At 66.9% G+C, this 56,866-nt stretch carries 50 protein-coding genes and 2 tRNA genes (2 of these 52 cut by a window edge); 29 read left to right on the top strand and 23 right to left on the bottom strand.

What is annotated here, in order from left to right; all coding sequences use genetic code 11:
- The 4 genes from HGB51_RS04075 to HGB51_RS04090 form a co-directional block, all read right to left on the bottom strand.
- Positions 1 to 2,406, bottom strand: the 5' portion of a protein-coding gene (locus HGB51_RS04075) for a TonB-dependent receptor (protein WP_070209479.1). The gene continues 654 nt to the left of window position 1, outside the view; the window shows 2,406 of its 3,060 coding nt (coding positions 1-2,406); its start codon is at positions 2,404 to 2,406; its stop codon lies beyond the left edge, outside the window.
- Between the two features lie 54 nt (positions 2,407 to 2,460).
- Entirely contained in the window at positions 2,461 to 3,498 is a 1,038-nt protein-coding gene (locus tag HGB51_RS04080; protein WP_070209478.1) for a LacI family DNA-binding transcriptional regulator, read from the bottom strand.
- A 148-nt stretch (positions 3,499 to 3,646) separates the two neighbouring features.
- Positions 3,647 to 3,916 carry a BolA family protein gene (locus HGB51_RS04085; RefSeq protein ID WP_070209477.1) on the bottom strand — a complete coding sequence of 90 codons (270 nt, stop codon included), beginning with the start codon at positions 3,914 to 3,916 and terminating at the stop codon, positions 3,647 to 3,649.
- Positions 3,913 to 4,212 carry a YciI family protein gene (locus tag HGB51_RS04090; protein ID WP_070209476.1) on the bottom strand — a complete coding sequence of 100 codons (300 nt, stop codon included), beginning with the start codon at positions 4,210 to 4,212 and terminating at the stop codon, positions 3,913 to 3,915. The genes HGB51_RS04085 and HGB51_RS04090 overlap by 4 nt, the downstream gene beginning before the upstream one ends.
- A 280-nt stretch (positions 4,213 to 4,492) precedes the next feature.
- Here HGB51_RS04090 and HGB51_RS04095 point away from each other — a divergent pair, with 280 nt between their 5' ends.
- Genes HGB51_RS04095 through HGB51_RS04105 form a run of 3 tightly spaced genes read left to right on the top strand, consistent with a single transcriptional unit; the run spans position 4,493 to position 8,119 of the window.
- A complete protein-coding gene (locus HGB51_RS04095; RefSeq protein ID WP_070209475.1) occupies positions 4,493 to 5,398 on the top strand; it encodes a segregation and condensation protein A in 906 nt (301 codons plus the stop codon).
- Between the two features lie 15 nt (positions 5,399 to 5,413).
- Positions 5,414 to 6,373, top strand: coding sequence for an SMC-Scp complex subunit ScpB (gene scpB, locus HGB51_RS04100; protein ID WP_171966733.1), 960 nt, complete (start codon positions 5,414 to 5,416; stop codon positions 6,371 to 6,373).
- Entirely contained in the window at positions 6,374 to 8,119 is a 1,746-nt protein-coding gene (locus tag HGB51_RS04105; RefSeq protein ID WP_070208429.1) for a pseudouridine synthase, read from the top strand.
- Positions 8,120 to 8,185: 66 nt separating this feature from the next.
- Here HGB51_RS04105 and HGB51_RS04110 read toward each other — a convergent pair whose 3' ends face one another.
- From HGB51_RS04110 to HGB51_RS04130, 5 genes are all read right to left on the bottom strand, one after another.
- Complete coding sequence (locus tag HGB51_RS04110) at positions 8,186 to 8,620, bottom strand: hypothetical protein (RefSeq protein ID WP_070208428.1); 435 nt, start codon at positions 8,618 to 8,620, stop codon at positions 8,186 to 8,188.
- Between the two features lie 42 nt (positions 8,621 to 8,662).
- Positions 8,663 to 12,799, bottom strand: coding sequence for a DUF1592 domain-containing protein (locus HGB51_RS04115; protein ID WP_171966734.1), 4,137 nt, complete (start codon positions 12,797 to 12,799; stop codon positions 8,663 to 8,665).
- Positions 12,800 to 12,874: 75 nt separating this feature from the next.
- Positions 12,875 to 14,353 (bottom strand): DUF1552 domain-containing protein, encoded by a 1,479-nt coding sequence (locus HGB51_RS04120; protein WP_070208426.1) that lies wholly within the window; start codon positions 14,351 to 14,353, stop codon positions 12,875 to 12,877.
- A gap of 205 nt (positions 14,354 to 14,558) precedes the next feature.
- A complete protein-coding gene (locus HGB51_RS04125) occupies positions 14,559 to 15,389 on the bottom strand; it encodes an amidohydrolase (RefSeq protein WP_070208425.1) in 831 nt (276 codons plus the stop codon).
- On the bottom strand, positions 15,389 to 16,537 hold the full coding sequence (locus HGB51_RS04130; protein WP_070208424.1) for a pyridoxal phosphate-dependent aminotransferase: 1,149 nt from the start codon (positions 16,535 to 16,537) through the stop codon (positions 15,389 to 15,391). Before HGB51_RS04130 ends, HGB51_RS04125 begins: the two co-directional genes overlap by 1 nt.
- A gap of 30 nt (positions 16,538 to 16,567) precedes the next feature.
- Between HGB51_RS04130 and ccmA the strand changes: the two genes are divergently transcribed.
- The 9 genes from ccmA to HGB51_RS04175 all read left to right on the top strand — a co-directional run bounded on the left by ccmA (position 16,568) and on the right by HGB51_RS04175 (position 23,388).
- Positions 16,568 to 17,236 (top strand): heme ABC exporter ATP-binding protein CcmA, encoded by a 669-nt coding sequence (gene ccmA / locus HGB51_RS04135; RefSeq protein ID WP_070208423.1) that lies wholly within the window; start codon positions 16,568 to 16,570, stop codon positions 17,234 to 17,236.
- A complete protein-coding gene (ccmB, locus tag HGB51_RS04140) occupies positions 17,233 to 17,928 on the top strand; it encodes a heme exporter protein CcmB (RefSeq protein ID WP_070208422.1) in 696 nt (231 codons plus the stop codon). The genes ccmA and ccmB overlap by 4 nt, the downstream gene beginning before the upstream one ends.
- Positions 17,929 to 17,974: 46 nt before the next feature.
- A complete protein-coding gene (gene ccmC, locus HGB51_RS04145) occupies positions 17,975 to 18,751 on the top strand; it encodes a heme ABC transporter permease CcmC (RefSeq protein ID WP_070208421.1) in 777 nt (258 codons plus the stop codon).
- Positions 18,748 to 18,933, top strand: coding sequence for a heme exporter protein CcmD (gene ccmD / locus HGB51_RS04150; RefSeq protein ID WP_070208420.1), 186 nt, complete (start codon positions 18,748 to 18,750; stop codon positions 18,931 to 18,933). Before ccmC ends, ccmD begins: the two co-directional genes overlap by 4 nt.
- Complete coding sequence (gene ccmE, locus HGB51_RS04155; protein ID WP_070208419.1) at positions 18,930 to 19,391, top strand: cytochrome c maturation protein CcmE; 462 nt, start codon at positions 18,930 to 18,932, stop codon at positions 19,389 to 19,391. Before ccmD ends, ccmE begins: the two co-directional genes overlap by 4 nt.
- Complete coding sequence (locus HGB51_RS04160; protein ID WP_070208418.1) at positions 19,392 to 21,311, top strand: heme lyase CcmF/NrfE family subunit; 1,920 nt, start codon at positions 19,392 to 19,394, stop codon at positions 21,309 to 21,311.
- Positions 21,312 to 21,345: 34 nt separating this feature from the next.
- Positions 21,346 to 21,927, top strand: a complete 582-nt coding sequence (locus tag HGB51_RS04165) for a DsbE family thiol:disulfide interchange protein (protein ID WP_216666769.1) — start codon at positions 21,346 to 21,348, stop codon at positions 21,925 to 21,927.
- A gap of 67 nt (positions 21,928 to 21,994) precedes the next feature.
- Positions 21,995 to 22,399 carry a cytochrome c-type biogenesis protein gene (locus HGB51_RS04170; RefSeq protein WP_070208416.1) on the top strand — a complete coding sequence of 135 codons (405 nt, stop codon included), beginning with the start codon at positions 21,995 to 21,997 and terminating at the stop codon, positions 22,397 to 22,399.
- A complete protein-coding gene (locus tag HGB51_RS04175; RefSeq protein ID WP_070208430.1) occupies positions 22,393 to 23,388 on the top strand; it encodes a tetratricopeptide repeat protein in 996 nt (331 codons plus the stop codon). The genes HGB51_RS04170 and HGB51_RS04175 overlap by 7 nt, the downstream gene beginning before the upstream one ends.
- A gap of 76 nt (positions 23,389 to 23,464) precedes the next feature.
- Here the strand turns inward: HGB51_RS04175 and HGB51_RS04180 are convergent, their stop codons facing one another.
- Positions 23,465 to 24,199, bottom strand: a complete 735-nt coding sequence (locus HGB51_RS04180) for a hypothetical protein (RefSeq protein ID WP_141739168.1) — start codon at positions 24,197 to 24,199, stop codon at positions 23,465 to 23,467.
- A 214-nt stretch (positions 24,200 to 24,413) separates the two neighbouring features.
- On the opposite strand from HGB51_RS04180, the gene metX reads away from it, so the two are divergent.
- From metX to HGB51_RS04200, 4 genes are all read left to right on the top strand, one after another.
- Positions 24,414 to 25,526: a homoserine O-acetyltransferase MetX gene (gene metX / locus HGB51_RS04185; RefSeq protein WP_070208414.1), complete on the top strand. Its 1,113-nt coding sequence runs from the start codon at positions 24,414 to 24,416 to the stop codon at positions 25,524 to 25,526.
- A 3-nt stretch (positions 25,527 to 25,529) separates the two neighbouring features.
- Positions 25,530 to 26,135, top strand: coding sequence for a DUF1294 domain-containing protein (locus HGB51_RS20245; protein WP_070208413.1), 606 nt, complete (start codon positions 25,530 to 25,532; stop codon positions 26,133 to 26,135).
- A 310-nt stretch (positions 26,136 to 26,445) separates the two neighbouring features.
- Positions 26,446 to 27,588 (top strand): two-component system sensor histidine kinase NtrB, encoded by a 1,143-nt coding sequence (locus HGB51_RS04195; RefSeq protein ID WP_070208412.1) that lies wholly within the window; start codon positions 26,446 to 26,448, stop codon positions 27,586 to 27,588.
- A gap of 1 nt (position 27,589) precedes the next feature.
- Positions 27,590 to 27,946, top strand: a complete 357-nt coding sequence (locus tag HGB51_RS04200; RefSeq protein WP_070208411.1) for a response regulator — start codon at positions 27,590 to 27,592, stop codon at positions 27,944 to 27,946.
- Between the two features lie 71 nt (positions 27,947 to 28,017).
- On the opposite strand, the gene HGB51_RS04205 is transcribed toward HGB51_RS04200, so the two are convergent.
- The 3 genes from HGB51_RS04205 to cydD form a co-directional block, all read right to left on the bottom strand.
- On the bottom strand, positions 28,018 to 28,347 hold the full coding sequence (locus HGB51_RS04205; RefSeq protein WP_171966735.1) for a SymE family type I addiction module toxin: 330 nt from the start codon (positions 28,345 to 28,347) through the stop codon (positions 28,018 to 28,020).
- Between the two features lie 432 nt (positions 28,348 to 28,779).
- On the bottom strand, positions 28,780 to 30,456 hold the full coding sequence (gene cydC / locus HGB51_RS04210; protein WP_070208409.1) for a thiol reductant ABC exporter subunit CydC: 1,677 nt from the start codon (positions 30,454 to 30,456) through the stop codon (positions 28,780 to 28,782).
- Positions 30,453 to 32,219, bottom strand: coding sequence for a thiol reductant ABC exporter subunit CydD (gene cydD, locus HGB51_RS04215; protein ID WP_084739029.1), 1,767 nt, complete (start codon positions 32,217 to 32,219; stop codon positions 30,453 to 30,455). The genes cydC and cydD overlap by 4 nt, the downstream gene beginning before the upstream one ends.
- A 191-nt stretch (positions 32,220 to 32,410) precedes the next feature.
- On the opposite strand from cydD, the gene HGB51_RS04220 reads away from it, so the two are divergent.
- The 11 genes from HGB51_RS04220 to HGB51_RS04270 all read left to right on the top strand — a co-directional run bounded on the left by HGB51_RS04220 (position 32,411) and on the right by HGB51_RS04270 (position 44,422).
- Positions 32,411 to 33,997 carry a cytochrome ubiquinol oxidase subunit I gene (locus HGB51_RS04220; protein ID WP_070208407.1) on the top strand — a complete coding sequence of 529 codons (1,587 nt, stop codon included), beginning with the start codon at positions 32,411 to 32,413 and terminating at the stop codon, positions 33,995 to 33,997.
- Positions 33,998 to 34,012: 15 nt separating this feature from the next.
- Entirely contained in the window at positions 34,013 to 35,167 is a 1,155-nt protein-coding gene (cydB, locus tag HGB51_RS04225; RefSeq protein ID WP_070208406.1) for a cytochrome d ubiquinol oxidase subunit II, read from the top strand.
- A gap of 12 nt (positions 35,168 to 35,179) precedes the next feature.
- Positions 35,180 to 35,296 (top strand): cytochrome bd-I oxidase subunit CydX, encoded by a 117-nt coding sequence (gene cydX / locus HGB51_RS04230; protein ID WP_070208405.1) that lies wholly within the window; start codon positions 35,180 to 35,182, stop codon positions 35,294 to 35,296.
- 48 nt (positions 35,297 to 35,344) lie between these two features.
- Positions 35,345 to 35,421: transfer RNA gene (locus HGB51_RS04235), tRNA-Pro, on the top strand.
- A 117-nt stretch (positions 35,422 to 35,538) separates the two neighbouring features.
- Positions 35,539 to 35,615, top strand: a tRNA-Pro gene (locus tag HGB51_RS04240).
- Between the two features lie 74 nt (positions 35,616 to 35,689).
- Positions 35,690 to 36,901: a CynX/NimT family MFS transporter gene (locus HGB51_RS04245; protein WP_171966736.1), complete on the top strand. Its 1,212-nt coding sequence runs from the start codon at positions 35,690 to 35,692 to the stop codon at positions 36,899 to 36,901.
- Between the two features lie 474 nt (positions 36,902 to 37,375).
- The gene (gene pgaA, locus HGB51_RS04250) at positions 37,376 to 39,412 is read left to right on the top strand and encodes a poly-beta-1,6 N-acetyl-D-glucosamine export porin PgaA (protein WP_070209489.1); all 2,037 of its coding nucleotides are present in this window, start codon (positions 37,376 to 37,378) and stop codon (positions 39,410 to 39,412) included.
- A gap of 10 nt (positions 39,413 to 39,422) precedes the next feature.
- A complete protein-coding gene (gene pgaB / locus HGB51_RS04255; RefSeq protein ID WP_084739114.1) occupies positions 39,423 to 41,315 on the top strand; it encodes a poly-beta-1,6-N-acetyl-D-glucosamine N-deacetylase PgaB in 1,893 nt (630 codons plus the stop codon).
- Positions 41,316 to 41,322: 7 nt separating this feature from the next.
- Positions 41,323 to 42,570 carry a poly-beta-1,6-N-acetyl-D-glucosamine synthase gene (pgaC, locus tag HGB51_RS04260; protein ID WP_070209490.1) on the top strand — a complete coding sequence of 416 codons (1,248 nt, stop codon included), beginning with the start codon at positions 41,323 to 41,325 and terminating at the stop codon, positions 42,568 to 42,570.
- Positions 42,567 to 43,040 (top strand): poly-beta-1,6-N-acetyl-D-glucosamine biosynthesis protein PgaD, encoded by a 474-nt coding sequence (pgaD, locus tag HGB51_RS04265; protein WP_070209491.1) that lies wholly within the window; start codon positions 42,567 to 42,569, stop codon positions 43,038 to 43,040. Before pgaC ends, pgaD begins: the two co-directional genes overlap by 4 nt.
- An 89-nt stretch (positions 43,041 to 43,129) precedes the next feature.
- Entirely contained in the window at positions 43,130 to 44,422 is a 1,293-nt protein-coding gene (locus tag HGB51_RS04270) for an OmpA family protein (RefSeq protein WP_070209492.1), read from the top strand.
- Positions 44,423 to 44,444: 22 nt separating this feature from the next.
- Here HGB51_RS04270 and HGB51_RS04275 read toward each other — a convergent pair whose 3' ends face one another.
- The 10 genes from HGB51_RS04275 to HGB51_RS04320 form a co-directional block, all read right to left on the bottom strand.
- Positions 44,445 to 45,689: a glutamate-5-semialdehyde dehydrogenase gene (locus HGB51_RS04275; protein WP_216666772.1), complete on the bottom strand. Its 1,245-nt coding sequence runs from the start codon at positions 45,687 to 45,689 to the stop codon at positions 44,445 to 44,447.
- A gap of 14 nt (positions 45,690 to 45,703) precedes the next feature.
- The gene (gene proB, locus HGB51_RS04280) at positions 45,704 to 46,855 is read right to left on the bottom strand and encodes a glutamate 5-kinase (RefSeq protein ID WP_070209242.1); all 1,152 of its coding nucleotides are present in this window, start codon (positions 46,853 to 46,855) and stop codon (positions 45,704 to 45,706) included.
- A gap of 13 nt (positions 46,856 to 46,868) precedes the next feature.
- Positions 46,869 to 47,129 carry a YciI family protein gene (locus HGB51_RS04285; RefSeq protein WP_070209243.1) on the bottom strand — a complete coding sequence of 87 codons (261 nt, stop codon included), beginning with the start codon at positions 47,127 to 47,129 and terminating at the stop codon, positions 46,869 to 46,871.
- Positions 47,130 to 47,193: 64 nt separating this feature from the next.
- On the bottom strand, positions 47,194 to 48,489 hold the full coding sequence (locus HGB51_RS04290; RefSeq protein WP_070209244.1) for an argininosuccinate lyase: 1,296 nt from the start codon (positions 48,487 to 48,489) through the stop codon (positions 47,194 to 47,196).
- A 12-nt stretch (positions 48,490 to 48,501) separates the two neighbouring features.
- Positions 48,502 to 49,455: an N-acetyl-gamma-glutamyl-phosphate reductase gene (argC, locus tag HGB51_RS04295; RefSeq protein WP_070209245.1), complete on the bottom strand. Its 954-nt coding sequence runs from the start codon at positions 49,453 to 49,455 to the stop codon at positions 48,502 to 48,504.
- Between the two features lie 4 nt (positions 49,456 to 49,459).
- Entirely contained in the window at positions 49,460 to 50,788 is a 1,329-nt protein-coding gene (locus HGB51_RS04300) for an acetylglutamate kinase (protein WP_070209246.1), read from the bottom strand.
- A gap of 73 nt (positions 50,789 to 50,861) precedes the next feature.
- Positions 50,862 to 51,950, bottom strand: coding sequence for an acetylornithine deacetylase (locus tag HGB51_RS04305; RefSeq protein WP_070209247.1), 1,089 nt, complete (start codon positions 51,948 to 51,950; stop codon positions 50,862 to 50,864).
- A 1-nt stretch (position 51,951) separates the two neighbouring features.
- Positions 51,952 to 53,148 (bottom strand): argininosuccinate synthase, encoded by a 1,197-nt coding sequence (locus HGB51_RS04310; RefSeq protein WP_070209248.1) that lies wholly within the window; start codon positions 53,146 to 53,148, stop codon positions 51,952 to 51,954.
- Between the two features lie 98 nt (positions 53,149 to 53,246).
- Positions 53,247 to 54,257 carry an N-acetylornithine carbamoyltransferase gene (locus HGB51_RS04315; RefSeq protein WP_070209249.1) on the bottom strand — a complete coding sequence of 337 codons (1,011 nt, stop codon included), beginning with the start codon at positions 54,255 to 54,257 and terminating at the stop codon, positions 53,247 to 53,249.
- 281 nt (positions 54,258 to 54,538) lie between these two features.
- A complete protein-coding gene (locus HGB51_RS04320; protein ID WP_070209250.1) occupies positions 54,539 to 55,102 on the bottom strand; it encodes a hypothetical protein in 564 nt (187 codons plus the stop codon).
- 196 nt (positions 55,103 to 55,298) lie between these two features.
- Here HGB51_RS04320 and cysS point away from each other — a divergent pair, with 196 nt between their 5' ends.
- Together cysS and HGB51_RS04330 are read left to right on the top strand one after the other, a co-directional pair.
- A complete protein-coding gene (gene cysS, locus HGB51_RS04325; RefSeq protein WP_070209251.1) occupies positions 55,299 to 56,669 on the top strand; it encodes a cysteine--tRNA ligase in 1,371 nt (456 codons plus the stop codon).
- Between the two features lie 49 nt (positions 56,670 to 56,718).
- Positions 56,719 to 56,866, top strand: partial view of a SufE family protein gene (locus tag HGB51_RS04330; RefSeq protein ID WP_070209252.1) — the 5' portion only. It continues 296 nt past the right edge of the window; only the first 148 of its 444 coding nucleotides appear in the window; it begins with the start codon at positions 56,719 to 56,721; its stop codon lies off the right edge, out of view.

The following is a 56,866-nucleotide window of genomic DNA, read 5'->3' on the forward strand; positions in this document are numbered from 1 at the left end:
GGCCTGGCTCAGGCCCGGCGAGGTGCCGCCGCACAGGCGCGGGTCGTCGAAGAACTGGCCGGTCGGGTAACGGTTGCCCAGGGTGAAGGCGAAGCCGTCATAGGTCAGCGTACGGGCGACGGTGGCGTCGGTCAGCCACTCGCCGACCTGGTTGGACATGCCCAGGCTGAACTGGTCTGCGTACGGCGCCTTCAGGTTGTTGTTGAGCATGTCCACTTCCAGCCCGGCATTGCTGGTCGAACCGACCAGGGCCTGCAGGTTCTGGATGCCGTTGAGCAGGTTCGGATCCCAGTCGTAGCAGGCGGCCTGGCCGTTGAGGCAGGCGCCGGTGCCCGGATTGCGGAAGTAGATGGTCGGCTGCGGCAGGGCCAGCTTGGTGGTTTCCAGCTGCAGGTAGTCGAACAGGTCGCGGTCGTAGGAACGACCGGCGCCACCGTGCACGACGTGCATCTCATCGGCGTTGATGTCGTACGAGAAGCCCAGGCGCGGCTGCCAGGCGTTCTTGAACGCCTTGCGGTTGTGGCCGGTGCTGATGTAGTCGTTGATGTTCAGCCCGCCCAGCGCCATCGACTGCGCGTAGGTCTGGCCGGCCGCAGCGCGCGGATCCTGGCTGAACAGTGCGGCCACCACTTCCGGCGGGGTCACGAAGTCCAGGTAGGTCGGGTTCTTTTCGTAGTCCCAACGCAGGCCCAGGTTCAGCTGCAGGTGGTCGTTGACCTGCCAGTCGTCCTGGATGAACAGGCCGATCTGCTTCACCTTCGAGCGCACTTCACCGGTCACGCCCGACACGCCGGTGACCGGCTTGACGAACTGCGCCTTGTACGGGATGTCCGACGGGAAGTCCGGGTCGCCCAGGGTGTAGGTGAACTGCGGGTTGATTTCCTGCGCGTCGGACGCGTACAGGTCGATTTCCTTGTACTTGGCGCCCATCTTGATGGTGTGGTCGCCCTGCCACTCGATGCCGTCCAGGGTCAGGTTGTCTTCGATCGACCAGCCCTTCTGGCCCTTCACCTGCGAGTCCAGCGCCGAGGCGCCGCCGATCTGCACAAGGGTGCGGTCGTCGGTGCCGTCCGGGGCGGTGTACACGTAGCCGTTGCCGATGGTCAGCGGCACCGGGTTGTTGAACGAATCTTCGTGGGTGAGCATCAGCTCGTTGTAGAAGCGCTCACCGCTGTGGTTCCAGCGCAGCGCGTAACGACGATCGGTATTCTCGGTTCCCTTGCCGTGCGACGGCGCGGTCTGACCGCTGAACTGCTGCTGGGTTTCGTCGCGGTCCTGGAAGGTCAGTTCCAGGCGGTCGTTGTCGGTCGGCTCGACGTCGATCTTGGCGAAGATCAGGTCCTGCTGGAACGGCTGGCTGGCCGGGCCGAGCTGGGCGGCGGCATCGGCCGGCAGCAGGCCGACGCGGTTGGTCACCGAACCTTCCGGGGCGATGGTCACCGGCAGGTCGAAGCGCTTGGCTTCGTAGGTCACGAAGAAGTGCGCCTTGTCCTGCACGATCGGGCCGCCGAGGGCGAAGCCGTATTCCTTCTCGGCCGAGACTTCCTTGGTCTTGCCTTCCTGGCGCTCGGCCGGGGTCTTGGCGCGCATGTCTTCGTCGGTGTAGCGGTAGAACGCCTCACCCTTGAATTCGTTGGTACCGGACTTGGTCGCTGCGGTCACCGCCGCGCTGGAAACCTGGCCGTACTCGGCCTTGTAGTTGCCGCTGATGACCTTGTACTCGCCAATGGCCAGCTGCGGGAACGGATTGCCGGCGCTGCCGGACTGGCCGGCGACGCCGCCGCCCTTGACGTAGCTCTTCTGGCCCACGCCGTCGATGTACACGTTGGTGCCGTCGGCATTGGTGGCACCGCCGCGCAGCGAGGTGTTGCCCTTCGCATCACGGGTGAAGATCATGCCCGGCACCGCGTCGGCGAATTCCAGGAAGTTGCGCGAGACCTGCGGGGTGGTCTGGATCTGCTGCAGGCTGACCGTCTTGCCCACTTCGGAGGTACGCACTTCCTGCAGCAGGGTCGGCGCAACCACGTTGACGGTGTCGAGGTTGGTAGCGTTGGCGGTGGAACCGTTGGCGGCGGCGCCGCTGAAGTTCAGCGTCGCGGTCGAGGCCACGGTCACGGTGACCTTCTGGGTCTGGCCGTTGGCGACCACGTCATAGGTGCCCGGGTCCAGGCCCATCAGCGAGTAGCTGCCGTCGGCGCGGGTGGTGGCACGGCGCACGCTGCCGCTGGCCACGTTGGTGGCGGTGACTTCGGTACCGGCTTCGGCCTGGGCCACCTGGCCGCGCAGCGACGAGGTAGCGGACTGGGCCATCACGGCCGGCGCAGCACCCAGCAACAGGCAGCTGACCAGGGCACTGCTGAGCAGGCGGCGGGCCGGCATGCGGGTGCGGTTATTGAAATACGTCATGTAAATCTCCGGGTGGTGGAAGCCGTCGTTGCGGCCACCTGTCTTTTTTTGAAGTTACGGCGTTACGCTTTTCTTGCTTGAATCACGCACGATCAAGGTAGGTACAAGCGTCTGCTTGTCGCCTTCCGTCTCCGTGTTGTTGCCATCCATCAACTGCAGCAGGCGCGTCGCCGCCTTGTCGCCCAACTCGGCGATACTCACCTGCATCGTTGTCAACGACGGGTGAACGAAACGCGCCAGCGGAATGTCATCGAAGCCGGCCAGGGCCACATCGGCGGGCACGCGCACGCCGGCCTGCGCGAATGCGTACAGGCAGCCGAGCGCCATCATGTCGTTGGCTGCGAACACCGCATCGGGCAATGCACCGGCGGCCAGCAGCTCCTGTCCGGCGCGGTGGCCGGAGGCTTCGTCGAAGTCGCCGGGCAGCTCGATACCGTGCGCGTCGCCGCCGAACGCGGCCAGCGCGTCGCGGAACCCGCGCAGGCGTTCGCGCGCATCGAAGTTCAAATCGGGGCCGGCGATGAAGGCGATGCGGCGATGCCCGGCGTCGAGCAGGTGGCGGGTCATCGCCATCGCGCCGGCATGGTCGTCGATGCTCAGTACCGGGTGGTCCTGCTCAGGCAGGTAGGTATTGATGAGTACCGTCGGCAGCGACTGCGGCAGGTTGTCGGTCAGGAAGCCCGGGCTTTCCGCATACGGTGAGAGCACCAGCAGCCCGTCGACCCGGCCGCGCATGGCGCGCAGGGCCGCGCCCTGCTGCTCCTGGTCGCCGTGGTAACTGGACACCAGCAGGTGCTGGCGGCGCGCGCGCGCCACCCCGTCGATGCCGCGCATCAGTTCGGAGAAGAATTCGCCGTACAGGTCGGGCAGCACCACACCGATGGTGTTGGTGCGCCGGCTGCTCAGGCTGCGGGCGGCCGCGTGCGGGGTGTAGCGCAGGCGCGCTGCCACCTCGAGCACCAGCTTGCGCACGGGCTCGGCGACGTTTTCATGGCCGTTGAGCGCACGCGAGACCGTTGCCACGCTGACGCGGGCTTCGCGGGCTACATCTTTGATGGTGATGGCTGCCTTGTTCACTTCGCCGCCCTCCACGGCTTAGAGATCTGGGCTTGGCGCGGAATGTAAGCGTTTTCATTCCCGGATGTAAACAGTCCGTTAGGCGAATGTCTCACGGCGGTAACCTCGAAATGTCTTGGAGAGGTCGCCCCGGGACTTGCCGGGACAAGGCAGGACAAGGGTTTCAGCCCTGTTCTGGCGGGGTCTGGGCGTCGATGGACAGCGCGTGGATATCGGTCTCCATCATCGTGCCCACGGCCGCGTAGACCATGCGGTGGCGCGCAAGCGGCAGCTTGCCCTTGAACGCGGCGCTGACCACGCGCACGTTGAAGTGCCCGCGCCCGTCGCGCGCGCCTTCATGGCCGGCGTGGCGGTGACTGTCGTCTTCCACCTCCAGCAGCAGCGGGTCCAGCGCGGCCTGCAGGGCCTCGCGGATACGCTCGACCCGGTTCACGGCAGCACCTTGCGGAACGGGCGCACCTGCACCCGGGTGTACACACCGGCTTCCACGTAGGGGTCTTCGGCGCCCCAGGCCTGGGCGTGTTCCAGCGAATCGAACGCGGCAATCACCACGCTGCCGCTGAAGCCGGCCGGGCCCGGGTCTTCGCTGTCGATGGCCGGGCACGGGCCGGCCAGCAGCAGCCGGCCCTCGTCGCGCAGGGCTTCCAAGCGGGCCAGATGGGCCGGGCGGGCCGCCAGCCGGGCGGGCAGCACATCGGTGCCGTCATAGCCTTCAATCACATACCACACGGGCAACTCCAGGGGCTCAGCTAAACAAACCCCGCGATTCTAGCCCGCCTCGCTGGACACTGCCGTTGTGAAGCCGTACTCTTGTCCACATTGCACGTGGCTGGACGCAGCAACCCGGTCGGTACCGGGGCCCCCTGCCCCACACCAGCACACGTAGACGACCTCCCGCGGTTCTGTCGCTGCACGTTCGCAGCGCGTCCTGCTGCTGTTTGAAATGTCATGGCTTGCGGCCGGGTCCGGCGCAGCAAACTGGTCCGTTGCAATACCGACGTCAATCTTGATGACTTCCGAACTCGCGCTCGACGCGAACCCGCAAACCCGGCCGACCGCCCCGCAGCAGCAGGAAATGCCGCTGGCCGTGGTGCATGGTCAACCGGTCCTGCAGATTCCGCAGGACCTGTACATCCCGCCGGATGCGCTGGAAGTCATCCTGGACGCGTTTGAAGGTCCGCTGGACCTGCTGCTGTACCTGATCCGCCGGCAGAACCTGGACATCCTGGACATCCCCGTCGCCGAAATCACCCGGCAGTACGTGGACTACATCAATGTCATGCAGGAACTGCGCTTCGAACTGGCCGCCGAATACCTGGTGATGGCCGCGATCCTGGCCGAGGTGAAGTCGCGGATGCTGCTGCCGCGCCCGCCGAGCATCGAAGGCGAGGAAGGCGACCCGCGCGCGGAACTGGTGCGCCGGCTGCAGGAGTACGAACGTTTCAAGCAGGCTGCCGAAGACATCGACGCCCTGCCCCGCCAGGACCGCGACACCAGCCTGGCGCATGCCTTCGTGCCCGACCGCGCGGCGATCAAGCTGCCGCCGCCGGTGGATCTGAAGGAAATGCTGATGGCGCTGCACGACGTGCTCAAGCGCGCCGAGCTGTTCACCGGCCACGCGATCAAGCGCGAGGCCCTGAGCGTGCGCCAGCGCATGGGCGACGTGCTGGGCCGTCTGGAAGACGGCAAGTTCTACCGTTTTGAAACGCTGTTCACCGCCGAAGAAGGCAAGCTGGGGGTGCTGGTCACCTTCCTGGCCCTGCTCGAACTGGCCAAGGAACAGCTGCTGGACATCGTGCAGGAAGCGCCGCTGGCGCCGATCTACGTCAAATCCCTGGCCGCCGGCAACACCAACGAGCCGCTGCAGTTCAACAGCGAGTTCGACGATGCCGACGCCGCCAACGAATCCGACTGAGCACCCGACCCACGCATGGATCAACCGCTGATCAACCGTATTGTCGAAGGGGCGCTGCTGGCCTCGAGCCAGCCGCTGACCCTTGCCCAGCTGCAGGGCCTGTTCCCGGAAGAGGAACCGGCGCCGCCGGGCAGCATCGAACGCGCGCTGGAACTGCTGCGCGAAGGCTGCGCCGAGCGTGGCGTGGAGCTGGTCGAGGTCGCCTCCGGCTTCCGCTTCCAGGTCACCAACGAGGTCCACGGCTTCATCACCCGGCTGTGGACCGAGCGCAAGACCCGCTATACCCGTGCAACCCTTGAGACGTTGGCACTGATCGCCTACCGCCAGCCGATCACCCGCGGCGAGATCGAACAGGTCCGTGGCGTGGCGGTCAGCAGCAACATCATCCAGGCGCTGGAAGAACGCGAATGGATCCGCGTGATCGGCCACCGCGACGTGCCCGGCAAGCCGGCGCTGTTCGGTACCACCAAGGGCTTCCTGGATTACTTCGGGCTCAAGCGCCTGGACGAACTGCCGCCGTTGTCGGAGCTGCGCGACCTGGGCGAACTGGAACCGCAGCTGCCGCTGGACACCGACGGCCAGCCGGCCGGCCGGATCGCCGCAGGTGCAGCGACCCCGGACGCCGACAACGACGAAACACCGGCCAACGCCGATGAAATGCCTTCCGACGCCGATTCCGAACCGGAACCGCCGCTGGACCCCAATGCGGCCCGTGCCGCCGCCCGTGCCGCGCTGATGTCGGCTCGACTGGCGGAACAGGACGACACGCAGGACAATGGCGACGCGCCCGCTGCTGCGGAAGCCGCCGACCATGCTTCACCCGCCAGCGATGGCGAGCCCGATTCCGTGCCGGAAGACCGCACGGCGCACCATCCAGAAACCGAAGACAACGCCGTCGCGACGACGACCGTGGCTGTTGACGAAGCCGATCCCGAACCAGAGGCCGACGAAACGTCGCCGGCCGGAGCCAAGTAAATGAGTGACACCCCCCGCAAGCTGTCGTTGAACAAGCTTTCGCTCAAGCGCGAAACCGCCACCGAACAGCCCAAGCTCGAAGAGCGCCTGCACAAGGTGCTGGCCCAGGCCGGCCTCGGTTCGCGCCGCGCGCTGGAACAGCGCATCGCCGACGGCCTGGTCAAGGTCAATGGCGAAGTGGCCAAGACCGGCCAGTCGATCAAGAGCGGCGACAAGGTCGACCTGGACGGCCGTGGCTTCGTTGCCACCGCGCTGACCGAGACCTCGCGCGTGCTGGCCTACAACAAGCCCGAAGGCGAAGTGACCACGCGCGAAGATCCCGAAGGTCGCCCGACCGTGTTCGAAGCGCTGCCGGCCCTGAAGGGCGCGCGCTGGATCGCGATCGGCCGCCTGGACATCAACACCACCGGCCTGCTGCTGGCAACCACCGACGGTGAGCTGGCCAACGCGATGATGCACCCCTCCTACGAGGTCGAACGCGAATACGTGGTGCGCGTGCGCGCCCCGGAAGGCGAAGAGAAGGTGCCCGACAACATCGTCGACCGCCTCGCCCGTGGCGTGGCGCTGGAAGACGGCCCGGCCAAGTTCGACGAGATCGAACGCATTGGCGGCACCGATTCGCACGACTGGTTCCGCGTGGTGGTCAAGGAAGGCCGCAACCGCGAAGTGCGCCGCCTGTGGGAATCGCAGGGCTGCCAGGTGAGCCGCCTGAAGCGTACCCGCTACGGCAAGATCACCCTGCCGCGCGAACTGCTGCGTGGCCAGTCGCAGGAACTCACCGCCAAGCAGGTCGAGCAGCTGCGCGCCGAACTCAAGCTGGAAGAAGGCGCGCCCTCGGCGCTGACCCTGCAGCCGGTGATCGGCCAGCGCCGCGCCGCCAAGACCACCGTGCGCGTTTCGCGCGAGGGTGGCCGTGGCAACGCCTACGTCAACGGCCACAACCAGGCCGATGAAGGCCGCGAGCTGCGTCGTTTCGACAACGTGCGCGAAGAGCGCGGCCGTGGTCGCGGCGGCAAGGGCGGCGGTTTCAAGGGTGGCCTGACCGTCACCGGTGAAGCGGCGGCCAAGCAGTCGCAGCGTCCGTTCAAGCAGCGCCCTGACAAGGGCAACCGCGCGCTTCCCGAAGGCAACCCGGCCGCGTTCCGCAGCTGGTACGTGCCCGATGGCGTGAGCACCGGCCCGAGCAACCACCGCAATGCCGGTCCGGGCGCTGCCCGTGGTCCGGGCGCGCGTGGTCCGGGTGCCGGCGCTGGCGGCCAGGGTCGTCCGTACGGCAAGCCGAAGGGTCCGGGCGGCGCAGGCGGCCAGGGCCGTGGCGCCTACGGTGAGCGCAGCGGCGGCGGTTTCGGTGGCGAAGGTCGTGGTGGCGAAGGTCGTGGCGGCGAAGGCCGTGGCGGCTTTGGCGGCCAGGGTCGTCCGGCCGGTGCCGGCGCGGGCAACCGCGGTGGCCAGGGCGCGCAGCGCCATCCGTACGGTCACCCGGGCAATGCCCCGAGCTTCCCGTCCGACCACGCCAATCCGGGCGCCAGCCCGTACGGCAATGCGCGTCCGAGCGGCCGTCCTGCAGGCAACCGCGGTCCGGGCGGTCCGGGTGGCAACCGTGGCCCGGGTGGCCCCGGCGGCAATCGCGGTGCCGGTGGTCCGGGTGCGCGCGGTCCGGGCGGTCGTCCCGGCGGCGCCCGTCCGGGCGGCAACCGTGGCCCCGGCGGCGGTGGCCACCGTGGTGGCGGTCCGCGCGGCGGCTGAGTGAGCTGAAATGAAAAACCCGGTCACTGACCGGGTTTTTTTATTGCTGCGCTTTTGTCGGCGCTTCTATCGGCGTTCGATGGTGAAGCGGGCGCCGGCAATGCCGAGGTCCCACCCCTTGCCCGTACCGGCCAAGGCCAGCGACACGTCGCCCTTGGTCACCACCTGCGCACTGCCGGACTTGTCGGCGCCTGCGTGCGCTTCCACCGAGGCGTAGGAGCCGATCAGGTCATTGAGCGAATAGGCGCCGGTGAAGTTGCCCTTGCCGTTGGTGACCGTCGACTTGCCCACGCTGAGGCCGCCACCCTTGACGCTGATCTTGACCGGAATGCGCGCCCCGTTGTCGCAGGTAATGGTGCCGCTGCCGGAGGCGGTCTTGTAGAACACCGACCATCCGGCCAGGCTGTAGTGCAGCTTGCAGTCGATGTTGCCGGCCGCCTGCGCGGCCGGAACCGCGCCCAGGCTGGCCAGCGCGATCAATGCCAGGAAACGCTTCTTCATTGCGGTGAGCTCATGCCGGTGGGTAAGGAGGCCGAATCTAGCTCATTTGGCGGACTCCTCGTCCAGGCGGCGGTTCATTGTTTCAGCGGTCAGCAAGGTAGACGCCAGCTTGCGCACGTCGCCGTCCGTCAGCAGCGTGTCGCGCGCCTTGGACACCGTCTTCAGGCTGGACTTGTCCGGCCGCGCGCCCATCGCATAGCGATAGAAGCCGCTGGCAAGGCACATCATCGCCTCCCGGTTGTCGGCGACGTGCTCGGCGATGCCGCGGACATCGTCGATATGGTCCACCCAGTTGCCACCGGAGGTGTCGATGAACGGTCCTGAGGCATCGATGGGCACCTCCTGGTCGGTGTAGCCCTCGTTGATGCCCAGCTCGGTGTCGCGCAGTTTCGCGAGCTGGTCGAAGTGCTCCATCGACGCGCCGGTGTCGTTGAAGAACTTGTGGCAGGTCCAGCAGGTGCCTTCCGATGCAGTCGGGCCGGTGTTGATATGCCACTTTTCGCGTTCGCCGATGGGCCGATCCGGGTACGGGTCCGGGTCGGGTCGGATCGCGTTGGACGCGAACGTCTGGCAGAAGAGGCTGTTGCGGATCACGAAGCCGCGCATCACCAGCGAGGTGGAGTGGTTGTTGGCGTACTTGACGGGGAACAGACCGGCGTTCAGCACGCCACCACGCCAGTGCGCCTGCTCGGCCGTCAGCGTGATCTTCTTCAGCGCGCTGCCGGTGACCCCGCCGATCGCATAATGGTTGGCCAGCGCCTCGTTGAGGTAGGTATAGCCCGGATTGAACGCCTCACGCACGGTACCGGAGCCTTCGCGGAAGTTGTCTTCCAGGGTCATCCGGAACTCGTCGCGCATCGCCGCGATCATCGGCGCATCCAGCCCGGGGCGCGGCGATACCGGAATGCCCGGGGCCAAGCCTGCGTAGAACGAAATGAACCGGGTCAGCTGTTGCGCCGCGCGCGGGTCGGCGAGCATGCCATCGACCACCGCCTGCACCTGCGCCTCCGTGTCCAGTTCGCCATTGCCTGCCTTGTCCAGCAGCGCCGCATCCGGCGTGGTGCCCAGCAGCGTAAACGACAACGCAGTGGCCCGCTCGTAGGGGGTCAGGGTGAACAGCGTGTCGTCCGCCTCCTTCGTCCCCATCTCCGAGCGATACAGGAAGTACGGTGAGGCCAGCATCGCCAGCGCCACGCCGCGCGCACCGCCCTCCGGCTCCCCGTACGCGGTTTCGTAGCGGGTCTTCTCGGTCGCGGACAGCGGGCGCCGGAACATCTCGCGCCCCAGGTTCGCCACGAAGTCGGCCGCCGTGCTGCCGAAGCGCGTGGCCAGCGCGGCCTCGTCGATCGCGCCGCCTACCTTCAACGAGGTGTCGTAGTACTTGCGCACGTCCTCGGCGGTGAAGGTGCTGGCAATGGCCTCGACCGGATAGATGAAGTCCGGGCCGTCGGCCTTGTTGTCCGGCAGGTCTTCCGGGTCCACCGTCACGCCCAGCACGTCATGCACCGCGTTCGCATACTCGGTGCGGGCCAGCATGCGCAGCTGGCGCGGGCCGGCCTGCGGACCGGGGTTGCTGTACTCGCGCCAGACCGTGTTCACCAGGTAATCGGAAATCTCCGACGCGCAGACGCCATCGCAGTGGGTGCCGTTGGCGGTCATGTTGGTGGTCATGCCGATGACCTTCTCCTTCAACGCATCGACGTTGTCCACCCAGCGCATCGCCTTGACCGGGTCGTTCCAGCTGGTGGCGGAGTGGCAGCCCACGCAGCCATTGGGGTCGTCCAGCAGCACCTGCTTGCCCAGGTCTTCCACCACCGTGTAGGCGGTGGTCCGGGTCATCGGCGCGGTGTCGTAGTCCACCTGGATGCGTTCGCGCATCGGCTCGGGATACGCCTTTTCGGTGTACGGGTAATGCACCACGTAATCGCCGTACTCCAGCGCCACCTTGGCTTCCCCGCCCCAGGCCACGTCCACCGGCACCCAGTTCTGGTTGCCCTTGCGCAGCTGCACCTGCCAGGTCTCGGCCAGCGCGCCGGCTGGTTTGGCAGGCGCCTGCAGGGTGAGCTCGACGTTGACCTCGGGCCGTTCGATGTAGGTGGCGGCCACCTCGGCGTCCGGCGCATCCGCTCCGAGCGTGGCATGCATCTCGCGCTTTTCAGGCACCCACTCGTCGAATGGCTTCCATTCAACCTTGTAGTCGCCGTGCGGCAGGCCGTTGAGCACCAGTTTCTTGCCCCAGGCCAGGCCGAAATCGCGGCGGTCCCCGTCCGGGCCGGTCAGGAAGCCGACCAGCTGCTGGTCGGCAAGGTCCGCCGAGGGCGCGACCGGCGCCCTCAGCGTCAGCGTGGTGGCTGGCAGTCCCTCGGTGACATAGGTGAGCTTGTAGATGTTGCCCGAGATGTCGTCGCTGACCAGCAACGAGCCGTCCGGCATCGGCAGGAACTCGACCGGGCTGCCGATGCACCCGTTTTCCTGCATGCAGCCGGAGGGGGTGGTCGGGCCAGTCCCGCGCCAGCCCTGGACCAGCGGAATGGAGGCTTCCACGGTGTCGCCTTCCAGCGTGAACACCGTGATGTTCATGCCCGGGCGTTCGTCGCTGCCCTTGCTGTGCACGGCGGCCAGCATGTACTGGCGGCCTCGCTGCGGCGCATAGGTTTTCCAGAAGCGGACACCCAGCGGCGCGAAGTTGCTGCCGAAGTCGAACGCGGGGGGCGAGAAGTGCAGCGTGTTGATGTCCGAAGGCGCCTTGTCGCTGAGGATCGCGCCCTGGGGAATCCGCAGCGCGTCCAGTTCTTCGCGGCGCTCCCACTCCGAGTCGGTGATGCCGATGGTGTCGCGGCCGAACACGTAGGGCGCCCCATGGTTGCGCGGCGCACGCATCAGGTTGGTCGTATTCAGTTCATCGGGATTGTCGAAGCCGTCCCGGTTATTGTCGCCCCACCAGAAAGTGCCCGTGGCCGTCTGCCAGTCCATGCCGACCGAGTTGCGCACGCCTCGCGCCAGCACTTCGGAGGCACCGGTAGCCGGGTTGACGCGCAGGAGGGTCCCGTAGCGCGGGTCTTTGACGGTCACGCAGACATTGCAGGGAATGCCCACGTTCGTATAGATCCACTCGTCGGTGGGGTCGAACGTGTTGAAGTGCAGCGAGTGCTTCTGGTGGTACCAGCGCCACGGAGGCACGTCCGGCATCGGGAACGCGGTGTCGTCGGCGGGGAATTTCCAGACCTCGGTGCCGATCAGCGCACCATTGCGGTACTTGCTGTCGATATCGTCGATGCGGCGCAGGCTGCCGCTGGTGGCGTAGTACAGCGTGCCCTTGCGATAGGCCACGCCATGCGGCTCCTCCAGCCCGGTACCGATCACATACGTGGCCGCCACGCCGGTCTTCTGCGCGTTCAACTCCAGCGCGTACAGCACCTGGGCACGGCGATTGGCGGTACTGCCCTCGCCCACCGGCACATCCGCCCAATGGGGAATGGCACTGCTGCCCACATACACCACGGTGCCCGCGTCGTTGAGCGCCATCTGCCGTGGTTGGTCCAGGCCCGAGGCGAACAGCTCGACCTTGATCCCCGGCAGCCCCTTCAGGCGGGCCACGTCCGGCAGCCGGCGGAAGCGCGGCTTGAATATGACGTTCTGCCCCGCCGGCTCGGTGATGCGGAGGATGCGGCCCGTATCCATCGGCGCGCCGGCGCTGTTACTGTCCAGGATCAGCACATAGTTGCACTGCTTCAGGTCCTCGACGACAACGGTCTGCCCCCAGCTACCCTGGATCGGGTGGACGTCCTCCCCGCACTGGAGCTTGCCGGTGATCTCACCGTTGGCTTCGCCACTGCCGTATTCGATACCGGCCGGTAGTTCCAGGGTAATTCGGTTTCCCTGCGGGTCGGGATCGGGATCGGGGGCCATGCAGGCGCCTAGGTGGTTCCAGGTTTCATGCCAGAACGGGTTCTGTCCATCCGGCTCGTAGGCCTCCTGGTTGCACCAGGCAGCTTCCGCGAAGCACTCATAACGCTGCCCCAGGTTCTGCACCGTGTCGCCAACGGCGTAACCGCTGTTGGGCGCCCACTGCGGGTCATCGCAGGCCATCCTGACCGAACCGGACCCGCCCTCCTCCCGGCGGCATCCACCCAACACGAGCGCGAACATCAGCGCCACCACCGCTATCCCGGCTTTCATCGGAGGTCCCCAATGTGTGAATTCGACCCCCGTTGAATTCATGCCGCATGCCGCACCCGCAGTCCGTCGAAGTGTTTACCGGACGCCGCTGAAGATGCCGCTGACCGGGGGTAGGCTGTAACCGGACTCCACCCCCATCGACTTCGCCACCGTCGTCCAGATGCGCTCCAGGCTCACGTGCTCGCCCAGCCAATCGGTCCGGTCGCCCTGGTCGCCAATATGGATGAAGCGACCGTTGTTGCTGTTGCCGACGTTCAGGCCATGCGACCTGGTGCCGCCGATCATCACCAGGGGCATGTCCAGGCTGGTCTCGGGACGGCCGTCGGACAGCTCGCTGGTGACAACCACCAGGGTGTGGTCCAGCAATGAATCCTCCGGTACATCCGGATCCTGGTGCCGGGCCAGATCCTCCAGCAGCGTCTTGAGTCGGTTGACGTACCACACCCGCGACTGCTGCCACATGATGCGCTTTTCATCCGGTCCGCTGCCGCGATTGTGGTGGGCGGCCTCGTGCGCATTGTCGGTAAACGTCGGGCCCGAACCGTCACCATACGGATCGAAATAGATCGCCTGGTTTTCCGAACTGGCACCGACCTGGAAGGTCGCTACCCGGGTCGCACCGCAGGCCAGTGCGGTCGCCAGCACGCTCGACGTGGCAGCCAGTACTTCCGCCCTGCGCTTGTGGTCGTCGAGCCACGACTCGTCGAACTCGGGCAGTGCGGGGTCGCAGCCGGGGCTTGGCTCCACCGGGCCGCTGTCCAGATCATTCTGCACCTGCTCGATGGCGTCCAGGTGCGACTCCAGCTTCTGCCGTTCGCGAGCTGTCATACCCTCCTTCAGCTCGCGCAGGTCGGCCAGGGCCGGGTCGAAGACGTGCTTGCCACCGCTGCGGCTGCGCCCAGCCTGGTCGGGGAACAAGCTCGCAAACAGGCGGTGCGGGTTGGCCTGCATGTCCCGGATCGCGGTCCCTGCGCCCGAGTAGGACACCCGGAACGTTGGGTTGTGCGTTATGTGGCCGCAGAACACGGCCTTCTGCGTGGCCGAGTAGTTCGACAGTTTCTGGCCGATGATGTGGTCGATACTGGCGTGCGCCTTGTTGTTGTCACGCAGGCAGGACATCCATCCGCTGTGCGCCTCGTAGTTGCAGGCCAGGGAGGTGCCACGGATGTAGAGCGACCGCGAGCGGTACGGCTCCAGCTCGCTGCTCAGCATCGCCAGCAGCGGGCCTTCCACGTCCAGCCCCAGCGAGCGATAACTGTTGTTGCCCACTTCGCCATCCCACGGATGCCAGATCTGACGGTCGTTCGGGTCGCTTGGCGCCCCCTGGTCCGGCGTGGAGTTGTTGAGATTCAGGGTGCCCAACCCATCGGCCAGGATCACGAACACCACCTTGGGCTTGCCGCCCTGCAGCGCACCCTTCAACTCGCGCCCGTCCACCGCCCAGCGGGCCAGCGATGCGCGGTTGAGGTAGTACGCCCCGGCACCCAGCGCGCCCAGTCCGCCAGCGGCAGCAAGCCCCAGCAGTAACCTGCGGCGGGAAAGTGAGATGCTCATCGGGCGTTCTCCTGCTCCACCCTGCAGGAATTGCCCACTGCGGTGTACAGGTACTCAAACGCCGACGGAATGGCCGCTGCGCAGGTCTTCATGGGAGGTCCCCAATGTGAATTCGACCCCCGTTGAATTCAAATTCCACTGGCCGTGGACGGGCGCAGTGGAATTGGCCGCAGGTTGCGCCCGGTCCTATTAAAACCGGGTGAAGTCAGCCCTGCAGGTTGGGACCGCCCAAGGTGAACGCATCGGCATCCAGCATCGCCGGGAAGCGTGCGCGGTGCGCGGCCAGTGCCGCCGCAGACACCGTGGTGGTCACCACCTGTTCGCTGCTGCGTACTTCCAGCTGCGGCTGGCCGAGAAAATCGATCACAGCGCTGTCGCCGTCGTACTGCAGTTCGTTGCCGTCCACGCCGACGCGATTCACCGCGGCCACGTAGCACAGGTTTTCAATCGCGCGTGCGCGCAGCAGCGTGCGCCACGGATACGCACGCGCCGAAGGCCAGTTGGCGACGAAGATCTGCAGGTCGAAATCCAGGTCGTCGGCGCGTTCGACGTTGTAGCGGTTGCGGCAGAACACCGGGAAGCGCAGGTCGTAGCAGACCAGCGGATTGATCCGCCAGCCCTTCCATTCCACGGTCAGGCGTTCGCTGCCGGCGGCGTAGCGCAGGTGCTCGTCGCCGTAACGGAACAGATGCCGCTTGTCGTAGTACTGCAGTTCGCCGTCCGGGGTCGCCCACAGCAGGCGGTTGTAAACGCCCTCGCCCACCCGCAGCTGCACGCTGCCGGTCACCGCCGCGCCCAGCCGCGCGGCCTGCTCACGGATCCAGGCCACGGTGGGGCCGTCCATGCCTTCGGCGCGGAAGATCGCGTCGTTGGAGAACCCGCTGGTAAAGGTTTCCGGCAGGATCACCACATCGGTCTGGCCGGCCAGCGGCGCCAGCAGCGCGCCGTAGTGTTCGCGGTTGCCTTCCGGGTCGTGCCAGCGCGTGTTGCCCTGGACCAGGGTGATGCGCAGGTCGGGGCGATCGGCGGCGCCCATCAAAGCACCTTCAGGCGTTCGATCGCCGCGTCCAGGGTGGCGTCGTTCTTGGCAAAGCACAGGCGCACGATGCGCTGGCCCTGCGGCGGCGTCTCATAGAACGGCGACAGCGGAATGGCGGCCACGCCCTTTTCCACGGTCAGCCACTTCACGAACTCGTGGTCCGGCAGGTCGCTGATGGCCGAGTAATCGACCAGCTGGAAGTAACCGCCCGGTACCGGCAGCGGCTTCAGGCGCGTGCCCAGCAGCTGCTCGCGGAAGCGGTCGCGCTTGGCCTGGTAGAACGCGCCCAGTTCCAGGTGGTGCTCCGGCTCGTCGCGGATCATCGCGGCGAACCCGTACTGGGCCGGGCCGAAGCTGGTGAAGGTGTTGTACTGGTGCACCTTGCGGAACTCGGCGCTCATCGCCGGCGGCGCCACCGCGTAGCCGATCTTCCAGCCGGTGCAGTGATACGTCTTGCCGAAGCTGGAAATGACAAAAGTGCGCTCGCGCAGCTCCGGATAGCGCAGCGCCGACTCGTGGCGGCGGCCGTCGTAGATGATGTGCTCGTACACTTCATCGGAAATCAGGTAGATGCCGGTGCCGCGCAGCAGGTCGATGATGGCCTGCATGTCGTCGGCGTCGAGCATCGCGCCGGACGGGTTGTGCGGGGTGTTGACCATCAGCAGGCGGGTCTTCGGGGTGATCGCCGCGCGCACGCGGTCCCAGTCGACACGGAAGCTCTGCGGGTCCAGCGGCACGTGCACGGCGCGCGCGCCGGCCAGGTCGATGGCCGGCTCGTAGCAGTCGTAGGCCGGGTCCAGCACGATCACTTCCTCGCCCGGGCGCACCACTGCGTGGATGGCGTTGAAGATCGCCTCGGTGGCGCCGCTGGTGACGGTGATTTCGGTGTCCGGGTCGACCTGCGCGCCGTACAGGTCCAGCGACTTCTGCGCGATGGCCTGGCGCAGCGGTGCCACCCCTGTCATCGGCGGGTACTGGTTCAGCCCGCCCTGCATGGCCTTGATGGTTTCATCGATGAGCCGCTGCGGCGCGGCGAAGTCCGGGAAGCCCTGGCCCAGGTTCACGGCGCCGTGCTCGGCGGCCAGCTGGGACATCACGGTGAAAATGGTGGTGCCCACCTTGGGCAGCTTGGTCTGGATGGTCATTCGGACAGTCTAAACCGTACACTGGCGGGCATGCTCAATTCCCCGAATACCCCACCGTTGCTGGTCGCCACCGGCCTCGCCTTCAGCCGCAACGATGAACCGGTGTTCGGGCCGCTCGACCTGCAGGTCGATGCGGGCGAGGCGCTGCTGGTGCAGGGCGACAACGGCGCCGGCAAAACCACCCTGCTGCGGGTGCTGGCCGGGCTGCTGCGGCCCGGCAGCGGACAGATCCAGATCGACGGACGCCCGGCCGGCCGTGCCGAGCGGGCCCGGTTCGTGGCCTACCTGAGCCACCTGCCCGGCCTGAAGCCGGACCTGGACACGCTGGAGAACCTGAACTTCCTGTGCGGCCTGCACGGTCGCCGCGCGCGCCAGATGCCGGGCAACGCGCTGGCCATCGTCGGCCTGGCCGGGTACGAAAACACCCTGGTACGGCAGCTGTCGGCGGGCCAGAAGCGACGGCTGGCGCTGGCCCGGATCTGGCTGTCGCCTGCCCCGCTGTGGCTGCTGGACGAGCCGTACGCCAACCTGGATTTGGATGGGATCAACCTGGTGAACCGGATGATTTCCGCGCACCTGCGCGGTGGTGGCGCGGCATTGGTGACCACCCATGGGGCCTATGCGGCGCCGCCGGTGCGGACGCGCTTGATCCAGCTGGAAGCGGCCGGGCAGAGCCCGGCGCAGCGGGAGGAAGCATGATCGCGCCAGGCACTCAACCCGGCCTCTGGCAGACCGCCAAGGCCCTGGCCGGGCGCGACCTGCGCCTGCTGTGGCGCCGCCGCGGCGATGCGCTGCAGCCGCTGCTGTTCGCGCTGCTGGTGGTGGTGCTGTTCGCGCTCGCCTTGGGCCGCGACCCGCCGTTGATGGCCAAGGTGGCCGCCGCCGTGCTGTGGCTGGCCGTGCTGCTGGCCGGGCAGCTGGCGCTGGACAGCCTGTTCCGCAGCGATGCCGAAGACGGCTCGCTGGAACAGTGGCTGCTGGCGCCGGTGCCGCTGGCCTGGCTGGTGCTGGTGCGGGTGCTGGTGCACTGGGCCACCACCGCCCTGCCGATGATCGTGGTGAGCCCACTTCTTGCCGAAATGCTGCATCTGCCACATGACCAATTGCCGATACTGCTGGCATCGTTGCTGCTCGGCACACCGCTGCTCAGCCTGATCGGCGGCGTGGTGGCGGGGCTGACGGTGAGCATCCGGCGCTCTGGTATTCTCGTTGCGCTGCTTGCGTTGCCGCTGTTCGTACCGGTGCTGGTGTTCGGTGCAGGCAGCGTGGCCGCCGCCGCACGCGGACAGGATCCGGTCGGCGCGCTGCTGCTGCTCGGTGCCGGGCTGGTAGTCGCGCTGGTGCTGGCCCCGTTGGCCACCGCCGCTGCGATACGGATTTCGTTGAGTTGAGTTGTGTCTGCCGGTTCTTAGCCCTCCGCTGGATAGCCATCGCCGCATGAATGCCCTCGTTCGCTGGTTCCACCAACTCGGTTCACCGCCTACCTTCGACCGTTTCGCCTCGCGCTGGTCCAGGGTGTTCTACATCGCCGCGATCCCGGTGCTGCTGATCGGCATGTGGCAGGGCCTGTGGGTGGTGCCGGCCGAGCAGAACCAGAACGACGCCTTCCGCATCATCTACATCCACGTGCCCAGCGCGTGGATGAGCCTGTTCGTATTCGCGCTGATGGCGCTGTATTCGGCCATCGCGCTGGTCTGGCGGATCAAGATCTGCGAGATCCTGGCGATGGCCTGCGCGCCAATGGGCGCCGGCTTCACCCTGATCACCCTGCTCACCGGCAGCATCTGGGGCAAAGGCACCTGGGGCACTTGGTGGGATTGGGACCCGCGCATGACCAGCGAACTGATCCTGCTGTTCCTGTACCTGGGCGTGATCGGCCTGTACCACGCCATTGAAGACCGCCGCAGCGCCGCGCGCGCCGCCGGACTGCTGGCCATCGTGGGCGTGGGCCTGCTGCCGATCATCCGCTACTCGGTGGACTGGTGGGGCGGCCTGCACCAGCGCCAGTCGATCAACGTGTTCGGCGACAACGCAGTGCGTTCGGAACTGATCGCGCCGCTGTGGTGGATGGTGGTGGCCACCAAGTTGTGGTTCGTCGGCTCACTGCTGGCCAAGGCCCGCGCCGACAACCTCAGCCGCGAGGCCGGCAAGGCCTGGGTGGCCGAACGCCTGGGCCCCGCCGAAGGCAGCGCACTGCAGGAGCCAAGCCGATGACCCATGTGCCCTTCCTGATCGCCGCCTACGCGGTGTTCGTGCTGGTCCTGGCCGCCGACCTGCTGGGTTCGCGGCTGCGCCTGCGTGCTGCCCGGAAACAGGCCCTGCAACGCCAGCAGCGGCAGCAGGCGCGCGACACCCGCAGCGCGGCCGCTCCGTTGAGCACGGAGCTGAGCCGATGACCCCGGTGCAACGGCGCCGGCTGGTGTGGGTGCTGCTGGTGCTGCTCGCCTCCGGGCTGGCCACCACGCTGGTCGCGTTCGCACTCCAGCGCAACATCGCCTACCTGTACACCCCTTCGGAAGTGCTGCGTGGCGAACACGGCACGCAGTCCAACTTCCGGCTCGGCGGCATGGTGGTCAAAGGCTCGTTCCAGCGCGCCGAAGGTTCGCTGGACGCGCACTTCGTGGTCACCGACGGCGACGCCACCCTGCCGGTGAGCACCTCGCGGATCCTGCCGGACATGTTCCGCGAAGACTCCGCCGTGGTGGCCATGGGCCGCCTGCAGGACGGCGTATTCGTCGCCGACGAAGTGCTGGCCAAGCACGACGAGAACTACATTCCCAAGGAAGTGGCCGACAAGATGGGCAAGGCGCACACCAAGCACGACGTGCCGATGCCTGCCGTGGAGACCCGCTGAGTGCTGCCGGAACTGGGGCAGGTCCTGTTGTTGTGCGCACTGCTGGCCGCCCTGCTGCAGGCGGTGCTGCCACTGTGGGGCGCGCAGCGTGGGCAGGCCGCGTGGATGGCGGTGGCCCGCCCGGCCGCATTCGCCCAACTGCTGCTGATCGCCGGCGCGTTCGTGCTGCTCACCGTCGCCTTCGTGCAGCAGGACTTCTCGGTGGCCTACGTGGCCGAAAATTCCAACAGCCTGCTGCCGCTGGCGTACCGCTATTCGGCGGTGTGGGGCGCGCACGAGGGCTCGCTGCTGCTGTGGGTGCTGGTGCTGGCGTTGTGGGGCGGCGCGGTCGCGCTGTGGTCCAAGCGCCTGCCCGACACCGTGCGTGCGCGCGTGCTCGGCGTGATGGGCGTCATCAGCCTGGGCTTCATCGCCTTCCTGTTCTTCACCTCCAACCCGTTCGCGCGCCTGCTGCCGGCGCCGCTGGAAGGCCGCGACCTCAACCCGCTGCTGCAGGACCCGGGGCTGATCATCCACCCGCCGATGCTGTACGTGGGGTACGTGGGCTTCGCGGTGCCATTCGCGTTCGCCATCGCCGCGCTGCTCGATGGCCGCGTGGATGCGCGCTGGCTGCGCTGGACCCGGCCGTGGACCAACGTGGCCTGGGGCTTCCTTACCCTCGGCATCGCATTGGGCAGCTGGTGGGCATATTACGAACTGGGCTGGGGCGGCTGGTGGTTCTGGGACCCGGTTGAGAACGCGAGCTTCATGCCGTGGCTCGCCGGCGCGGCATTGATCCATTCGCAGGCGGTCACCGAAAAACGCGGCAGCTTTGCCAGCTGGACCCTGCTGCTGGCCATCGCCGCATTCGCGCTCTCCCTGCTCGGCGCCTTCCTGGTGCGCTCGGGCGTGCTCACCAGCGTGCACTCGTTCGCGGCCGATCCCTCGCGCGGCGCTTTCATCCTCGTGTTCCTGGCCCTGGTGGTCGGCGCGGCGCTGCTGCTGTACGCGCTGCGCGCCGGGGCACTGGGCAGCGATGATCCGCGCAAAGGCTTCATGCCCACCTCGCGCGAGACCCTGCTGCTGGCCAACAACCTGCTGTTGGCCGGGGCCTGCGCGATGGTGCTGCTCGGCACCCTGTACCCGCTGCTGGCCGACGCGTTGGGGCTGGGCAAGGTCTCTGTCGGCCCGCCCTACTTCGGCACACTGTTCATCGTATTGATGGCGCCGCTGGTGGCGCTGCTGCCGTTCGGGCCGCTGGTCAACTGGCAGCGCGACCAGGCCTCGAAGCGGCTGGCGCTGCTCGCGCCGTGGGCCGTGTTTGCCCTGCTGCTCGGCGTGCTGGCCTGGTTCATGGCCCCGCAGGGCAAGCTGAAAGCCGCTGCCGGCGTTGCCGCTGCCGCGTGGGTTGCATTCGGCACCGCGCGTTTCGTGTGGACCCGCCTGCGCGGCAATGGTCGCTTCAATGCGGAAATGGTCGGCATGCTGCTCGCGCACACCGGCGTGGCCGTGTTCCTGGTCGGCGCACTGCTGGTGGAAGCGTTGAACGTGCAGCGCGAAGTCGCGCTGGCGCCCGGCCAGACCCTGGAAGTGAGCGGCTACACCCTGCGCTTTGAAGGAGTGGAACACCAGCAGGGCCCCAACTACGTGGCCGACCGTGGCCATGTGCGCGTGCTGCACGGCGGCCGCGAGCTGGCCCTGCTGCACCCGGAAAAGCGTGCGTATGCCAGCGGCGGCCAGGTGATGACCGAAGCCGGCATCCATGCGCGCGTGCGCGGCGACGTATACGTGGCGCTGGGCGAGCCACTGGGCAACAATGCCTGGGCCGTACGCGTGCATGTCAAACCGTTCGTGCGCTGGGTCTGGTTCGGTGCCCTGCTGATGGCACTGGGTGGCTTCGTCACCGCCGCCGACCGCCGTTTCCGTCGTTTCCAGGAGTAGTTCCGTGTCCGATCCCCGCACCGCCTCCCGCCCGCTGCCGCCCGTGGCCATCGTCATCGGCGTGCTGTTCTTCTTCGGGCTGCTCGGGTTGATGGTGTACGGGGTGATGAAGTCCGGCGCGCCGGACCGCGACATCCTGCCTTCGGCGTTGATCGGCAAGCCGGCTCCTGCCTTCGAACTGCCGGTGCTGCACGATCCCGGGATCAAGGTCAGCAGCAACGAATTGCGCGGCGCCCCGTACGTGCTCAACGTGTGGGGCAGCTGGTGCGCGGCCTGCCGCGAAGAACACCCGATCCTGACCCGCTTCGCCGAAACCAAGCGCGTGCGCGTGATCGGCTACAACTGGAAGGACGAACCGGCCGACGCGCTGCGCTGGCTGGAACAGCTGGGCAACCCGTTCGTGCTGGTGCTCAGCGACATCGAAGGCCGCACTGCGATCGACTGGGGCGTGACCGCCGCGCCGGAAACCTTCCTGGTCGACGCCAGCGGCGTGGTGCGCTGGAAGTACAGCGGCGCGCTGAGCCAGCGCGTGATCGATACGCAGTTGTTGCCGGAACTGGAGAAACTGGAAGGTGCCCATGCTCAGCCGCGTACGACCACGCCGCCTGCGGAGTGATTCCGGCGCCGCGTGCCGCACGACTCAGAGTCGTGCGCTACCGGTGTGGGCTATCGCATTTTTGTTGATGATGCCGCTGTTGGCGCTGGCGCAGGCGGTGTCCGACCCGACCCCGCTGCAGTACCGCGACGCCGCCGAGGAAGCGCGCTTCCATGCGCTGGCCGCCGAGCTGCGCTGCGTGCAGTGCCAGAACCAGTCGCTGGCCGACTCCAACGCGCAGATCGCGCACGACCTGCGCCGTGAAGTGCTGACGCTGATGCAGCAGGGCCGGAGCGACGCGGAGATCAAGCAGTTCCTGGTGGAGCGCTACGGCGAGTTCGTGCTGTACCGCCCGCTGATGGACACGCGCAACAGCGTGCTGTGGTTCGGCCCGCTGGTGCTGGTCCTGGCCGGCGCGGGCGTGCTGTTCTGGGTGGTGCGGCGACGCAGCCGCCAGGTGCAACCGATGGGCGACAGCGAGGAACGCTGGTGAGCGCGTGGATGCAGATGATTGCCGGGCTGTGCGCCGCGGTGGTGGCCATGGTGGTGCTGTGGCCGTTGCGCCGCAGCGGCCGACGTGGACCGTTCCTGGCCGCCGTGATTGCCCTTGGCGTGGCCGGGGTGGCGCTGTACATGCTGGTGGGCACGCCGAAGGCGATGGATGCCGTGGCCGAACCGGGCCCCGCCTCGCTGGAACAGGGCGTGCGCGAGCTGGAAGCCGCGTTGGCGCGCGAGCCGCAGCGTGCCGATGGCTGGGCCCTGCTGGGCCGCTCGGAACTCGCGCTGGGCAACATGGACAAGGCCAACCAGGCGTTCGCCCGTGCGGTGGGCCTGGCGCCGGACGAAGTGCCGCTGCTGGTGGAAGCCGCGCAGGCGCGTGCCCAGGCCGACCCGTCCAAGCGGTTCGACGACGTCGCCCTGCAGTGGCTGCGCCATGCCCAGCAGGTGGACCCCAACAGCGAGCGCGCCGGCTGGTTGATCGGCATCGCGCAGCGCCAGCGTGGGCAGGACGCGGAAGCGGCGGCGACATGGGAAGCGTTGTTGCCGCGCCTGGAGCCGGCTGCGGCGAACGCGTTGCGAGAGCAGATTGCCGTTGCGCGTGGCAAGGCGGGTGAGTCCCCTGCCCCGGTTTCGGCCGACCCCGGTGCCAAGGCGTTGAACATCTCGGTGACGCTGGGCAAAGGCATCGACAAGGCGACGTTGCCCGCCGACGCCACGGTGTTCGTCATCGCCCGCATGCCCAACGGCCCACCGATGCCGGTGGCGGTGCAGAAGCACCGCCTGGCCGACCTGCCGCTGCAGATCACCCTGGGCGACGGCGACAGCCCGATGCCGACGGCGAAACTATCGTCGCTGGAGGAGGTCGAGGTATTTGCCCGGATCTCGGCCAGCGGCCAGGCGAACCGTCAGGAGGGCGATATCGATTCGCCCGTGGTGCGGGTAAAGCTGCCACACAAAGACAAGGTAGAAATAGCCCTTTAGAGACACGCCACGCGTGTCCCACGTGATGCCACACACCCCAAGGCATTCGTTCACGCTTCGGTCCGCTGAAGCCGCCCTACCTGCTGGGGCAGCGCTTGGTTGAGGGCGCGGCGCCTTCCATCACAGTGCGCACGACCTCGTCTACCTCCCTCCAGGGGCGGATGGAGCTGGTCTGGTAGGTGTAGTCAACCGCGAGTCGCTCCTTTCGATATGCCACCCTGCATCGCTGGATCTCGCGAGTCTTGTCAAAACTGCTACAGGAGGCCTGGAACGGGAATTCGCCTGGCCGATACTGCAGGGAAGGTAATGCCGCGTAGTAGATGAAAAAGTTCATCCGCCCTCCCGGATCTCCTTCCAGTCTAACCACGCCATCTTTGGGCTGCTCAGTGCGTACGGTCCATTCGCGCTTGGCAAGATCAGTCCAGATGGGAGCATCGGATCGGTCGCAGTTCAGCAGGACGTCGATCTGCGGCCCCACTGCATCATCAAAGCAACCGTGCCGAAAAGGGTCGACACTAGAGATGGACAGGCTGACCGAGGCTGTATCCACCGACGGAATGGATTCCATGTACATCCTCAGACCGTTGGCAGTGATCTGGCGTCCGCTTGGCGTCGTGGGTCGCCCCCAGTCCATGCGGATCTTCTGGCCACAGTACGACAGGACACCGTTGACGAGCTCCCCGTCGTACTGCTGCTTGATTCTGGCCCGCAGCGCCTCCTTCCTGGCCATGTGGGTGCTGCACGCATGCCACAGAAAGGCGATGACGCCCAACAGGGCCACCGATAGAACGATCCTGGTCGTACGGTTCATCTTCCCTGCCTGTTGGCGTTCAATTTCGCTTGGCGCCGACTGGACACGCGTGACGTGTCCGTACGCGGGATGCCCCCTCACCCCCTGCTTGGGCCCGCGCTGCCGGATCGTAACGTGTCGCGCACCGGCGCGCCATGGCCGCCACCTGCGTGCCTGCACACACCATTCCACCCGCCCGTACGGCACCCCCACCCACCCCGGGTAGAATGCCCGCATGACCGAATTCATCCCGCCCGGCACCCGTTACCACGCCCTGCCCTCGCCGTTCGCGTTCAAGCGCGGCGGCGAACTGCATGGAGGCCACGTGGCCTTCGAAACCTGGGGCACACTCAACGCCGACGCCAGCAACGCCCTCCTGATCGTCACCGGCCTCTCGCCCGACGCGCATGCGGCCGCCAACGACGCCAACCCGGCGCCGGGCTGGTGGGAAGGCATGCTCGGCCCGGGCAAGGCGATCGATACCGAGCGCTGGTTCGTGGTGTGCGTGAACTCACTGGGCAGCTGCAAGGGCTCCACCGGGCCGGCCACGGTCAACCCGGCCACCGGCGAGCTGTACCGCCTGCAGTTCCCCGAGCTGTCCATCGAAGACGGCGCCCGCGCCGCCGTGGACGTGGTGCGCGCCCTCGGCATTACCCAGCTGGCCTGCGTGATCGGCAACTCCATGGGCGGCATGACCGCGCTGGCGGTACTGCTGTTGCACCCGGGTATCGCACGCAGCCACGTCAACATCTCCGGCAGCGCGCAGGCGTTGCCATTCTCCATTGCGATCCGCTCGCTGCAGCGCGAAGCGATCCGGCTGGACCCGCAGTGGAACGGCGGCCGTTACAGCGACGACCAGTATCCTGAGTCCGGCATGCGCATGGCGCGCAAACTCGGCGTCATCACCTATCGCTCCGCACTGGAATGGGACGGCCGCTTCGGCCGCGTGCGGCTGGATTCGGACCAGACCGACGACGATCCGTTCGGGCTGGAATTCCAGGTGGAAAGTTACCTGGAAGGCCATGCACGTCGCTTCGTGCGCTTCTTCGACCCCAACTGCTACCTGTACCTCAGCCGCTCGATGGACTGGTTCGACCTGGCCGAATACGCCGACGGCGACGTGATGGCCGGGCTGGCCACCATCAAGGTGGAGAAAGCGCTCGCCATCGGCGCCAACACCGACATCCTGTTCCCGGTGCAGCAACAGCAGCAGATCGCCGACGGCCTGCGTGCCGGCGGTGCCGACGCACAGTTCATCGGGTTGGATTCGCCGCAGGGGCACGACGCCTTCCTGGTCGATTTCGAGCGCTTCGGCCCCGCCGTGCGCACGTTCCTGGACGCGCTCTGAGCCATGCGCCAGCAAGGCAAGCTGAGCGAGTGGAATGACGCGCGCGGCTTCGGCTTCGTGCAGCCCAACGGCGGCGGCGAGCGCTGTTTCGTGCACATCCATGCATTCACGACGCGCGACCGGCGGCCTGCACTGGGCGACGTGATCACCTATGACGTGCAGCGCGATGCGAAAGGGCGCAACAATGCGGTGGGCGTGCGCTTTGCAGTGCAGCGCGATGGGGTCCGTGCGGGCAGCCGCGCGAGCACCCGCAATGCCGCAGGTCCGGATCGCCTGCCGCGCACGGCCATCGGGCTCCTGTTCCTCGCTGGCATCGGCATCGCCTCGTTTCTCGGCTATTGCCCAACGTGGCTGGCTGCACTTTATGCCGGTCTCAGTGCACTGACCTACTGGGTGTACTCGCTCGACAAGGTCTCGGCACAACGCGGCCTGGACCGCACGCCGGAGAAGATACTCCAGATGCTGGCGCTCTTCGGCGGCTGGCCTGGCGCGCTGATCGCGCAGGCAAGGCTTCGGCACAAGAATCGAAAGGTGTCGTTCCAGGTGATGTTCTGGATCGCTGTAGCGATGAATCTGGCCGCACTGTGGTGGGTGTGCAATCTTCGGTAGGGTCGCATCCCAATCGACCGCCGATACCTGATCCGCGTTCGGTTGTGGCATGAACGTCGGCGGGGAAAGCGTACTTCTCGACGCAGGTCATGCGTTACAGAACGTTGCACCGCTACCGGCAGTCGTTTGGGAACCGACCCTACCGGGATTGCGCGAGAGGTTGGTTTGTCGCGGCCAGAAACCCAGCGCTCAGGAGCCGTCGCTAGCCCCCAAAGTTTCTGTAGGAATAGCCCGCAGAATCCGCCAAAACATTTTTACACAGTATTTACAACCGTAGAATTACGGTAGCGCGAATCCAGGGAGGATTCGCGTGAGCCAGTCATCGTGCCCCAAAGCCGCCCTGAATGACGAGACCCGGCAATTTGCGCTGCTGGTCAACTCGGTTACCGACTACGCCATCTACATGCTGGACACGCGCGGCGTTATCCGCACCTGGAACCCGGGCGGCCAGCGCATCAAGGGCTACCAGGCCGACGAGGTGATCGGCACCAATTTCTCCAGGTTCTACCTGCCAGAAGAAGCCGCCGCAGGTGTGCCGCAACGCAACCTGCATACGGCTGCGGTGGACGGCCGATGCATCGAGGAAGGCTGGCGGTTGCGACAGGACGGCTCGCGCTTCCTGGCCAGCGTGGTGATCGACCCGATCTGGGATGACGGCGAATTGATTGGTTTCGCCAAAGTGACCCGAGACATTACCGAGAGACATAAGGCCCAGCAGCGCTTCGACAAACTGCAGGCCAACCTGCTGCAGGCGCAGAAAATGGAGGCCATCGGCAAGCTGACGCTGGGCCTGGCGCATGATTTCAATAACCTGCTGACCATCATCGTCAACTGCCTGGACCTGATCAGCACGCGGGTGAAGGACGGCGCGGTGGCCAAGCTGATCGAGACCGCAATGCGTGCGGCCGAGCGCGGTGCCCTCCTCTCGCGCCAGCTGCTGACCTTCGGGCGTGGGCAGACGCTGTCGCCGGAGCCGGTGAACCTTGCCGATGCGGTGCGGGACTGCGAGGAACTGCTGCAGCGCTCTGCCGGCGACCGGGTCAAGGTTGTGTTTTCCCTGCCCGACACGCTGCCGCAGATCTCGGTGGACAAGGCGCAGCTGGAAGCGGCAGTGCTCAACCTGGTCTGCAACAGCCGCGATGCGATGCCAAATGGCGGCACCATCACCATCTCGGCGAGCGCGAAGCGTACGCACGATCCGGCGGCTGATGCGCAGGCCGCTGCCCCGCATGTGTGCCTGAGCGTGGAGGACGATGGTGAAGGCATTCCGGTGGCCGACCAGGCCCGGGTGTTCGAGCCGTTCTTCACCACCAAGTCAGTGGGCCGCGGCAGTGGGCTGGGGCTGAGCCAGGTGTTCGGGTTCACCACCCAGTCTGGCGGTTTCCCGCAGTTGAGCAGCGTGCCGGGGCAAGGTACACGGGTTGCGCTCTGCTTCCCGGTGGACGGGGGATGACATGGCGATCAATCTGCTGTTCGTGGATGACGAAGAAGACCTGCGCAAGATCATGTCCGAAGCGTTGTCGCTGCACGGCTTCGCCGTCACCACGGCCAGTGACGGGCACGAAGCGCTTGCCGAGCTGCGCGGTCCGACCCGATACGCGGTGGTGTTGACCGATGTCAGCATGCCCGGGGATATCTCGGGCCTGCAGGTGGCTGCTGAAGCGACCGCCCTGCAGCCCCATGCGCGCGTGCTGGTGCTGTCGGGCCTGCAGCGCTCGCAGCTGCCGCCCATACCGCCGTCGGTCGAGTACGTCTCCAAACCCTACCGGCTGAGCAACCTGGTGGAGTTCATCCACAAACAGTTGGGCTGAACGGAGAGCGGCCGGGCAGAGCCCGGCGCTACGCTGCGTGCCGGGCAGAGTAGTCGGACGCAGTCCCGGCATCAAGATGCCTGCAGGCGCTCGCGCTCGAGGCGTGCGAGCTGCAGGCGGCCCATCTTGCGGACCTTGGGCACGTCCGCCTTCGGCGGTTCCAGCAGGGTGAGCATGACGCAGCCGCGTTTGACGTGGACCTTCAGGCGCGCGCCTACGTCCAGGCCGGCGGCGGAGAGCCACAGGCCGCGCAGTTTGATGCAGGGAATGGGGTCTTCGCCGAGTTCTTCCCGGCTGCCGGGGTAACCCATGGCTTCCACCCGCACCTTGGCGGGTTGGTGGATGTAGAACTTGCGGCGCGGCGGTTCGGTGGATTCGACTTCAGGCAATGTGTGTTGCATGTTGGACCTCCGATGGAAGTCTCCTTCACCGGTTGGTGAGGGAGTCGGGAGACTGAGAACCGTAAAGAGAAGCAGAAACGGCGCGACGTATTTCCGCAGGGGTGTTGTATTTCGCCACCCTCCCGACATGGAACGTCCAACGTGCTACTTCTCTTTGGAGTTTCTCAGGCTCCCGAACACAACATGCGGAATTGTGGCAGGGAGTGGAAGTTGATTGTTTCTTTCGATTCGGAAGCTTTGATGGGCGTGGTCTATGGTGCGTCGCAATTGGCGCGGGTTGCGTGAGAACGGCTTCGTTTGGGTTTACGTGGGACACGCATGGCGTGTCGCTACCGGTGCAGCGCCCGGGTCTTGCCGTGTCGTTCGCGTCATCCCACCTCGCGCGACCCGCGTAGCGACACGCCATGCGTGTCCCACGCACTGCCGGCAACGCTACGCCAACCCCAACCCACCCTCATGCAACCGGTAACTCCGATGCACGATCCCGTCGGGCAATACGTCATGCGTAATCATCACCAGACTGCGGCCACCCAACGCCGCGACCATGTCCTGCAACAACGCATGCGCGGTATCGACATCCAACCCTTCGGTGGGCTCATCCAGCAATAGGATCGGTGACCCGCGCAACAACGCGCGCGCCAGCGCCAGCCGTCGCGCCTGACCGGCCGACATGGTGGCCCCGTTCTCGCCCACCCAGGCCTGCAGCCCACCCAGCCGTTCCGCCCAGGCCTGCAGACGCACATCCGCCAGCACCTGCCAAAGCCGGTCGTCGCTGGCCTGCGCGTCGCCCAGCCGCAGGTTGTCGGCAATGCTGCCTGCGAACACCGGTGCGTTCTGCGGCAACCATGCAATCTGCCGGTGCCAGTCGGCCTGCGCCAGGCTGCGGATGTCCTGCCCGCCGTACAGCACGCGGCCGGCGTCCGGGTCCCACAACCGCAGCAGCAACGACGACAGCGTGGTTTTACCGCTGCCGCTGTCACCCCGAATCGCGATGCGCTCGCCCGGTTCGAGCCGCAGCTCCACGCCGTCCAGCAGCGCGCGCGCCTGCCCCGGCCAGCGGAAGCCCACCTGCTCGAACGCCAACGTTGCCGGCTGCACCGGCACCGCCACCGGCGCCTCGGCGTCGGCCACGCCCGCAGGCTGGTCGACAATGGCCTCCAGCCGTGCGGCGGCCACGCGCCCGGACAACCAGGACTGCCACGCCAACCCGATGCCGGCCCACAGTTCGATCAACGCGACGGTAAGGAACACCAGCGCCGCCGCCAGCGCGGCGTCGATGGCGCCCCGCTCGAAGCCCTCCAGCGCGACCCACAGCATGCCGACCAGGCCAAGCCCGGCGCATACCCCGTGCAGCGCGTTGCCGGCCACCAGCCGCCAGCGGCGGCGGCGGTCGCGCGCGCGCAGCTGCTTGGCCGCTACCAGCACGCGCAGGTTCCAGTCTTCGCGGGCCTGCAGTGCGGTGAGGTCCGCCGCGCCTTCCAGCCCTTCGAAGGACTGCGCCCGCAGCTGCGCGCGATGCAGCGCGCGGTCGCGCTCGTGCGCGCCGGCGCCACGCACCGTCAGCCACGGCACGCCTACGCCGATCACCATCGCCAGCACGGCCAGCAGCAGCGCGGCAGGCGGGTAGATGAGCCAGGATGAGATCACCGCCACCAGCGAAACCCCACCCAACGCCAGCAGCGGGCCGATGGCGCGCACCAGCAGGCCGTCCACTTCGCCGATGTCCGACATCAACCGGGCCAGCAGTTCACCGGTCCGCACCCCCGCCAACCGTGCAGGGGCCAGCGGCAGCGCGCGGCGGAAGAACCACACGCGCAGGTCGCGCGCGATGCGCAGGGTGACGTCGTGGCCGACCAGTTTTTCGAAATAGCGCGAGACGATGCGCGCCATGGTCAGGCCCCGGATGCCGGCCGAGGGCGAGAAGAAATTGAAGCCACTGCCCAGCCCGGCCGCACCGGCCAGCGCAGCAGCGGTGAGGAAGCCACCGGACAGGCCGAGCAGCGCGGTGCCCGCCAGCATGGTGGTCCACAGCAGCAGCACGGTCAGCAGCAGGCGGCCGCGATGGCGGGTGAACACCTGTTTCAGGGAGTCGTCGCGCACGTCGTTCATGCCGGCTCCTCGGTGACCTGCGCGCGCCCGGCGGCGGTCAGCACCAGCCGCGTGTCGGCCCAGCGCATCGCGGCTTCGCTGTGGGTGGCGATCACCACCGCGCGGTCGCGCGCGAACGCGGCCAGGGTCTGCAGCAGTGCGGCCTCTGTCTCGGGATCGAGAAACGCAGTCGGCTCATCCAGCAGCAACAGCTGCGGGTCGCGCAGCAGCAGGCGGGCCAGACCGATGCGGCGTGCTTCACCGCCGGAGAGGCCGAAGCCACGCTCGCCGATCACCGTGTCCAGGCCCTGCGGCAGCTGCGCGGCGAAGCGCATCACCTGCGCCGCTTCGGCCACTGCGCGTAGGCGCGCGTCGCTTACGCCGGGATCGGCCAGGCGCAGGTTGTCGGCGATGGTGCCGTGGAACAAGTACGGGCGCTGCCCGGCGTAGCCCACCTCCAGTCCCGGGCGCAGCACGATGCTGCCCGAGCGCGGCGGCAACCAGCCGGCCAGCGCTTCCAGCAGGGTGCTCTTGCCACTGCCACTGGGGCCAATCAACGCCAGCCGCTGGCCGGCCTCGATCTGGAACGAGAGCTGCTGCACCACGTCGTGGTCGGCGCCCAGCGGGCGCAGCACCAGGTCACGCACCACTACCGGCGGGGCGTGCTGCTCCAGCAGTTCGGGCGTGCGCAGCGGTGCAGACACAGCGTCGGCCGCGTCGCCCTGCTCCGGCAGCTCGCCCAGCAGGCGCTCCACCTCGGCTGCGGCGGCCAGTGCGTTGGCGCGGTCGTGGTAATGCGCGGCCAGACGCCGCAGCGGAGCGTAGAACTCCGGCGCCAGCAGCAGGCAGAACATGCCCGCGCCCAGCGTGGGCACTGCCGCATGCAGCGACATCAGGCCCAGGTAGCTCAGGCCCAGGTACAGCGCGACCATCGCCACGCTGACCGAGGCGAAGAACTCCAGCACGGTGGACGACAGGAAGGCGATGCGCAGCACCTTCATGGTGCGCTCGCGCACGCCTTCGGCCGCAGCAGCCACGCCCTCCAGCTCGGCCTCGCCCCGCCCGTACAGGCGCAGCAGGCCCAGGCCCTTGATGCGGTCGGCGAAGTGCCCGCTCATGCGCGCCAGTTCGCCCAGCTGGGCGCGCCCGGCCGCTTCCGCGCCCCAGCCGACCAGCATCATGAAGAACGGCACCAGCGGCGCGGTGAACAGCAGGATCAGCGCCACCACCCAGTCCACGTAGGCCACCGCCAGCAGGATCAGCAGCGGTACCACGACCACTTCGATGCGCACCGGCTGGTAGCCGGCGTAGTAGCTCTCCACCGCGTCGGCATGGGCCAGCATCAGCTCGCCGAGCTCGCCGCTGCGCTGCTGGCGCAGCCACAACGGGCCCCGCCCCAGCAGGCGGCGATAGACCCGTTCGCGCAGGGCCAGCCGGGCGGTGTCGGCCACATCGCCTGCGGCCGCTTGGGTAAAACTACTGAGCAACGCGCGCACGATCAGTATTAGCATGAGTGCCAGCAGCACCCCGGTGGCCTCGGCCAGCGGGCGGCGGGCCACCAGCACGGTCTGGATGAGCCAGGCAATGGCGGCCGCCTGCCCGATCAGCAGGGCGCCGGAACTGCAGATGGACAGCGCGGCCAGGCGCTGGCGACCACGGGCGCCGAGGGCCAGGCTGTCCAGCCAGCGCAGGCGCTGGCGGCGCAGGTCGGGGGTTTCAACGGCAGGCACGTCCGGGGGCTGGCTCAAGAGGATCACTGGCGCCACAGAAGAGATGCCCGACATTGTAATGGCTGCCGGCGTACCCTTCGGGTGCGGCGCACGGTCGCAGGGGAATGAGCCCGTACGATGCCGTCCACAACCGTCGCATACATTGATCTGAATCAAGGCTGTTTGAAGTTGCAGGTCACAGAATTCATCCCGTAGACCCCCTTCCCGCCACCTGAAACGGCAGAACCCCACGAGGTAGCCAGGCCATGATCGATTCGACAGTCGTAGAACTGTCGCGGCTGCAGTTCGCTTTGACCGCGATGTACCACTTCCTTTTCGTCCCACTCACGCTTGGCCTCTCGTTCCTGGTGGCCATCATGGAAAGCGTGTACGTGATGACCCGCAAACAGGTCTGGCGGCAGATGACCCTGTTCTGGGGCACGCTGTTCGGGATCAATTTCGCCATCGGCGTGGCCACCGGCCTGGTGATGGAGTTCCAGTTCGGCATGAACTGGTCGTACTACAGCCACTACGTGGGCGACATCTTCGGGGCGCCGCTGGCCATCGAAGGGCTGATGGCGTTCTTCCTGGAAGCCACGCTGATCGGCCTGTTCTTCTTCGGCTGGAAGCGGCTGAGCCCGGTCAAGCACCTGGCGGTGACCTGGTTCATGGCGCTGGGCACCAATCTTTCGGCGGTGTGGATCCTGATCGCCAACGGCTGGATGCAGAACCCCACCGGCGCGGTGTTCAACCCGGACACCATGCGCATGGAGGTGGTGGACTTTGCGGCGGTGCTTTTCAACCCGGTGGCGCAGGCCAAGTTCGTGCACACGGTCAGCGCGGGCTATGTCACCGGCGCGATCTTCGTGATGGGCATCAGCGCGTTCTACCTGCTGCGCAACAAGCACCAGGAAATGGCACGGCGCTCGTTCGCGGTGGCGGCCGCGTTCGGCCTGCTGTCGTCGCTGTCGGTGGTGGTGCTGGGCGATGAGAGCGGCTATGCCGCCAGCGAACACCAGAAGATGAAGCTGGCCGCGATCGAGGCGATGTGGGAAACCGAGCGCGCCCCGGCCGACTTCACCGCGTTCGGCATTCCGAACCAGCAGACCCAGCAGAACGACTTCGCGATCAAGATTCCGTACTTGATGGGTCTGATCGCCACGCGCTCGATCAGCCAGCCGATTCCGGGCATCCTGGAACTGGTGGATCGCGCCGAGCACCGCATCAAGGGCGGGCAGCTGGCCTATGGCGCGCTGGAACGCGTGCGCAAGGACAAGAACGACGTTGAAGCGCGCGAGATGTTCGACCGCCACTGGCAGGACCTGGGCCACGGCCTGCTGCTCAAGCGCTACCGCGACGACATCCTCAACGCCACCCCGGAAGAAATCTCCCAGGCGGCGATGGATACCGTGCCGCGCGTGGCGCCGCTGTTCTGGACCTTCCGGATCATGGCCGGGCTGGGCTTCTACCTGATCGCGTTCTTCGCGGTGGCCTTCTACTTCTCCTGCCGCAACAACTTCCAGGACAAGCGCTGGTTCCTGCGCCTGGCGGTGTGGTCGATGCCGGCGCCGTGGATCGCGATCGAATGCGGCTGGTTCGTGGCCGAGTACGGCCGCCAGCCGTGGGCGGTGGACGGCGTGCTGCCGACCTTCTATGCCGCGTCGGGCTTGGCCCTGCATGAAATCCTGACCACGCTGGCAGTGTTCACCGCGTTGTACACGGTGCTGCTGATCATCGAGATCAAGCTGATGCTCAAGGCGATCCGCACCGGCCCGGCCGACATTCTTCCGTCGCTGCAGCCGTCGCGAAAGCCGCTTCCCCACCATGCCGCCCCGGCACCCGGCCAGGCATAAGGCAGGAGACCCCAGATGGAAATTCTTGGACTTGATTACACCACGCTGCGCGTGATCTGGTGGCTGCTGCTGGGCATCCTGCTGGTCGGCTGGGCGGTGATGGACGGCTTTGACCTGGGCGTGGGCACCCTGCTCCCGTTCGTGGCGAAAACCGATGAGGAACGCCGGCTGGTGATCAACACCGTGGGCCCGGTCTGGGAAGGCAACCAGGTGTGGCTGGTGCTGGGCGGCGGTGCGATCTTCGCCGCGTGGCCACCGCTGTATGCGGTGAGCTTCTCCGGCTTCTACCTGGCCATCTTCGCGATGCTGTTCGGGCTGATCCTGCGCCCGGTTGGTTTCAAATACCGCAGCAAGATGTCGAGTGCGCGCTGGCGGAATACGTGGGACTGGGTGTTGTTCGTGGGTGGGCTGCTGCCGGCGTTGATTGCCAGCGTGGCAGTGGGCAACGTGCTGCTCGGCGTGCCGTACCACTTCGACGACAGCATGCGCATCTTCTACACCGGCTCGTTCTTCGGCCTGCTCACCCCGTTCGCACTGCTGGCCGGCCTGGTCGGCGTGGCGATGATGGTCTCGCACGGTGCCGCCATGCTGGTGCTGAAGACCGACGGCCCGGTGGCCGAGCGCTCGGCGCGTTACGGCAGCATCGCCGCGCTGCTCAGCTTCGTGCTGTTCGCCGCCGGTGGTGCGTGGGTGGCATTCGGCCTGCCGGGCTATGAGATCACCTCGCAGGTGGTGACCGACGGTCCGACCAATCCGCTGCTGAAGACGGCGGCGGTAGGTGCAGCAGCCGGTGGCTGGCTGCGCAACTACAGCAGCATGCCGCTGACGCTGGTGTTCCCGCTGCTGGGCCTGGCCGGTGCACTGGCCAGCTTCGTGCTGCTGCGGGCACGACGTGGCATGGCCGCGTTCCTTGCTTCGGGTGCATCCATCACCGGCATCATCCTCACCGTGGGCTTTGCGATCTTCCCGTTCCTGCTGCCCTCGTCCAGCCAGCCGGGTGCGAGCCTGACCGTGTGGGACGCGTCGTCCAGCCAGCTCACGCTGTTCATCATGCTGGTGGCAACGGTGATCTTCCTGCCGATCATCATTGCCTACACCAGCTGGGTGTACCGGGTGATGCGCGGCAAGACCACCTCGGAAGACATGGCCGACAACCCCAACGCATATTGATAGGAGACAACCATGTGGTATTTCGCCTGGATTCTCGGCACCGGCCTGGCTTCGGCCGCGGCCATCCTCAACGGCATGTGGTTTGAAGCCCGCGAACAGACATTGTCGGACCGTAACGCCGGACGCTAAAAAAAGGTTGCCGATACTCTCTTCACACCGTATCCTTGTCGGCTCCTTCGGGGTGTAGCTCAGTCTGGTAGAGCGCTACGTTCGGGACGTAGAGGTCGCAGGTTCGAATCCTGTCTCCCCGACCACTCCGGTGGTCGCATTGAAGCCTGGAATCTTCATTTCCAGGCTTTTTTGTCCTCGAAGGTGAACAACGGTCCCCCTTGCCGCCGAAGGGTCGGATCGATACAATAGGCGGCTCCTTACGGGGTGTAGCTCAGTCTGGTAGAGCGCTACGTTCGGGACGTAGAGGTCGCAGGTTCGAATCCTGTCTCCCCGACCATACAAGTGGTCACATTGAAGCCTGGAAGACACATGTCCTCCGGGCTTTTTTGTATTTTCACTCCAGAGGCCCCCATGTCTCCCAGCTCTGCCGATTCCACCTCCCTGCTTCGCGGCCGCGTGCTGGCGTTCAGCGCCATCCTGCTGGCCGCGCTCAACCTGCGCACGGCGGTGACCTCGGTCACGCCGCTGCTGGACCAGCTGGGCCAGACCTTCGGCTTCGGCACCACCATGACCGGCGTGCTGGGCATGCTGCCGACCGCGTCGTTCGCGCTGTTCGGGGTGACCACGCCGATGGTGGCGCGCCGCATCGGGCTGGAGCGCACCGCGCTGCTGGCCATGGTGCTGGCCGCGGTGGGCCTGCTGCTGCGCTCGATGGCGGGCGGCATAGGCAGCCTGCTGTTCGGTTCGGTAGTGGCGCTGGCCGGCATGGGCATCGGCAACGTGGTGGTGCCACCACTGGTGAAGCGCTACTTCGCCAACCGCGTGGGCACGGTGAGCACGCTTTATATAACGGTGCTGCAGCTGGGCACGATGGTGCCGGCGCTGCTGGCGGTACCGCTGGCCGAACAGGCCGGCTGGCGCGTGTCGCTGGGGATCTGGGCGATCCTGGCAGTGGCCGCCGCCCTGCCTTGGATCGCGCTGGCCCGCCGCCGCCCGCACCCGGACCCGCTGGACACCGCTGCCGACCCGGCCGCGCAGCCGCACGGCAAGGTGTGGCGCACGCCGTTGGCCTGGGGCATGGCGCTGATGTTCGGCATGACCTCGCTGATGACCTATTCGATGTTCACCTGGCTGCCGCGCATCGTGGTGGAAGCCGGCGCCACGCCGGCGTTCGGCGGGGTGATGGTGGCGATCTTCGCCGCATTGGGGCTGGTGCCGTCGCTGACGATGCCGGCACTGGCGGTGCGCCTGCGTAACCCGTTCCCGCTGGTGGTTGTCGGTTTCAGCGCGTTTTTGATCGCGTTCGCCGGGCTGTTGTTCGCGCCGATGAAGGCGCCGTGGCTGTGGGCGGTGCTGCTGGGGATCGGGCCTTCGACGTTCCCGCTGGCGTTGACGTTGATCAACCTGCGGACGCGCACGCCGGCCGGGTCGGCCGCGTTGTCGGGGTTCATGCAGGGCGTGGGCTATGCCTTCAGCTGCCTGGGGCCGTTCCTGTTTGGTTGGCTGCATGCGATCAGCGGGGCGTGGTACCTGCCGTTCGGTTTCCTGCTGGTATGTGCGCTGGTGTTGATCAGCGCTTCGTGGGTGGCGTGCAAGCCGCAGAAGCTGGAAGACGTGTGGTAGCAGGCATCGCGTAGCCACGCAGGGCGTGGCTCTACCCCGCAAAGCCGAATGCGACAAACCGGGCCGGCGCCGCCGCGGTAGAGCCACGCCCTGCGTGGCTGCTTCTCGCCGCCCCCCACGCACCAAATTTCGCACCTGCGTCACACACCGTGCGCATCTTGTGACGTAGCGTGTCGGAAAATGACCTGCCACAAGATCGGGTCGTTGGAAGTGGTTCCCGTTCGCATCCCGCACCCGGGTTCCATGAACCGTTTCAGGGTGTACAGACCCCCGGGACATCGCCGTGGCGGCGGCCGGATGGTCTTTAAAATCAATCAGTTGAAGTATTGATCGCGCCTGTTTCCACAGCTGCGGAGGCCATCGTGCGGGTTAATTATTTGTCAACAAACGGCCCATGGGGCACCATTGGCATGTGATGTGCGTCACGTTTTACGCACAAATCGAAACTTTTGAAGGGATGCTCCCGGGGGTTCCATGTACAACCATCGGCCGCTGGCGCTCTGCGTCGGCCTGGCATGCGCCACGCTTTGCTTGACGGTTCCGGCCGCTTTCGCCGCCACCTCGCGAGCGGACCATCTGGCTGAAATCAGCACTTACCGCGACCAGGCCCGCTGGCTGGACGCGCTGGCCGCGATCGAACGCGCCCAGGTGGACGTGCCCAGCGACGACCTGCTGTATCGCCTGCAGGTGCTGACCCTGTCGGACATCGGCAACGCGCACCGTGCGTGGCAGCTGTACCAGGCACGCCCGGAGCTGTTCGACGACGCGCAGAAGCAGCGCTTTGAAGCCAACTACCTGGCCAAGCGGGTCGGCTGGAGCCTGGCCTACGGCGCCAGCGAAGACACCCGCCTGGACGAAGCCGAGAACGCGCTCGCGGAGATGGAGCGCATCCTGCAGCGCGACGGCCAGACCGCGCAGACCGCGCCGCTGCGCATCCGCTACGACCGCCTGATCCTGCTCAACCGACTGGGCCGGCACGAGCAGGTGCGTACCGAATACCGCCAGCTGCTGGCCGAAGGCCACGAGGTGCCGGCCTACCTGATGGCGCCGGTCGGCGATTCGCTGATGGCCAGCCAGCACCCGCAGGAAGCCATTCCGGTGCTGGAAGCGGCGCTCAAGGCCGACCCCGGCCGTTCCGAAGTGCATTCGGAGCTGGCCTATGCGCACCTGGAAAGCGAGCAGGCAGATACCGCCATCAACGTGCTCACCCAGTGGCAGAAGCAGGAACCGGCCTGGCGCTGGGCCAACGGGGCGCGCGCGCCCTATGCGAACTGGCCGCGTTACGAGGCCGACCTCAACCTGGCGATGATCCGCGCCTACAGCGGCGACCTGCCCACCGCGCAGCGTGAGCTGGAAGGCATGGTGGCGATTGCGCCGGCCAACGGCGGCACCCAGTCGTCGCTGGGCAACATCTACATGATGCGTGGCTGGCCGCGAAAGGCGCTGGAGCGCTACAGCATGGCCAACACGCTGGACCCGCGCGACGTCTCGGCGCGCCTGGGCCAGTACGACGCCTACGTGGAACTGCAGCGCGACGACCTGGCCCGGCCGATCCACGACACCCTGCTGGAGCGCTACCCGAACCAGCCGTCCGTGCAGCGCATGGACCGCAGCTGGAAGGCGCACCGCGGCTGGCAGCTGCATGCCTACGCCGAAGGCGGCCGCAGCGAGGGCGGCGGTGGCACCTCGCCGCTGGGCAATGACGACGGCCGCTATGGCGTGGAAGTGCAGTCGCCGGTGATCGACGACCGCTGGCGCGTGGTCGGCTTTGCCGACCGCCGCAGCGTGGATTTCCAGGAACAGACCATCCGCCCGCTGTGGGTGGGACTGGGTACCCGCTACCGCTTCGGCCGCGCCGATGCCGAAGCATTCGTGTACCGCGCCAATGATGATGTCGGCGAGACCGGGCTGAGCGCGGGCTTCGGCTGGCAGTTCAGCGACACCTGGCATGCCGGGGTCACTGCCGCACGCAATGCGGCCGATGCCTCGCTGCAGGCGCGCGTGTCGGGTATCACCGCCGACAGCGTGGCGCTGGCGGTGGACTACCGGCGCAACGAGCTGACCCACTGGAGCGCCGGGCTCAGCCAGTTCCGCTACGACGACGGCAACCGCCGCGACACCTTCACCACCGGTATCGAGCAGCGCCTGCTGACCCGTCCCACCCTGCTGCTGGACGGCCTGGGCACGCTGTATGCCAGCCGTGGCAGCCGCGATGACGTGCCCTACTTCAACCCGAGCGAAGACCGTTCGGCGGAGATCGGCCTGCGCGTGGACCAGCAGCTGTGGCGCCACTACGAACGCCACTTCCGCCACCGCCTGACGGTGTCGCTGGGCAACTACTGGCAGCAGGGCTTCGGCAGTGCGCTGGTGCCTTCGGCCGAATACCGCCACGAGTGGCAGCTGGCCGATGGCCGGATCTTCGAATACGGAATCAGCTGGTCGCGCCCGGTCTACGACGGCAACCGCGAACGCCATATCGGCCTTGACGCCGGCCTGCGCTGGGGACAATGAGATGCGACACATGGACTTGAAGCGCTTCACCACCTGGCTGCTGCTGGCCCTACTCGCCGTGTGCGGCAATGCCTTCGCGGTCGCACCGCCGGAACCGGATTCGGCCGAAAACGGCCTGCTGGTGCTCAGCTACCACGACATCCGCGACGACGTGGCCACCAAGGGCGACCCGGACGCCTATGCGGTGAGCACGCAGAACTTCGCCGCGCACCTGGACTGGCTCTCGGCGCATGGTTACCACCCGGTATCGTTGTCGCAGCTGATCGCGGCCTCGCAGGGTGGCGCGCCGCTGCCGCCCAAGCCGGTGCTGCTGACCTTCGATGACGGCCTGCGCAGCGTGTACAGCAAGGTGTTCCCGCTGCTGCGCGCCTACAACTACCCGGCGCTGGTGGCGGTGATCACCGACTACGTGGACATGCCGGCCGGGCGCAAGATCGACTACGGCTACCGCCCCTTCACCCAGGACGACTTCCTCACCTGGGCGCAGATCCGCGAAATGCAGCGCAGCGGCCTGGTCGAACTGGCCAGCCACACCGACAACCTGCACCACGGCGTGCAGTCCAACCCGCAGGGCAATTCGACCCCGGCGGTGATCACCCGTACCTACGACCCGGCCACGCACACCTACGAAACCGAAGCGCAGTACCAGGCGCGGCTGCGCGCCGACCTGGGGCTGAGCGTGAAGCGCATCCAGGACAACGTGGGCGTGAGCCCGAAGGCGATCGTGTGGCCGTACGCGGCCTACAACGCCATGAGCAACCGCATTGCCGAAGAACTGGGAATGCCGGTGTCGTTCGACCTGGAAGGCCGCAGCACCCCGGTCACCCGCGACCTGCACGGCCTGGCGCGCTTGCTGGTGACCGGCAACCCGCCGGTGACCCAGCTGGCCTATGAACTGCGCCGCGACATCGAGCGCGACGGCATGCGCGCCCTGCAGATCGACCTGGACGCGGTGTACGACACCGACCCGGTGCAGCAGGCGAAAAACCTGGACGCGCTGATCGACCGGGTCAAGAAGGTCGGCCCGACCCATGTGTTCCTGCAGGCCTTCGCCGACCCGGACGGCAATGGCTCGGCCGACGCGCTGTACTTCCCGAACCGGCACCTGCCGATGCGCGCGGACCTGTTCAACCGCGTGGCCTGGCAGCTCAAGACCCGCGCCGGGGTGAAGGTGTATGCGTGGCTGCCGGTGCTGGGCTTCGAACTGAAGGACCCGAAGATCCGCAGCGCGCTGGCGATCGAGAGCCCGGAAAGCGACGGCATCTTCCGCCTGGACTTCACCAACCCGAAGGTGCGTCACATCATCGACGACATCTACGAAGACCTGGCGATCAACTCGTACTTCGAGGGCCTGCTGTTCCACGACGACGCCTACCTGCGCGACACCGAGCTGGCCAACCTGCCGCAGGAAGGCAGCGACGGCGCGCGCACCCAGTCGCTGATCGACTTCACCCTGGAGCTGCGCAACGCCGCGCAGCGCTGGCGCCCGAAGCTGGCCACGGTGCGCAACCTGTACGCGCAGCCGGTGCTGCAGCCGCAGAGCGCGAGCTGGTTCGCGCAGCGCCTGGACCTGTTCAACAAGGCGTATGACCACACCGCGTTGATGGCGATGCCGTGGATGGAAGGCAGCCGCAACCCGGAGAAGTGGCTGGACCGGCTGGTGGTGGCCGTGCGTGAGCACGACCCGCAGCTGTCGCAGACGATGTTCGAACTGCAGACGGTGGACTGGCGCACGCAGAAGCCGATTCCCGGCGACCGCCTGCGCGCGCAGATCCGTCGCCTGCAGGCGCAGGGCGTGCGCCATTTCGCCTGGTACCCGGACGACTTCATTGCCGGCCGGCCCTCCACCCAGGACGCGCGCGCCGCGATGTCGGCGCGCACATTCCCGTACGAGGAAAAGTGAGGCCGCCATGCATCCGTTCCTTTACGCACTGTTCCAGTTCGCCTTCTTCTACCCGATGGTGATGGCGTTCTTCTGGATGTCCGGCGGGCTGTATTATTTCTTCCGGCGCGAACGCAAGGCGCGCCTGCGCGACGACCCGCCGCCGATGAAGGAGTACCCGTTCGCCTCGATCCTGATTCCGTGCCACAACGAAGCGGACAACCTGGCCGACACGCTGGGCGCGGCGCTGGCGCAGAACTACCCGGACTTCGAAGTCATCGCCATCAACGATGGCAGCCGCGACGACACCGGTGCGCGACTGGACGCGATGGCCGCGCAGCACCCGCGCCTGCGCGTGGTGCACCTGGACCGCAACCTGGGCAAGGCCAATGCGCTGCGCATGGGTGCCCTCGCCGCCCGTTCGGAGTACCTGGTGTGCATCGACGGCGACGCGATGCTGGAAGAGCACGCCACCCACTGGATGGTCTGGCACCTGACCTCGGGACCGCGCGTGGGCGCGGTGACCGGCAACCCGCGCATCCGCAACCGCTCCACCCTGCTGGGCCGGCTGCAGGTGGCCGAGTTCTCCTCGATCATCGGCATGATCAAGCGCGCGCAGCGCGTGTACGGGCGCATTTTCACCATTTCCGGGGTGATCGCGGGCTTCCGCCGCACGGCGCTGCACCGCATCGGCTACTGGTCCGATGACATGATCACCGAGGACATCGACATCAGCTGGCGGTTGCAGCTGGACCATTGGGACATCCGTTACGAGCCCAATGCGCTGTGTTTCATCCTGATGCCGGAAACGCTGAAGGGGCTGTGGCGGCAGCGCCTGCGGTGGGCACAGGGCGGTGTGGAAGTGCTGCTGCGGCATGGTCGTTCGCTGTTCGACTGGCGCAAGCGGCGGATGTGGGGGGTGTTGCTGGAGTATGTGTTCAGCGTGCTGTGGGCCTACACGATGCTGACGATCATCGTGCTGTGGGCGCTGGGCAAGTTCATGCCGCTGCCGCAGGAGCTGTACATCGCCACCCTGCTGCCGCAATGGCATGGCGTGATCCTGGCGCTGGTCTGCCTGCTGCAGTTCGCCAGCAGCCTGATCATCGACCGGCGCTATGAAACGCATATTGGCCGTAACTACTTCTGGGTGATCTGGTACCCCATGGCGTACTGGCTCATCAGCCTGTTCACGACCCTGGTGGCCCTGCCCAAGACGCTGTTGAAGCGTCGTGGCAAGCGGGCGATCTGGGTCAGTCCTGACCGGGGTATCCGATGAACGCCGCCAAGCCGAACCGCCGTTACGACTCCCGCCTGATCCGCAAGACGCGCCAGCAGCCGCGGCTGCAGCGCACGGCGTGGGGGTTTGTCACCATTGCCTTCTGGGGTTTCTACTTCTACCTGTGGGCGCCGTTGATCACCGCGCTGTCGTGGTTGCTGGGCGGTCGGTTGGCGTTCCTGCAGCTGTATGAGTACAAGCAGAAGGTGGACCCGTTCCTGGTCATCGCACTACCGGTGATGCTGGTGTGCTGCTCGCTGTTGTTGATCACCTGGGCCGAGTACAACCGCATGCGCTTCGCCGGCAAGGACCGGCGCAACCCGCGCCAGGACGTGTCGCTGGAAGAGATCGCGCACAACCTGGGGGCGACCCCGGCGCTGGCGCAGCAGCTCTCCAACGGGAAGTCGGTGACGTTGCATATGGATGACCAGGCGCGGCCGATCGGGTTGACCGAGCAGAGGCTGGGGTGATGTGAAATACCCTTCACATCGCTGACCCCGCCGAGGCGTACGCTCCGCCTCGGAGACATCCCGCACATTCATTTGTGAGGGGATACGACATGTCGACTTTCGATACGGTGGTTCAGCAGATCGCCCGGGCCACCGGCCTTGGCGCGGGGGCAGAGCAGTTCATCAAGGTGTTGGCCGGCTATATCTTCAACAAGGCCGGCGGCGTTTCAGGGCTGTTGCAGAAGTTCGAGAACGCCGGGTTAGGGGATATCGCCAAATCCTGGACGGCCGGCAACGGCACCCCGCGTTCCATTGACGCCGGCCAGATCCGCAGCGTTCTCGGCAACGAGGCGCTGGAAGAAATCGGAAACAAGGCCCACGTGAAACCCGGACTGGTTGCCGCACACGCGGCATCTGCACTGCCGGTGCTGATCCGCACCCTCACTTCTGGCGGCGCCCTGCCCTCGAGCATGCCGGCCAGCTTCGCCACCCTGGTCAATCCGGCCCCGCGCCGGAAAAAGCCGTTCCACCTCTGGCGCTGGCTGCTGCCCTTGCTCGCCCTGCTCGCCCTGGCCTACTGCGGCTGGCAGAAACGCAACGTGCTTACGCCTCCGCCGGTGGCTACGCCGACGGCTACGCTTGCGCCTGCCGTGACCGTGCCCTCTCTGTCGTTCAAGAATACGGGCGGCAAGATCGATCTGGGTGGCGTGGTGCGAACGGCCGCTGAGAAGGCCGGTGCCATCGGCGCCTTCGCCGGGGTATACGGGCAAAAGAACGTGAATGCCAACGTGGCCGTCAATCCAGACGTCTCGCCAGCGACGTGGATGGATTCGCTCAAGGCGGTCGCTACTGCGCCGGTAGCGAAGACCGATGGCCTCGCGTTCAAATTCACCGGCGACACGCTCGATCTGGACACCTCCAAACTGCCCACCGCAGAGGCCCGCGAGGAGCTCAGTAAGCTGTTCCAGAACCGCTTCAGCGACGTAGAGATCAAGGGCCTGTACCAGCCCGGCCTGGAGGCGCTGGGCGAACTTCGAGCGGGGTTTGGCGCGCAGGACCTGACCAACGCGCTGAACCAGACCGACATCACCTTCGATAACAATTCGGATGTCGTTTCAACCAGCAGCCTGGCTGTCGTTGCCGAAGCGGCAAAGGCGATCAAGTCCGCGCCCGCCGGCATGAAGATCGATATCGGCGGATACACCGACAGCAACGGCTCGGACGCCGCCAATCTGGCGCTGAGCGAACGACGTGCCAAGGCAGTGATGAAAGCGCTGATCGACAAGGGCGTGCCTGCGGGTCAGCTGAAGGCCACCGGACACGGCGAAAGTGACCCCATCGCCAGTAACAACACCGAAGCAGGGCGTGCCGCCAACCGGCGGACCCTCTACACGGTGTACTGAACGGGCAGGCAGGTGTGGCGGCTCAGCGCCGCACCTGCCCCTGCCCCCGCACCACGAACCGTTCCACCGTGAGCGCTTCCAGCCCCATCGGGCCGTAGGCGTGCAGGCGTGTGGTCGAGATGCCGATTTCCGCGCCAAGGCCGAGCTCGCCGCCGTCGGAAAACCGCGAGGACGCGTTGACCATCACTACCGCCGAGCGCAGCGCCTGCACGAAGCGTTCGGCGGCGTGCGCATCTTCGGTGACGATCACTTCGGTGTGGTCGGAGCTGTACTGCTGGATGTGGGCCAGCGCCTGCTCCAGGTCATCGACTACGCGTACAGCGAGGATCAGGTCCAGGTATTCGGCGGCGTAGTCGTCGTCGGTCGCTGGCGTGGCGTCGGGCAGCCACTGCCGTGCGCGCTCGTCGGCGCGCAGTTCGACGTCGCGTTCGCGCAGCGCGCCTGCCGCCTGCGGCAGGAACGTGGCGGCGATGTCGGTGTGCACCAGCAGCGTCTCCAGCGAATTGCAGGCGGAAGGCCGGCTGGTCTTGCCGTCCACCAGCAGGGTGACGGCCTTGTCCAGATCGGCAGCGCGGTCCACGTACAGGTGGCAGACGCCCTTGTAGTGTTTGATCACCGGAACGCGCGCGTGTTCGGCGACGAAACGTATCAGCCCTTCCCCGCCGCGCGGAATGGCCAGGTCGACCAGGTCGCTGAGCTGCAGCAGGGCCAGCATGGTCTCGCGGCGCAGGTCTTCGACCAGGGTCAACGCGGCGTCGGGCACACCGGCGTCGCGCAGCGCGCGCTTGAGCGAATGCGCAATGGCGGTATTGGAGTGGATGGCTTCGGACCCGCCGCGCAGGATCACCGCGTTGCCGGCCTTGATGCAGAGTGCGGCGGCGTCGGCGGTCACGTTCGGGCGTGCTTCGTAGATCATCGCGATCACACCGAGCGGCACGCGCACCTTCTGCACGCGGATCCCGTTGGGGCGGATGTCGTCGCGGGTGACGGTGCCGACCGGGTCGGGAAGCGTGGCGACCTCGCGCAACGCGGCGCTGACCGCGGCCAAGCGGGCCGGGTTGAGCGCGAGGCGGTCGAGCATGGCGGTGCCGGTGCCTTTTTCGCGCGCGGCGGCCAGATCGCGCGCGTTGGCGGCGAGGATGACGTCTGCGTCGGCATCCAAGGCATCAGCCATGCCGAGCAGGAGTGCCGTTTTCGCCTCGGAAGAAAGTTGCGCAAGGACCTGCGCGGCGGCGCGGCAGTGTTGGGCTTGTTCGCGGATGTCCATGTGGGGTCCCTTGTTCACACCAGCACCAGGTCATCCCGGTGGATCACGTTGCCACCGTAGTTGTACCCCAGCACGCTTTCGATGTCGCGCGAATGGCGGCCGGCCACGCGGCGGATGTCGCTGGCCGAATACTGGCTGACGCCGCGCGCCAACGTGACCTCGCCGTTGGCACCGCGCACGCGCACCTGCACCATGTCGCCGCGGCGGAACTCGCCTTCGGCACCGGTCACGCCACCGGGCAGCAACGAGGCGCCCTTGTCGCGCAACGCGACGGCCGCACCTTCATCCACCAAAATCGCGCCCGCCTCCAGCGGTGCATGCCGCAGCCAGTACTTGCGCGCGGCATCGCGGGTTTGCCCGGCATGGATGCGGGTACCAAACAGACGGCCCTGCGCAAGCGCGCGCACCACGTCGCCATCGCGGCCGTTGAACAGGCACGTATCGATGCCCACCCGCCCGGCCTTGGCCGCCGCTTCGAGTTTGGTGTGCATGCCGCCCGTACCGGCACCACTGCCGGCGCCGCCGGCCATGGCCAGCACCTCGAGGCTGAGCTCGGGCACGTCGTGGATCGGCTGCGCCTGCGGATCGCGACGCGGGTCGGCGCTGTACAGGCCGTCGATGTCGGTGGCGATGAACAGGATGTCCGCGTCGATCAGCGCGGCCACGGTGGCGGCCAGATTGTCGTTGTCGCCGAGCTTGAGCTCATCCACGGACACGGTGTCGTTCTCGTTCACCACTGGCAACGCGCCCAGCCGCAGCAGCTCGTTGAGCGTGGCGCGCGCGTTGAGGTAACGGCGGCGGTTGCGCAGGTCGTCGTGGGTCAGCAGTACCTGCGCCACCGGGCGCTCGAAGAAACGCTGCCACAGGCCGATCAGCTGCGCCTGCCCGAGCGCGGCCAGTGCTTGCCGTGCGGCCATCGCCGCACCGGCTTCAATCGCGCGCGGCACGATCGCGCGGCCGGCGGCAACGGCACCGGAGGAGACGATCACCACCTCACGCCCGGCCAGCACATGGGCCGACACGAACTGGGCCAGGCCCAGCGCATGGCGCGGCGACAGCCCGCCGCCGTCGGCCGCCAGCAGGCTGCTGCCAACCTTTAGCACGGCACGTTTCCAGTGCGGCAACGGCTGTTCGGGGAACGGGGACTGCACGCGGGTGGCGGTCATCGCGGGGAGTGCCTCAGCGGGTGGACCATTCGTGGACGGTGGCGGTGGCGCTGCCGAGCACCAGCAGCGGATCGGCGTCGACGATGGCCTGCGCTGCGGCGCGGTCGGCGACGTTGTGCAGCACGTACGCACCACCGGTCTTGTCGGTGAAGCCACCGGTGATCAGCAGCTGGTCGTTGGCGCGGACCTCGTCGAGGAAGCGCACGTGTTCGGCGGCAGCGTGGTCGGTGAAGTTGGCGGTGCGGGTGACCAGTACGAGATAGCAGATCTTCATGGGGAGTCCGTGTGCAGGGAGATCGACACATGCGAAAACGGCGGCCATTGGCCGCCGTTCCCGGTTACACCAGCGCCGCCCAGCGGGTGCGCAGTTCGTCCAGCCGCAGGTCGGCGGCCGCGCCGGGCGACACGCGCGCGGCCAGGCTGCCTTCGGGGGTGCGCCCCTGCCCTGCAGTGTCCGAGGCGGCCGCTGCGGCCTTGTAGGCCTCGCGGAACGGCACGCCGGCCACGGCCGCTTCCACCGCGACGTCGGTGGCGTACATGCCCGAGTCGATGGCCGCGCGCAGCTTGTCTTCGCGCCATTCCAGGTTGGCCAGCAGTGCCGGCAGCAGTTCCAGCGCGGCCAGTCCACGGCCGAAGCCGTGGAAGATGGCGCCCTTGCTGCCCTGCAGGTCACGGTGGTACCCCGACGGCAGCGACAGCAGCTGTTCGATCTCGGTACGTGCGGCCGCCACGCTGGCGTGGGTGGCGCGCATCAGTTCGATCACGTCCGGGTTGCGCTTGTTCGGCATGATCGAGCTGCCGGTGGTGTACTGCGCCGGCAGCGCGACGAAGCTGTACTCGCCGCTGGTGAACAGCGACAGGTCCCAGGCCAGCCGACGCAGGTCGAGGGTGGCCCCGCCCAGTGCTTCCAGCGCGGCCAGTTCGAACTTGCCGCGCGAGAGCTGCGCGTAGATCGGCGAGATCTGCATGCGCGCGAAGCCCAGCGCGTGGGTGGTGTGGGCACGGTCCAGCGGCAGGTTCACGCCGTAGCCAGCGGCAGTGCCGAGCGGGTTGGCATCGACCAGCGCGAAGGTGTCGTGCGCACGCACCGCGTTGTCGATGAAGGCCTCGGCCCAGCCGGCCCACCACATGCCTGCCGAGGACACCACGGCGCGCTGGATATGGGTGTAACCCGGCACCGGCAGGTGCTGTTCGGCCTCGGCACGGTCCAGCGCGACCTTGGCCACTTCGCGGCTCAGGGCGGACACCTGCAGCAGCTTGTCCTTCAGCCACAACCGGGTGGCCACCAGGATCTGGTCGTTGCGGCTGCGGCCGGTGTGGATCTTGCGGCCGGCATCGCCGAGGCGCTCGGTGAGGCGCGCTTCGATCGCCGAATGGCAGTCTTCGAAGCGCTCGTCAAGCACGAACGCGCCGCTGCGGAAATCATCGGCCAGCACGTCCAGCTCGCGCTGCAGTGCTTCGCGCTCGGGGCCGTCGAGGATGCCGATGTTCTCCAGGCCCTGCGCGTGCGCCTTGCTGGCCTGCACATCGTAGAGGAAGAACTCGCGGTCGAGGATGACGTCATCGCCGGCCAGGAAGGTCTGGATCTTTGCGTCTACCGCGACGCCGGGCTTCTGCCACAGAAGGTCAGCCATGGGGTGCTCCAATCAATGCGGAATCGAGGTCAGTTCGTCCAGGCCCAGGGCCAGGTTGAGGTTCTGCATGGCCTGGGTGGCCGCGCCCTTGAGCAGGTTGTCCAGGGTCGCCACCACCACCACGCGCTTGCCGCCCGGGGCCACGGTGAAGCCACCGATCTGCACGCCATGGCGGCCGGCAATGCGGCTGACCCACGGCGCTTCGTCGATCACTTCGACCAGCGCCTCGTCGGCGTAGAAGCGGCGGTAGGCGTCCACGATCTGCTCGCGGGTCATCTGCTGCTGCAGCCACAGGTTGACGGTCATGGTGATGCCACGGAAATGCGGCGCCACGTGCGGCATGAACTCCACCGGCACGCGCAGGTGCGCGCTTACTTCGCGTTCGTGCACGTGATTGGTGAGCGCATACGGCATCAGGTTGTCGCGCAGCAGCTCGGGGTTGTTCTTGTCCGACGGGGTGGTACCGGCGCCGGAATAGCCGGACACGCCGAAGCACTGCGGCGGACCGGCCAGCTGGTCGAGCAGCGGGCTGATCGCCAGCTGCATCGCAGTGGCGTAGCAGCCCGGGTTGCTGATGTGCTTCTGGCCGGTGTAGTCGCCCCGGGTCAGTTCGGGCAGGCCGTAGTACCAGCTGCCTTCGAAACGATGGTCGGCCGAAAGATCGACGATCACCGTATCCGGGCGCGCGGCGTCCAGCGCGGTGATGAATGGCGCAGAGAGGTCGTTGGGCAGCGCCAGGATCACCGCGTCCATGCCCTTGCCGGCAACGGCGTCCGCGTCGAGGTTTTCGAACAGCAGGTCGCCGGTGATTTCAGGGTAATGCGCGGCAACCGGCTGCCCGGCCAGCTCACGCGAGGACACGAAGCCCAGCTGCAGCCGTGGGTGCGCGGCGATCAGCTTGACCAGCTCGGCGCCGGTATGGCCACGGGCGCCGACGATGCCGACAGTGAAGGTCTTGGTGCTCATGCGCTCAGCCCTCCAGGCTCGGTTTACGCGCGGCGCAGTGGTCCACGTAGCTGCGGATGCGCTCGAAGCCGTCGGCGCCGAACCAGAACACCTTCCAGTGGTCCTGCTTGTAGCAGCCGTCGGACTCGGCGTAGTAGAAATGGTTGATCGGGTTGCCGTGGCGCGAACGCCAGAACAGCTGCGGGGTTTCGTCAAGCATCACGTTCCACACGGCGCGGCCGAGGCCTTCGCCCTGCGCGTCGTCGAGCACGGCGAACTTGTCCAGGTACACGCCTTCGGCCTCATCGGTGAGGATCACCGCCGCGCGGTAGTTCTCGCTGACGTAGGCGCGCAGCAGCTTGGTCTTCTCGAAGTAGTCCGGCACCAGGACACGGCCGAAGCTGGATTCGATCAGGCCCTTCAGGCGCGGCAGGTCCAGCTCGCTCCAGCTCGTCGCGCGCAGCACCTTCTCGCCCCGGCGCACCAGCGTGCCCGAGCCCTTGTGGGTGAACAGTTCCTTGGCCAGGTCGGCCGGGCGCGTGATCGACACCGACGACTCCAGCGGCAGCCGGTCCAGCAGGTCCTTGATCTGTTCGATCTTGACCCGCATGCCGCCATGGATCCACGGCTGCTGCATCAGCTGGTCGTATTCGGTGGAGAGGTTGATCGAGTCGATCACCGTGCCCTCTTCGTCGAGCAGGCCGCCGGTACCGGTGAGGAAGATGATCTTGTACGGCTGCAGTTCCTGCACCAGCTCGTTGGCGGCAAAGTCGGCGTTGACGTTGAGGATCTGCCCGCAGCGGGTTTCGCCCAGGCTGGTGATGACCGGAATGGAGCCGGCGCGCAGGCTGGCTTCGATCGGGGCCAGGTTGACCTTCTTCACTTCGCCGACCAGGCCGTAGGTGGCCTGGTCCAGGTACTCGGCTTCGAACACGCCGCCGGTGATCGAGGTCGCACGCGCACCGTTCTGCTGCAGCGCTTCGACCAGCTGCAGGTTGGAGGCCTGGAACACCCGGCGCACGATCGCCAGGCCTTCCGGCGAGGTCACGCGCAGGCCGTTGACGGTCTGCTTGACGATGCCTGCCGCCGACAGCTCGGCGTCCAGCTGCGGGCCCGCGCCATGCAGCACGATCGGGGTGAGCCCGACTTCCTGCAGGAACGACAGCGACGAGGTCAGCGCCTCGAGATCGTCGCGCAGCACGGCGCCGCCGACCTTGACCACGGCGAAGCGCTTGGCGTCCACCTGCGAGAAGCGCTTGAGGTACTGGCTGATCTCCTTCGCGCTGGCCATGCTGGAAAGCAGGCGCACGATGGTCTGGCGGGTCTGGCGGTGGGGCTGGAGGGAAGAAGGCATTTCGGTTTCGTCACAGGCGGCCGCAGCCGCGATGGAAGGTCCGTCAGTGGGGGGCCACGACGGCGTCATTCGGTCAGGCGCCGGCGCTGATGATGCGGTGCACGGCGTCGGTGTAGCGCTGCAGCTGCTCCAGCGTCACGAACTCGTCGGCGGTGTGGGCCTGGGCGATGTCGCCCGGGCCGTACACCAGGGTGGTGTAGCCGCCGGCCGAGAACAGCGAGGCTTCGGTCCAGAAGTCCACCGCGTTGCCGATCGGCAGGTCCAGCGCGTCGGCCACGTCGCGCGCGGCGAGGCGGCGGTTTTCGGCTTCGGCGATGTCCCCGGCCGGCAGGCTGGGGCCACGGAAGGTTTCGGTGAAGCTGGCCGCAGCCGGTTCGGCGAGCCCGGCAAAGGTCGCCAGCAGCGCGTCGATATCCATCGACGGCAGCGGACGGAACCCGAAGCGCATTTCGGCAGCCGGGGCGATCATGTTGGCCTTGATGCCCCCTTCGACCCGGCCGATGTTGAAGCGCAGCCCGGTCAGCCCGCCGAAGCGCGCGTGGGCCAGCGATTCCACATGGTCCAGCGCGCGGTTGCCCCAGCGCATGGCCTGGTGCAACGCGCTGGCGGCGGCGTCCTGCTTGCCCGACGCGTGCCCTGCCCGGCCGGCGAAGTGCATCAGCACCGAACTGATGCCCCGGTGCGCGAGCACCGCTTCGCTCATGGTCGGTTCGGCCACCAGCACGGCCTCGTACGGGATGCCCCGGGCGAGGAAGGCGGCGATGCAGCGCGGGTCGTTGGCTTCTTCGTCGCTGGAGAACAGGAACGCGGCATCGCCATCGCTGGCATTGGCCGCGGCCACCAGTGCGGCGGCCGCGCCCTTGATGTCGCACACGCCCAACCCGATCACCCGGTCATCGGAGCGCCGCATGACATGCGGGTCGGCGCTCCAGTGCGGGGAATCGGGCACGGTGTCCAGGTGCACGTTGAACAGGTACCTGGGCGTACCGCGCACCGCATACAGGCTGACCGCGCCATCGCCATGGTCGATCACCTCCACGTTGAACCCGGGCAGGTTCGCGCGCAGGTAATCGAAGATGCCACCGGTGGTGATCGCACGCGGCGGGTTGCGGGTGTCGAACGACACCAGCGCCTGCAGGTGGGTGAGCGTTTGTTCGATCATCTCAGCGGTTTACCTGGGCATACAACGTCGAGCTCATGCCGAACAGCTTGATGAAGCCTTCGGCTTCTTCCACGCCCCAGTCGGCCGACTGCGCGTAGGTGGCACCCTTGGTGTTGAGCAGGTGCGGCGACTTCACCGCCACCGCGTCGACGCGGCCGCCACGGGTTTCCAGCACCACTTCGCCGTTGACCTTGGCCTGCGAGGACTTCAGGAACGCTTCGATGTCGGTCTTCAGCGGGTCGTGGTAGAAGCCTTCGTACACCAGCTCCACCCACTTGCGCGCCACGTCGGGCTTGAAGCGGTTCTGCTGCTTGGTCAGCACGGCGTCTTCCAGCGCGCGGTGCGCGGTCAGCAGCGAGACCAGGCCCGGCGCTTCGAACACGATGCGGCCCTTCAGGCCGATCACGGTGTCGCCGGTGTAGACGCCACGGCCCACGCCGTACGGCGCGAACAGCTTGTTGAGCTGGGCCAGGATCTGCTCGCCCGGCAGCGCCTGGCCGTTCAGTTCAACCGCTTCGCCTTCGACGAACTTCAGGGTGACGTTGAGCGCCGCTTCCGGCCACTCGCTGCGCGGTGCGCACCAGCCACGGGCGCCTTCGCCCGGGGCTTCCCAACGGTCGATCTCGCCGCCGGACATGGTCAGGCCGAGCAGGTTTTCGTTGATGGTGTAGGCCTGCTGCTTGGCGCGCACGCCGAAGCCGCGCTCTTCCAGGTACTTCTGCTCGTAGGCGCGGGTCTGGGTGTGTTCCTTCTGGATTTCACGGATCGGCGCGACGATCTGGTAGTCGCCCAGCGCCTTCACCGCCAGGTCGAAGCGGACCTGGTCGTTGCCCATGCCGGTGCAGCCGTGGGCGATGATGTTGGTGCCCAGTTCGGCGGCGCGCTTGAGCGCGGCGTCGACGATCAGGTAACGATCGGAAACCAGCAGCGGGTACTGGCCCTGGTAGCCTTCGCCGGCCCATACGAACGGCTTGACGAAGCCGGCCCAGATGGCCGGGCCGCCGTTGACGGTGACGTGGCTGGACACGCCCAGCTCGGCGGCGCGCTTTTCGATGAAATCGCGCTCTTCGTCATCCACGCCGCCGGTGTCGGCGAACACGGTGTGCACGTTGTAGCCGCGCTCCTGCAAGTAGGGCACGCAGAAGCTGGTGTCGAGTCCGCCGGAGAAAGCCAGGACGATGTCTTTGTTGGTGGTCATGGGGGTGTGGCTCTAATGGATGGAATGTGGGATTGCGTGGGCCGGCCAACGGCCGGCGCTACCGGGTAGTGCCGGGCTCTGCCCGGCACCCGTTGAAATCAGCGGCCGGCTACGGCAGCCATGATGGCCTTCTGCACGTGCAGGCGGTTTTCGGCTTCGTTGATCGCGATGCACTGCGGCGAGTCCATCACCGCGTCGGTGGCCTTGACGTTGCGGCGCAGCGGCAGGCAGTGGCTGAACACACCGTTGTTGGTCAGCGCCATCTTTTCTTCGTCGACGATGAAGTGCTTGTACTGGTCGCGAATGGGCTTCTCCGGTTCCCAGTTGCCGAAGAACGGCAGCGCGCCCCAGCTCTTGGCATAGACCACGTCGGCGCCGCTGTAGGCGCTTGCGATGTCGTGGCTGATCTTCAGCGAACCGCCGTTCTCGGCCACGTTCTGCTCGGCCCAGCCCATGTAGCGGTCGTCGAGGATGTAGTCGGCGGTCGGGCACAGCAGGGTCACGTCCATGCCCATGCGGGTGGCGATGGTCAGCGCCGAGTTGGCCACGGCGGTGTTCAGCGGCTTGGGGTGGTAGGTCCAGGTCAGCACGTACTTCTTGCCGCGCAGGTCCTGGGTACCGAAATGTTCCTGCAGCGCCATCACGTGGGCCAGTTCCTGGCACGGGTGGGTGATGGTTTCCATGTTGATCACCGGCACCGGCGAGTACTTGGCGAAGCTGTTGAGCACGATGTCCTGGCGGTCGTAGGCCCAGTCCACGAACTTGGGGAAGGCGCGCACGGCGATGATGTCGCAGTAGCGGCCCAGCACCTTGGCCACTTCGGCGATGTGCTCTTCGGTGTCGCCGTCCATCACGGTGCCCAGGTTGAACTCGATCGGCCACGCGTCCTTGCCCGGCTGCAGCACCACCGCGTGCGCGCCCAGCTGGAACGCGCCCAGCTCGAAGCTGGTGCGGGTGCGCATGGACGGGTTGAAGAACACCAGGGCAATGGACTTGCCCTTGAGCTGATCGCCCAGCTTGTTGCGCTTGAACAATGCGGCCTGGGTCAGCAGGGCATCGAGTTCGGGGCGGCTCCAGTCCTGGGTGTTCAGGAAGTGCTTCAGGGACATCGGGTGATCCTTTGAGGCGGGCGTTTAGAGGAAAGGGATGGAAAAAACGTACAGATGAAACTTTTCAGAACGTAGAAACGAAAAAACCCAGCCGGGAGGCTGGGTTTTCCGAACAGACAGCACGAAGCTCCGGTTACCCAGCGAAAATGTGGGGTTCCGGTCGGCGGGCACGCGACGTCATGCCCGTAGCCATACGGGCGGCGCTGGTGTCGTGCTGGAAGTCGGTGAGTTTCATGGCCGCCCATCTTTGCATGCGTGGGGGGTGGGTGCAATACCCGGGGTCACGGATTGGCGGCGCTGGCCTGCTCGGGGCCGACCCACGGGGTGATGGACACCCGGATCTTGAGCCGGTTGCCGGGGTCTTCGGGCAGCCGCGAGCGGTACTTGGTGCCCTTGTAGACGTAATCGACGTCATAGGCGATCGGCCGGCGGAACTCGCGCCCGACCGGGATGATACGGCAGTCGCGGGTCAGCAGCGGGCCGGTGTTGCTGGCCGGGGCCTCGGCCACGGGGGCCATCCCTTCCTCGACGCTGCCGTCTTCACGCTTGAAGATCGAGCGGACCGAATCCATGAAGCGGCCGAAGCGGCCCTTCTCTTCCTGCGGCTCTTCGCCGGTGACGTTGACCGGGGCCAGGGTCCGGGTCGAGACCGGCTCGCAGTGTTCTTCGGTGCGGGTGGCCCGCAGGGTCTGGAACACCGGTTCCACGTTGAGCACCTGCGCGTAGTCGAACTTGACGTTCTCCACGATCACCACCCGGTTACGGACCTCGGCTTCCTGGGCGCACGCCACGGAGGCGGCGCTACCCAACAGGCAGGTCAGGGTCAGCAACGAAGCGGATTTCATTGGCAACAGGATTGGGGACAAGGGGGATAGTGTAGGCAGTGACAGGCACAAGGGGCTGAACATTACCCGTCCGCGACGCATCTGCCCATCCCGGAGGGACCGATTCCGACCCGGGCGCGGGGCCGGGCCGCCGCAGGCGGCCGATGTGATCTAAAATCGAAGGCTTGCCCCCTACTCCCCCCGGCCCTACGCCCCCATGACCCTGCGCCTGCACAACAACCTGACACGCCAGCTCGAACCGTTCACCCCGCTCGATCCGACCTGTCCGACCCTGTATGTGTGCGGCCCCACGGTCTACAACTACGTGCACATCGGCAACGCGCGCGGGCCGGTGGTGTTCGGGGTGCTGGCCGACCTGCTGCGGCGCCGCTTCGGCGGGCTGCGCTACGCCCGCAACATCACCGACGTGGACGACAAGATCAACACGGCCGCGCGCGAGCAGGCGGTGCCGATCTCGACGATCACCGACCGCTTCGCCGCGGCCTACCGGGAAGACATGGCCGCGCTGGGCGTGGTGCCGCCGGACATCGAGCCGGAAGCGACCGCGCACATCCCGCAGATCATCGCGATGATCGAGCAGCTGATCGCCACCGACCACGCCTACGCGGCCGAGGGCCACGTGCTGTTCGCGGTGGCCTCGTTCGCCGAGTACGGCAAGCTCTCCAACCGCGACCCGGAGGAAATGCTGGCCGGGGCCCGGGTGGACGTGGCGCCGTACAAGCGCGACCCGGGCGATTTCGTGCTGTGGAAGCCCTCCAGCGACGACCTGCCGGGCTGGGAGTCGCCCTGGGGCCGGGGCCGCCCGGGCTGGCACATCGAGTGCTCGGCGATGGCCGCGGCGCACCTGGGCCCGACCATCGATATCCATGCCGGCGGGGTGGACCTGCAGTTCCCGCACCATGAGAACGAGATCGCGCAGAGCGAGTGCGCGCACGGCGGGCAGACCTTCGCCCGGTTCTGGCTGCACAACGGCATGCTCAACTTCGGCGGTGCCAAGATGAGCAAGTCGATCGGAAATATTGAACGGGTCCACGACCTGGTCCGCCAGCATGCGCCGGAGGCGCTGCGCTATGCGCTGCTGTCGGCGCATTACCGGCAGCCGCTGGACTGGTCGGATGCGCTGATCGAGCAGTCGGTGCGCACGCTGGACCGGCTGTACGGCACGCTGCGCGACCTGGCCGACGTGGCCGCGACCCCGGTCATTCCGGCGGAAGTCGAGGCGGCGCTGGACGACGATCTGAACACCCCGCAGGCGCTGGCCGAGCTGGCCCGCCTGGCGGGTGAGGCGCGCCGTGCCGGGGATGCCGACAAGGCTGCACTGAAGGCGGCCCTGCTGGGCGCCGGGCAGGCGCTGGGGCTGCTGCAGCAGGACCCGGCGGCGTGGTTCGGCACCAGCGGTGGCGAGGCCGGCGACGATGCGCGGATCCAGGCGCTGATCGACGAGCGCGGCGCGGCCAAGGCGGCGCGCGATTTCGCCCGGGCCGACGCACTGCGCCGGCAGCTGGACGAGGAAGGCATCGTGCTGGAAGACACCGCGCAGGGCGTGCGCTGGTCGCGCAAACGATAAGAAGCCACCCGACCAGCGGTCGGGTGTTACACAATATCTTGAGAATGACGTGATCGACTCCCCGTTCCCGATTGAACCCACTGCTGCCGAGGCGCAGGCCGCCATTGCCGAGGAATTCGCGTTCTTCGGCGACTGGTCGGAGCGTTACCAGTACCTGATCGACCTGGGCCGCAAGCTGCCCGCCTTCCCGGAAGAGT

The sequence above is a fragment of the Stenotrophomonas bentonitica genome (assembly GCF_013185915.1).
GTDB lineage: Bacteria > Pseudomonadota > Gammaproteobacteria > Xanthomonadales > Xanthomonadaceae > Stenotrophomonas > Stenotrophomonas bentonitica.

Excerpts from the sequence above, each read along its gene's own strand:
- HGB51_RS04095 (WP_070209475.1), top strand. The coding sequence starts at position 4,493 with ATGACTTCCGAACTCGCGCTCGACGCGAACCCGCAAACCCGGCCGACC.
- scpB (WP_171966733.1), top strand. The coding sequence starts at position 5,414 with ATGGATCAACCGCTGATCAACCGTATTGTCGAAGGGGCGCTGCTGGCC.
- HGB51_RS04105 (WP_070208429.1), top strand. The coding sequence starts at position 6,374 with ATGAGTGACACCCCCCGCAAGCTGTCGTTGAACAAGCTTTCGCTCAAG.
- HGB51_RS04110 (WP_070208428.1), bottom strand. The coding sequence starts at position 8,620 with ATGAAGAAGCGTTTCCTGGCATTGATCGCGCTGGCCAGCCTGGGCGCG.
- HGB51_RS04115 (WP_171966734.1), bottom strand. The coding sequence starts at position 12,799 with ATGAAAGCCGGGATAGCGGTGGTGGCGCTGATGTTCGCGCTCGTGTTG.
- HGB51_RS04120 (WP_070208426.1), bottom strand. The coding sequence starts at position 14,353 with ATGAGCATCTCACTTTCCCGCCGCAGGTTACTGCTGGGGCTTGCTGCC.
- HGB51_RS04125 (WP_070208425.1), bottom strand. The coding sequence starts at position 15,389 with ATGGGCGCCGCCGATCGCCCCGACCTGCGCATCACCCTGGTCCAGGGC.
- HGB51_RS04130 (WP_070208424.1), bottom strand. The coding sequence starts at position 16,537 with ATGACCATCCAGACCAAGCTGCCCAAGGTGGGCACCACCATTTTCACC.
- ccmA (WP_070208423.1), top strand. The coding sequence starts at position 16,568 with ATGCTCAATTCCCCGAATACCCCACCGTTGCTGGTCGCCACCGGCCTC.
- ccmB (WP_070208422.1), top strand. The coding sequence starts at position 17,233 with ATGATCGCGCCAGGCACTCAACCCGGCCTCTGGCAGACCGCCAAGGCC.
- ccmC (WP_070208421.1), top strand. The coding sequence starts at position 17,975 with ATGAATGCCCTCGTTCGCTGGTTCCACCAACTCGGTTCACCGCCTACC.
- ccmD (WP_070208420.1), top strand. The coding sequence starts at position 18,748 with ATGACCCATGTGCCCTTCCTGATCGCCGCCTACGCGGTGTTCGTGCTG.
- ccmE (WP_070208419.1), top strand. The coding sequence starts at position 18,930 with ATGACCCCGGTGCAACGGCGCCGGCTGGTGTGGGTGCTGCTGGTGCTG.
- HGB51_RS04170 (WP_070208416.1), top strand. The coding sequence starts at position 21,995 with ATGATGCCGCTGTTGGCGCTGGCGCAGGCGGTGTCCGACCCGACCCCG.
- HGB51_RS04180 (WP_141739168.1), bottom strand. The coding sequence starts at position 24,199 with ATGAACCGTACGACCAGGATCGTTCTATCGGTGGCCCTGTTGGGCGTC.
- metX (WP_070208414.1), top strand. The coding sequence starts at position 24,414 with ATGACCGAATTCATCCCGCCCGGCACCCGTTACCACGCCCTGCCCTCG.
- HGB51_RS20245 (WP_070208413.1), top strand. The coding sequence starts at position 25,530 with ATGCGCCAGCAAGGCAAGCTGAGCGAGTGGAATGACGCGCGCGGCTTC.
- HGB51_RS04200 (WP_070208411.1), top strand. The coding sequence starts at position 27,590 with ATGGCGATCAATCTGCTGTTCGTGGATGACGAAGAAGACCTGCGCAAG.
- HGB51_RS04205 (WP_171966735.1), bottom strand. The coding sequence starts at position 28,347 with ATGCAACACACATTGCCTGAAGTCGAATCCACCGAACCGCCGCGCCGC.
- cydC (WP_070208409.1), bottom strand. The coding sequence starts at position 30,456 with ATGAACGACGTGCGCGACGACTCCCTGAAACAGGTGTTCACCCGCCAT.
- cydD (WP_084739029.1), bottom strand. The coding sequence starts at position 32,219 with ATGTCGGGCATCTCTTCTGTGGCGCCAGTGATCCTCTTGAGCCAGCCC.
- HGB51_RS04220 (WP_070208407.1), top strand. The coding sequence starts at position 32,411 with ATGATCGATTCGACAGTCGTAGAACTGTCGCGGCTGCAGTTCGCTTTG.
- cydB (WP_070208406.1), top strand. The coding sequence starts at position 34,013 with ATGGAAATTCTTGGACTTGATTACACCACGCTGCGCGTGATCTGGTGG.
- cydX (WP_070208405.1), top strand. The coding sequence starts at position 35,180 with ATGTGGTATTTCGCCTGGATTCTCGGCACCGGCCTGGCTTCGGCCGCG.
- HGB51_RS04245 (WP_171966736.1), top strand. The coding sequence starts at position 35,690 with ATGTCTCCCAGCTCTGCCGATTCCACCTCCCTGCTTCGCGGCCGCGTG.
- pgaA (WP_070209489.1), top strand. The coding sequence starts at position 37,376 with ATGTACAACCATCGGCCGCTGGCGCTCTGCGTCGGCCTGGCATGCGCC.
- pgaB (WP_084739114.1), top strand. The coding sequence starts at position 39,423 with ATGGACTTGAAGCGCTTCACCACCTGGCTGCTGCTGGCCCTACTCGCC.
- pgaC (WP_070209490.1), top strand. The coding sequence starts at position 41,323 with ATGCATCCGTTCCTTTACGCACTGTTCCAGTTCGCCTTCTTCTACCCG.
- pgaD (WP_070209491.1), top strand. The coding sequence starts at position 42,567 with ATGAACGCCGCCAAGCCGAACCGCCGTTACGACTCCCGCCTGATCCGC.
- HGB51_RS04270 (WP_070209492.1), top strand. The coding sequence starts at position 43,130 with ATGTCGACTTTCGATACGGTGGTTCAGCAGATCGCCCGGGCCACCGGC.
- HGB51_RS04275 (WP_216666772.1), bottom strand. The coding sequence starts at position 45,689 with ATGGACATCCGCGAACAAGCCCAACACTGCCGCGCCGCCGCGCAGGTC.
- proB (WP_070209242.1), bottom strand. The coding sequence starts at position 46,855 with ATGACCGCCACCCGCGTGCAGTCCCCGTTCCCCGAACAGCCGTTGCCG.
- HGB51_RS04285 (WP_070209243.1), bottom strand. The coding sequence starts at position 47,129 with ATGAAGATCTGCTATCTCGTACTGGTCACCCGCACCGCCAACTTCACC.
- HGB51_RS04290 (WP_070209244.1), bottom strand. The coding sequence starts at position 48,489 with ATGGCTGACCTTCTGTGGCAGAAGCCCGGCGTCGCGGTAGACGCAAAG.
- argC (WP_070209245.1), bottom strand. The coding sequence starts at position 49,455 with ATGAGCACCAAGACCTTCACTGTCGGCATCGTCGGCGCCCGTGGCCAT.
- HGB51_RS04300 (WP_070209246.1), bottom strand. The coding sequence starts at position 50,788 with ATGCCTTCTTCCCTCCAGCCCCACCGCCAGACCCGCCAGACCATCGTG.
- HGB51_RS04305 (WP_070209247.1), bottom strand. The coding sequence starts at position 51,950 with ATGATCGAACAAACGCTCACCCACCTGCAGGCGCTGGTGTCGTTCGAC.
- HGB51_RS04310 (WP_070209248.1), bottom strand. The coding sequence starts at position 53,148 with ATGACCACCAACAAAGACATCGTCCTGGCTTTCTCCGGCGGACTCGAC.
- HGB51_RS04315 (WP_070209249.1), bottom strand. The coding sequence starts at position 54,257 with ATGTCCCTGAAGCACTTCCTGAACACCCAGGACTGGAGCCGCCCCGAA.
- HGB51_RS04320 (WP_070209250.1), bottom strand. The coding sequence starts at position 55,102 with ATGAAATCCGCTTCGTTGCTGACCCTGACCTGCCTGTTGGGTAGCGCC.
- cysS (WP_070209251.1), top strand. The coding sequence starts at position 55,299 with ATGACCCTGCGCCTGCACAACAACCTGACACGCCAGCTCGAACCGTTC.